This window comes from Pedobacter terrae, from assembly GCF_900100705.1.
Lineage (GTDB): Bacteria > Bacteroidota > Bacteroidia > Sphingobacteriales > Sphingobacteriaceae > Pedobacter > Pedobacter terrae.
This window is the reverse complement of record NZ_FNCH01000023.1, coordinates 1-57,671: the sequence shown is the minus strand read 5'-3', so window position 1 is coordinate 57,671 and position 57,671 is coordinate 1. Positions and strand designations below refer to the sequence as shown.

The 57,671-nt window shown below is 39.2% G+C and carries 43 protein-coding genes and 1 tRNA gene (1 of these 44 running past the window's edge); 18 read left to right on the top strand and 26 right to left on the bottom strand.

Annotated elements, in window-relative coordinates; all coding sequences use genetic code 11:
• Together BLR60_RS21240 and BLR60_RS21235 are read left to right on the top strand one after the other, a co-directional pair.
• Positions 1-933, top strand: the 3' portion of a protein-coding gene (locus tag BLR60_RS21240; protein ID WP_090503674.1) for a DUF4859 domain-containing protein. The gene continues 924 nt to the left of window position 1, outside the view; only the last 933 of its 1,857 coding nucleotides appear in the window; its start codon lies off the left edge, out of view; it ends in the stop codon at positions 931-933.
• A 953-nt stretch (positions 934-1,886) separates the two neighbouring features.
• Entirely contained in the window at positions 1,887-2,960 is a 1,074-nt protein-coding gene (locus BLR60_RS21235) for a sensor histidine kinase (protein ID WP_090503672.1), read from the top strand.
• A 152-nt stretch (positions 2,961-3,112) separates the two neighbouring features.
• On the opposite strand, the gene galB is transcribed toward BLR60_RS21235, so the two are convergent.
• The 6 genes from galB to BLR60_RS21205 all read right to left on the bottom strand — a co-directional run bounded on the left by galB (position 3,113) and on the right by BLR60_RS21205 (position 8,911).
• Entirely contained in the window at positions 3,113-5,533 is a 2,421-nt protein-coding gene (gene galB, locus BLR60_RS21230; RefSeq protein WP_244155720.1) for a beta-galactosidase GalB, read from the bottom strand.
• Between the two features lie 389 nt (positions 5,534-5,922).
• Complete coding sequence (locus BLR60_RS21225) at positions 5,923-6,513, bottom strand: hypothetical protein (protein ID WP_090503666.1); 591 nt, start codon at positions 6,511-6,513, stop codon at positions 5,923-5,925.
• A gap of 596 nt (positions 6,514-7,109) precedes the next feature.
• A tRNA-Ala gene (locus BLR60_RS21220) sits at positions 7,110-7,183 on the bottom strand.
• A gap of 112 nt (positions 7,184-7,295) precedes the next feature.
• Complete coding sequence (locus tag BLR60_RS21215; protein WP_208600692.1) at positions 7,296-7,508, bottom strand: hypothetical protein; 213 nt, start codon at positions 7,506-7,508, stop codon at positions 7,296-7,298.
• 66 nt (positions 7,509-7,574) lie between these two features.
• Complete coding sequence (locus BLR60_RS21210) at positions 7,575-8,219, bottom strand: chloramphenicol acetyltransferase (protein ID WP_090503662.1); 645 nt, start codon at positions 8,217-8,219, stop codon at positions 7,575-7,577.
• Positions 8,216-8,911, bottom strand: a complete 696-nt coding sequence (locus tag BLR60_RS21205) for an HAD family hydrolase (protein ID WP_090503660.1) — start codon at positions 8,909-8,911, stop codon at positions 8,216-8,218. Before BLR60_RS21205 ends, BLR60_RS21210 begins: the two co-directional genes overlap by 4 nt.
• 78 nt (positions 8,912-8,989) lie before the next feature.
• On the opposite strand from BLR60_RS21205, the gene BLR60_RS21200 reads away from it, so the two are divergent.
• From BLR60_RS21200 to BLR60_RS21190, 3 genes are all read left to right on the top strand, one after another.
• Positions 8,990-9,580, top strand: a complete 591-nt coding sequence (locus BLR60_RS21200) for a Crp/Fnr family transcriptional regulator (protein ID WP_090503657.1) — start codon at positions 8,990-8,992, stop codon at positions 9,578-9,580.
• Positions 9,581-9,947: 367 nt separating this feature from the next.
• On the top strand, positions 9,948-10,556 hold the full coding sequence (locus BLR60_RS21195) for a hypothetical protein (protein WP_090503655.1): 609 nt from the start codon (positions 9,948-9,950) through the stop codon (positions 10,554-10,556).
• Positions 10,557-10,947: 391 nt separating this feature from the next.
• On the top strand, positions 10,948-11,574 hold the full coding sequence (locus tag BLR60_RS21190) for a carbonic anhydrase (protein WP_090503652.1): 627 nt from the start codon (positions 10,948-10,950) through the stop codon (positions 11,572-11,574).
• 373 nt (positions 11,575-11,947) lie between these two features.
• Here BLR60_RS21190 and BLR60_RS21185 read toward each other — a convergent pair whose 3' ends face one another.
• The 4 genes from BLR60_RS21185 to BLR60_RS21165 form a co-directional block, all read right to left on the bottom strand.
• Positions 11,948-12,712 carry an SDR family NAD(P)-dependent oxidoreductase gene (locus BLR60_RS21185; protein ID WP_090503650.1) on the bottom strand — a complete coding sequence of 255 codons (765 nt, stop codon included), beginning with the start codon at positions 12,710-12,712 and terminating at the stop codon, positions 11,948-11,950.
• A 14-nt stretch (positions 12,713-12,726) separates the two neighbouring features.
• Positions 12,727-13,566 (bottom strand): 5-dehydro-4-deoxy-D-glucuronate isomerase, encoded by an 840-nt coding sequence (gene kduI / locus BLR60_RS21180; protein ID WP_090503647.1) that lies wholly within the window; start codon positions 13,564-13,566, stop codon positions 12,727-12,729.
• 941 nt (positions 13,567-14,507) lie between these two features.
• Positions 14,508-15,359, bottom strand: coding sequence for a HEPN domain-containing protein (locus BLR60_RS21170; RefSeq protein WP_090503642.1), 852 nt, complete (start codon positions 15,357-15,359; stop codon positions 14,508-14,510).
• Entirely contained in the window at positions 15,325-16,497 is a 1,173-nt protein-coding gene (locus BLR60_RS21165; RefSeq protein ID WP_090503640.1) for a hypothetical protein, read from the bottom strand. Before BLR60_RS21165 ends, BLR60_RS21170 begins: the two co-directional genes overlap by 35 nt.
• 95 nt (positions 16,498-16,592) lie before the next feature.
• Between BLR60_RS21165 and BLR60_RS21160 the strand changes: the two genes are divergently transcribed.
• Positions 16,593-17,240 (top strand): LexA family transcriptional regulator, encoded by a 648-nt coding sequence (locus BLR60_RS21160; RefSeq protein WP_090503637.1) that lies wholly within the window; start codon positions 16,593-16,595, stop codon positions 17,238-17,240.
• Positions 17,241-17,612: 372 nt separating this feature from the next.
• Here BLR60_RS21160 and BLR60_RS21155 read toward each other — a convergent pair whose 3' ends face one another.
• Together BLR60_RS21155 and BLR60_RS21150 are read right to left on the bottom strand one after the other, a co-directional pair.
• The gene (locus tag BLR60_RS21155; protein WP_090503634.1) at positions 17,613-19,142 is read right to left on the bottom strand and encodes a RagB/SusD family nutrient uptake outer membrane protein; all 1,530 of its coding nucleotides are present in this window, start codon (positions 19,140-19,142) and stop codon (positions 17,613-17,615) included.
• A gap of 10 nt (positions 19,143-19,152) precedes the next feature.
• Entirely contained in the window at positions 19,153-22,425 is a 3,273-nt protein-coding gene (locus tag BLR60_RS21150) for a SusC/RagA family TonB-linked outer membrane protein (RefSeq protein WP_090503632.1), read from the bottom strand.
• A gap of 324 nt (positions 22,426-22,749) precedes the next feature.
• On the opposite strand from BLR60_RS21150, the gene BLR60_RS21145 reads away from it, so the two are divergent.
• The 3 genes from BLR60_RS21145 (at position 22,750) to msrA (ending at position 26,097) form a co-directional block, all read left to right on the top strand.
• The gene (locus BLR60_RS21145) at positions 22,750-23,997 is read left to right on the top strand and encodes a YdcF family protein (RefSeq protein ID WP_090503629.1); all 1,248 of its coding nucleotides are present in this window, start codon (positions 22,750-22,752) and stop codon (positions 23,995-23,997) included.
• Between the two features lie 4 nt (positions 23,998-24,001).
• Positions 24,002-24,877: a hypothetical protein gene (locus BLR60_RS21140; protein ID WP_090503628.1), complete on the top strand. Its 876-nt coding sequence runs from the start codon at positions 24,002-24,004 to the stop codon at positions 24,875-24,877.
• A 728-nt stretch (positions 24,878-25,605) separates the two neighbouring features.
• Positions 25,606-26,097, top strand: a complete 492-nt coding sequence (gene msrA / locus BLR60_RS21135; RefSeq protein ID WP_090503625.1) for a peptide-methionine (S)-S-oxide reductase MsrA — start codon at positions 25,606-25,608, stop codon at positions 26,095-26,097.
• Positions 26,098-26,233: 136 nt separating this feature from the next.
• Here the strand turns inward: msrA and BLR60_RS21130 are convergent, their stop codons facing one another.
• Genes BLR60_RS21130 through BLR60_RS21120 form a run of 3 tightly spaced genes read right to left on the bottom strand, consistent with a single transcriptional unit; the run spans position 26,234 to position 30,400 of the window.
• On the bottom strand, positions 26,234-28,675 hold the full coding sequence (locus tag BLR60_RS21130; RefSeq protein WP_090503623.1) for a bifunctional YncE family protein/alkaline phosphatase family protein: 2,442 nt from the start codon (positions 28,673-28,675) through the stop codon (positions 26,234-26,236).
• Between the two features lie 23 nt (positions 28,676-28,698).
• Complete coding sequence (locus tag BLR60_RS21125) at positions 28,699-29,538, bottom strand: hypothetical protein (RefSeq protein ID WP_090503621.1); 840 nt, start codon at positions 29,536-29,538, stop codon at positions 28,699-28,701.
• A 16-nt stretch (positions 29,539-29,554) separates the two neighbouring features.
• Positions 29,555-30,400: a metallophosphoesterase family protein gene (locus tag BLR60_RS21120; protein WP_090503619.1), complete on the bottom strand. Its 846-nt coding sequence runs from the start codon at positions 30,398-30,400 to the stop codon at positions 29,555-29,557.
• 195 nt (positions 30,401-30,595) lie between these two features.
• On the opposite strand from BLR60_RS21120, the gene BLR60_RS21115 reads away from it, so the two are divergent.
• Entirely contained in the window at positions 30,596-31,036 is a 441-nt protein-coding gene (locus tag BLR60_RS21115) for a hypothetical protein (RefSeq protein ID WP_090503616.1), read from the top strand.
• A gap of 5 nt (positions 31,037-31,041) precedes the next feature.
• Positions 31,042-32,361, top strand: a complete 1,320-nt coding sequence (locus BLR60_RS21110; protein ID WP_090503613.1) for a M23 family metallopeptidase — start codon at positions 31,042-31,044, stop codon at positions 32,359-32,361.
• A 495-nt stretch (positions 32,362-32,856) separates the two neighbouring features.
• On the opposite strand, the gene BLR60_RS21105 is transcribed toward BLR60_RS21110, so the two are convergent.
• Together BLR60_RS21105 and uvrA are read right to left on the bottom strand one after the other, a co-directional pair.
• Complete coding sequence (locus BLR60_RS21105; RefSeq protein WP_090503611.1) at positions 32,857-33,510, bottom strand: LysE family transporter; 654 nt, start codon at positions 33,508-33,510, stop codon at positions 32,857-32,859.
• Positions 33,511-33,518: 8 nt separating this feature from the next.
• Positions 33,519-36,332 (bottom strand): excinuclease ABC subunit UvrA, encoded by a 2,814-nt coding sequence (gene uvrA, locus BLR60_RS21100; protein WP_090503609.1) that lies wholly within the window; start codon positions 36,330-36,332, stop codon positions 33,519-33,521.
• 259 nt (positions 36,333-36,591) lie between these two features.
• On the opposite strand from uvrA, the gene BLR60_RS21095 reads away from it, so the two are divergent.
• From BLR60_RS21095 to BLR60_RS21085, 3 genes are all read left to right on the top strand, one after another.
• Positions 36,592-37,176: an RNA polymerase sigma factor gene (locus BLR60_RS21095; protein WP_090503606.1), complete on the top strand. Its 585-nt coding sequence runs from the start codon at positions 36,592-36,594 to the stop codon at positions 37,174-37,176.
• Positions 37,177-37,265: 89 nt separating this feature from the next.
• Positions 37,266-37,460 carry a hypothetical protein gene (locus tag BLR60_RS21090; RefSeq protein ID WP_090503604.1) on the top strand — a complete coding sequence of 65 codons (195 nt, stop codon included), beginning with the start codon at positions 37,266-37,268 and terminating at the stop codon, positions 37,458-37,460.
• Between the two features lie 582 nt (positions 37,461-38,042).
• The gene (locus BLR60_RS21085; RefSeq protein WP_090503601.1) at positions 38,043-39,227 is read left to right on the top strand and encodes an MFS transporter; all 1,185 of its coding nucleotides are present in this window, start codon (positions 38,043-38,045) and stop codon (positions 39,225-39,227) included.
• A 227-nt stretch (positions 39,228-39,454) separates the two neighbouring features.
• On the opposite strand, the gene BLR60_RS21080 is transcribed toward BLR60_RS21085, so the two are convergent.
• Together BLR60_RS21080 and BLR60_RS21075 are read right to left on the bottom strand one after the other, a co-directional pair.
• Positions 39,455-40,516, bottom strand: a complete 1,062-nt coding sequence (locus BLR60_RS21080; protein WP_090503598.1) for a fatty acid desaturase family protein — start codon at positions 40,514-40,516, stop codon at positions 39,455-39,457.
• A complete protein-coding gene (locus BLR60_RS21075; RefSeq protein WP_090503595.1) occupies positions 40,506-41,603 on the bottom strand; it encodes a fatty acid desaturase family protein in 1,098 nt (365 codons plus the stop codon). The genes BLR60_RS21080 and BLR60_RS21075 overlap by 11 nt, the downstream gene beginning before the upstream one ends.
• 205 nt (positions 41,604-41,808) lie before the next feature.
• On the opposite strand from BLR60_RS21075, the gene BLR60_RS21070 reads away from it, so the two are divergent.
• The 3 genes from BLR60_RS21070 (at position 41,809) to recA (ending at position 44,730) form a co-directional block, all read left to right on the top strand.
• Positions 41,809-42,798 (top strand): hypothetical protein, encoded by a 990-nt coding sequence (locus BLR60_RS21070; protein WP_090503592.1) that lies wholly within the window; start codon positions 41,809-41,811, stop codon positions 42,796-42,798.
• Positions 42,799-42,916: 118 nt separating this feature from the next.
• Positions 42,917-43,582 (top strand): endonuclease III, encoded by a 666-nt coding sequence (gene nth / locus BLR60_RS21065; RefSeq protein WP_090503590.1) that lies wholly within the window; start codon positions 42,917-42,919, stop codon positions 43,580-43,582.
• A gap of 134 nt (positions 43,583-43,716) precedes the next feature.
• Positions 43,717-44,730 (top strand): recombinase RecA, encoded by a 1,014-nt coding sequence (gene recA / locus BLR60_RS21060; RefSeq protein ID WP_090503708.1) that lies wholly within the window; start codon positions 43,717-43,719, stop codon positions 44,728-44,730.
• A gap of 76 nt (positions 44,731-44,806) precedes the next feature.
• Here recA and BLR60_RS21055 read toward each other — a convergent pair whose 3' ends face one another.
• The 4 genes from BLR60_RS21055 to tsaD all read right to left on the bottom strand — a co-directional run bounded on the left by BLR60_RS21055 (position 44,807) and on the right by tsaD (position 48,851).
• On the bottom strand, positions 44,807-46,759 hold the full coding sequence (locus BLR60_RS21055) for a TonB-dependent receptor (RefSeq protein WP_090503587.1): 1,953 nt from the start codon (positions 46,757-46,759) through the stop codon (positions 44,807-44,809).
• The gene (locus BLR60_RS21050; RefSeq protein ID WP_090503585.1) at positions 46,738-47,157 is read right to left on the bottom strand and encodes a peptidase associated/transthyretin-like domain-containing protein; all 420 of its coding nucleotides are present in this window, start codon (positions 47,155-47,157) and stop codon (positions 46,738-46,740) included. The genes BLR60_RS21055 and BLR60_RS21050 overlap by 22 nt, the downstream gene beginning before the upstream one ends.
• A 76-nt stretch (positions 47,158-47,233) precedes the next feature.
• Positions 47,234-47,431, bottom strand: coding sequence for a hypothetical protein (locus tag BLR60_RS21045; protein WP_090503583.1), 198 nt, complete (start codon positions 47,429-47,431; stop codon positions 47,234-47,236).
• A gap of 418 nt (positions 47,432-47,849) precedes the next feature.
• Positions 47,850-48,851, bottom strand: coding sequence for a tRNA (adenosine(37)-N6)-threonylcarbamoyltransferase complex transferase subunit TsaD (gene tsaD / locus BLR60_RS21040; RefSeq protein WP_090503581.1), 1,002 nt, complete (start codon positions 48,849-48,851; stop codon positions 47,850-47,852).
• 74 nt (positions 48,852-48,925) lie between these two features.
• On the opposite strand from tsaD, the gene BLR60_RS21035 reads away from it, so the two are divergent.
• Positions 48,926-53,353 (top strand): translocation/assembly module TamB domain-containing protein, encoded by a 4,428-nt coding sequence (locus tag BLR60_RS21035; protein WP_090503578.1) that lies wholly within the window; start codon positions 48,926-48,928, stop codon positions 53,351-53,353.
• Between the two features lie 456 nt (positions 53,354-53,809).
• Here the strand turns inward: BLR60_RS21035 and BLR60_RS21030 are convergent, their stop codons facing one another.
• The 3 genes from BLR60_RS21030 to BLR60_RS21020 all read right to left on the bottom strand — a co-directional run bounded on the left by BLR60_RS21030 (position 53,810) and on the right by BLR60_RS21020 (position 56,996).
• Positions 53,810-55,021: a bifunctional 3,4-dihydroxy-2-butanone-4-phosphate synthase/GTP cyclohydrolase II gene (locus BLR60_RS21030; RefSeq protein ID WP_090503576.1), complete on the bottom strand. Its 1,212-nt coding sequence runs from the start codon at positions 55,019-55,021 to the stop codon at positions 53,810-53,812.
• Positions 55,022-55,160: 139 nt separating this feature from the next.
• Entirely contained in the window at positions 55,161-56,585 is a 1,425-nt protein-coding gene (locus BLR60_RS21025; protein ID WP_090503574.1) for an LptF/LptG family permease, read from the bottom strand.
• Positions 56,586-56,615: 30 nt separating this feature from the next.
• Positions 56,616-56,996 carry an START-like domain-containing protein gene (locus tag BLR60_RS21020; RefSeq protein ID WP_029278206.1) on the bottom strand — a complete coding sequence of 127 codons (381 nt, stop codon included), beginning with the start codon at positions 56,994-56,996 and terminating at the stop codon, positions 56,616-56,618.
• Between the last annotated feature and the right edge of the window lie 675 nt (positions 56,997-57,671).

Here is a 57,671-nt window from a genome sequence, read left to right as displayed (position 1 = left end):
GCATCATCTAAATTTGTAACCTGGGATATTGATAACATCCGCACGCTGGGTGTAAGCAAAATTGGTGCACATCATTATAAAATGAACCTGATGAACGATGGCGCTTTCCAACCTGATCCAAGCTTTTGCCCGCAAACAACCGGTTACAATGTTATGCCTCTAGAGGTACCTGCTGCAGGCACAATTGTTACAGCGGCATTTCAAGGCTTGCCAAACGCTTCGGGCTATAACCAGGTAGATGCCAGTATTGCCGGTTGGAGGTATGGTTTCGTTGCTTTATCAACAAATGGTACCCGAAGCTACAGCACCATGTTCACAAGCGCCTCCGGAAATGCAACCTTTACGATTCCGGCCAATTGCAGCCGCCTTTGGTTTGTGGTTACAGGTGCGCCTACCCAATACCATCCGCATGCCTGGGATGACAACAATGCCAATGATGAACAATGGCCGTATAAAGTAAAATTTCAGAACACCAGTTTACCTGGTTACAACAATCAGGCACCTAAAGATGCCGCCTTTACGTACGATCTTGAAGTGAAACGGAGTACAACCGCTTACGATTATGCCACAGCCGAAATTGATATTGCTAAACTCGCTTCTGCCTTTCAATTACCTAAACAAGATATTACCAGCAAAATAGGTGCCGATATTAAATTTTATGCACTTGAACCGAATAACAACCTAAATGCTACTACAACAGCTAATGGCTACGGGCACTGGTTTGACGCTACTGGTTATGTAGTTGGCTACAGTTCGGCTAATTCACGTGTGTTTTGTGAATTTGATGCACAGAATTTTAAGCTAAGCGCTGGCCAGTACCCCAACCGCGTCAATATAGGCGATAAGTATACCATGAAACAAGCTTTGGTATATACCTTGGCTTCCGGCAATAAGGTTACTGCTACCTTCACTGTTAATTTAACTATAAAATAATGGTTCCGACCTACCTGAGTTCGATTATTCATATTTCCACCAGGTACATGCAATGCCCCCAAAAAGTTAAACACTATTTGGGGGTTTTTATATCGTGTTTTTAACATGCTTTGCTATAAATTCTAAAGCATCCGTAACGCACGTTAAATAAGATTGACGAGTTTTATTATTTTGTAAAGGTGCTGTTGCTCTTCGTCGGTTGGGTTCTGCCGGGCTGTCCGCTATATCTTTTGCTGCCCTTCTACGCCCCCCCGCCTTTACCGCAAAAGTATGCCGCTCCCATCCCGTTTAAATACGAAGGCCTGTGCAGGAAAACTTCATTTCTCTGCAATTTGCTATAAAACGAAAATAGAAGCAACTATCTTGGTCACCTAAACCCGACTGGTGCATAAAGCCCGGAGCGAGGCACGTTTTATTTGGCGTCTACCACCCTGACCAGACCAATTCGCCATTTTGATCCGATAGCTGTAAATTCATGTTACAAGTAGAAATAATATTTTCAATTGTTTTGTAGCTACAGCCTGGTCAGCATCTTTTTATCAGGAAAGATCTTGCAATAAATTACCTTCAATCAGCTCGCTTAAGGCTCGGTTTGCTTCGTAAACCTTTCCGCTTCCCTACAGTTCGGGGTAATTACCAGAAAAACAAAACGTTCATAAAACAGTTTAAGTCGGTATTAGTGGCGCTTGAATGAGTTTTTTTTTAAAAAGCTTGTTAAGTAACTGGTTTTTGTGCATGGCTTTGGTTTATTTCTATTCGTTGAGGCTCATTCCATCAAATTTTCAAAAAATTCCTTAAAAGAGTAAACATCTTTTATGATTACTTGTTAATGCTACAGATAGGTAAGATAAGCTGAAGTGAAATTGCTTCAATTGGATCGATCATAAAATAATTGGTTTATATTTGAATCGTCCATTCTGAAACAGAATAGATGCCAAGCTAAAATACAAACTATGCAAACCAAAAGTCAGCAGATTTCAGATCTGGTAACACTTAATGAAGAGCTGGAAAATTATTTTGCCAATACCATTATACCCCAGCTTTTTGTCGATTCAGAACTGATTTTAAGAAAATTTACCCCACCTGCAATGAAGCAGTTTTCGCTGAAAGCTGATTTTATTGGCAGATCAATAATGGATGTCCATGAAAATTTTAGATTTCCCACCATTATTGAGAATATAAAAACCGTGATTGCAACAGGTAAGATACTCGAAAAAGAAATTCAGACTACGGATATGCACTGGTTTCAGATGAATATATTGCCTTACATAAACAGAAGAGACAATAAAACAAATGGTGTTATTATCACTTTTGTAGATATCACAGCAAGGGTGAAAGATCTCCGGGACCAAGAAAAACTTGTGGCCGAGCATGAGCTTCTACTCGACAGTATTGCTCACGACATTAAGAACCCCATATTAGCACTAAGCCTTTCATTATCTGCCATGAAACTGGACGTTGAAAAAAAGGCGGAAAGACTTCCAAAATTGATCGATGCCATGGAAAGAAGCCTGAACAACATCAAAAATGTAGTGGAGGATCTTGTGCAGGGCCATTGGGATAAGCAGCGCAATGAGTCAGCCGAAGAGCTTATAGACCTGGGAAATATAGTTGACGACGTACGCCTTTCCATTCCCAGCTTAATCCATGAATCGGGTGCAATCATTGAAACGGATTTAAAAGCAACAGAAATTACTTTTGTGCGCAGAAAATTACGGAGCATCCTTTATAACCTGGTCAGCAATGCCATAAAATACACACCAAAGGATAGAAAACCTCACGTAAAAATTCATTCAGAAAAGTGCGGTGATTACATGCTCTTAAAGGTATCAGATAATGGAATTGGACTTACAGAAGAAGCCAAAACTATCATTTTTGAGAAATTTAAACGTGTAAAAACTAGCGTGGAGGGATCTGGTGTTGGTTTATATCTTGTTCATACAATAGTGAACAATGCCGGCGGTAAAATAGAAATAGAAAACAATGCGGAGGTTGGCTCGGCGTTTAAAATATTCCTGAAAAATTAAATTTGTAGTACCACATTTTTGGTAATAAACAGGAGTTACCTCTGCTAATAGCGCAGCAACTTTAGGTAACATTGCCTTGTATATTTCGCAAAACCATTTTTTCTTCATTTCATAAATAAAATGTCATCTTGAGGGATCTCTACAATCAATTATCATCTGGTCTCAATCGGCAGCACCGCAGTTTTTAAACCTTTAGAAGAAACACTTAGCTTTAATTTCCCGGCCTGTTCTGTTGATTGAACGGTAATCACCAGTTTGCCCTTAAATGCCTTCATTTTTGGCAGGTGAAATAATTCCAGACTGGTTGCATCGCCATTGGCAACTACTTTATATGTTCCGTTTCCGGTAACTTTAAAAGCTAAGCTATTTTCTGCATCAGGGCATAAAGTACCATTCGCATCTACTACACTTGCCGTAATATAGGCCAGATCCTTGCCATCAGCCTCCAAATTTTTACGATCAGATTCTAACAAAATATGGTGCGGTTTGCCAGCCGTTTTAACCTTTTGTTCAGCAACAGCTTTACCATGCTCATCATAGGCAACAACCTTTATCTCTCCTGGTTCGTATCTTACATCATTCCACATTAGTCGGTACCTGCTGGTGGTAGACTTTTTATTTTTACTTTGTCTGCCCTGGCTTTTGTTGTTAACAAATAACTCTGCTGATGGATAATTGGTGTACACAAACACCGGCGTAACCTGTCCTTCACGTCCGGAGAAAGTCCAATGTGGAACGATATGAAGCGTTGGTTTATCAGGATTCCATTTACTTCGGTAGAGATAAAAGCGATCTTTAGGGATACCTGCCAGGTCAATAATTCCAAAATAAGAACTGTGTGATGGCCATTTCTCATCGTATGGGGTAGGTTCGCCGAGGTAATCAAAACCGGTCCAAACAAATTCGCCGATTACATATTTAAGTGAATCCTGCATCACAAATTCATCATCCGGAATTTGCGACCAGTTACAATATTCAAGATCGTATGATGAACTTTGATTGTCATCGTACATTTTCATCTTTTGCGGCACAACCGGAAATTTATATACCCCTCTTGAGCTAACGGTAGAGGCCGTTTCAGACCCCAGAATCATAGCTTGTGGCAAACGTTTGTATGCATCGCTGTACCAGAACGGTTTATAATTAAATCCAGGAATATCCAATACCGAAGCAAAGTTATTATCTAAGGCATCTTTAATCCTATCCATACCTGCAGTTACTGGCCTTGTTGGATCTTCACGGTGGCAGATATCCTGTAAAAACTTTACAATCTTGCCCCCTTCTTTCGTTGATTGATCGGGTACTTCGTTTCCAATACTCCACATCACCACAGAAGGGTTATTCCTGTTGGCACGGATCATGTTCACAAGATCTTTTTCGGCCCATTCATCAAAAAGGTGACTATATCCGTTTAAAACTTTAGGTGATTTCCATTCATCAAAAGATTCGACCATAAGCATAAATCCCATTTCATCACATAACTTTACCAGTTCTGGCGCTGGCATATTGTGCGAAGTTCTGATGGCATCGCAACCCATATCTTTCAATAATACAAGCTGCCTGCGCAGAGCAGCAACATTAATGGCGGCTCCAAGTGGCCCCAAATCGTGGTGATTGCAAACGCCTTTAAATTTGCGGTAAACCCCGTTTAACGAGAAGCCCTTCTCTGCTTCGTATTTAATGGTACGGATGCCGAAAGTTGTGGTATATTCATCTTTTAAGCTGTTTCCGGCATATAGTTTTGTGATAGCAGAATACAAATTTGGTGTTTCCGGCGACCACAATTCAGGTTTTCTAACTACTAAATCTTGCTCAAACTCATTCAAATCACCTTCATTCAAAGTCTTTGTTGCAGAAGCTACTGTTTCGCCTTTTGCATTTACAATGGTGGTTTGCAGGCTCAAACCAGTATAGTTTCCACTAAGTGAATTTACCTGGGTTTTTATTTTTACACGTGCGAAATCTTTATTGATTATAGGTGTGGTAATATAGGTGCCCCAAACCGGGATACTTACGTCATCCGTTATAATGACATGCACATTCCGGTACAGGCCGGCCCCGGGATACCAGCGTGAGGCTTCGGGTAAATTTTCCAGGCTGATGGCGAGTGTATTTTTACCGACTTTCATTTTGTCGGTTACGTCGATTGAAAAAGAATTGTAACCGTATGCCCAGTGTCCAACAGCTTCGCCATTTAAAAACACTTTAGGATAGCTCATGGCGCCATCAATTAATATCACTGCTTTTTTACCTTTTGTAAAAGCAGGTGCAACAAAAGTATTCCGGTACCAGGCTTTTCCAACAAAAGGCAAGCCACCTGTTCTTCCTGTTTTTAATGATGCTGTTTGTTCTCCATTTTGTACAATCTGTACATTTTGGCTATCATTGTTCCCATCGAATGGTCCTTTTATTGCCCAATCATGCGGTATACTTACCGTTTCCCATTTGGTGTCATCAAAAGCAGGATTTATGGATTCAGGAAAATCACCTTTGCTAAACTTCCAGTTTTTTTCCAACAGGTATTCTGTCCTGCCCTGACCATGAACTGTTCCGTAAAATAATACGGTGAACATTAAAACGGACAAACCCCGACAAAATGATATTTTGATTGCATTCATCCTCAAATCTAAATGTTAAAACAGTGCTCAACAACTTAAGTAAAGAACAGGTTAAAATAAGTAAATAAAAGGTTTAATTTTAGCTGCTCTGCTTACAAAGCGGGGTGCATCTAAAAGTGTTGTTTAGTTAAAATTGATGAACGGCGACCGGGTTTTTAAATAAAAACATTCCACTCGAAGAGGTTGCATTCGTATTGAATGATGAATTTGTCATTCAGAATGTAATAAAGACTCTTTTTGTTAATTATAATTTTAACCTTCAATTTCTGATCACCAGTAGATATAAAACCAAAAACCACCTACAACTTTAGTTGCAGATGGTTAGTTTTAATCGTGGCCAATAATTATTTGGCTAGTACTTGTATTTTCTGGTGCTCCACTTGTATCAAACGGCAATAGAATTCCCAGTCAATGTTAGGGCTTCTCATTGCTGCAACTGATATTGCTTTTGTTTTATCATTCTGATGTGCAGCATACATGGTTTTAAAATCTTTCAAGGTTGTTCTCATTGAGCGTAGAACCGCAAAAAATCTGCGGTCATAGAAAACGATTTTATTTTTGTTTCTTTTGCTAGATCTATATTCATCATTGGATGCTTCACTATAGGCTTTCTGAAGCTTATCGAGAATTATGAGTCTATCCCCGATATTTTTTATAGACTCGTCCGACAGATCCATATCTTTAATACCAATAATTTCTCTTTGATCAGTTAAGACTGTAACGCCATCAATGTTTATTTCTTGTTTACCATCTCTAGAGAATAAATAGACTGGGGCAGGTAGACTGTCGATATCAACTGACTCGAATTTTATTAAGTTTTTGTTGAAGTTTGCACGGGTAACTGATAATACCTCGGCTGATAATGGCTTGACAGATTGGGCTTTAGCGTTAATCATTAATAATGATAACACCATGACTTTAAGAGCGTTGTTCATAAAAGCAAAGATACTTTTAATTATTTTTTAAAGTTAACTTAACAAAAAATGAGTCCTTGATATTTATCAACAAGTGCCTTGAAACGGCCGGTTAGCGTTTTTAGGAATATAAAAAACCACAAATATTCCTTATTTGTGTATGATTTATATGGCTTTTTCACAATTCTGTGCCAAAATTGCAATCTATACCCAAATCAATTATCGGGGTGATTATGAAATGAATTGATGTTTGATGTAAGAAAGAGCATTCAGTCCTTTAAGAACATAAAAAGCTCTTGTTACGGCTTTACTAGTTAGTGGATTTATTACGATTTGAAATTTATTCGATTGCGCTACTCATACGCTGTTTTAATAGTTTAGAAAAAGTTTCTTGTATATTATTTTGATGTTGGTAGATTATAGCTGCCTGATATCCCACCCTTACTCAATTAAAAGGTGAAAATATCCGGATAAATAGTTTTTATTAAGACTGAATGATATACCATCATCAACGGGATATAAAACTTAAGTACCCTACTACCTTCGCTTGATCCAAACTATGCCATGTTTTTAAGAAAAAAAAAGCCGATTTAAGTTAATAAATCGGCTTTTAAGGGTGGAGAATATCGGATTCGAACCGATCACCTCTTCACTGCCAGCGAAGCGCTCTAGCCAAATGAGCTAATCCCCCAAAGTTTTAATATTCAATAATAAATAATTACACATTGAATAACAAGCTTCTTGCTTGAGCAGCAAAAATAGCAAATACTTTCTCGAATGCAAATGATAATTCAACTTTTTACTCAATCTTTAAATTTTAAGGCAAACAAAGCCATTATACAGATTACGGCAAGGGCAGATTGCATGGGATAATTGATGAAAAGAAAAAGTACAAATGTGGCAACCAGTAACATGATAAGAAACATAATGGCCTTAAAAGCACTGTCCATATAACACATAGCTACAAAAGCCAAAAGGTAAAAAGGAATAATAACGGCAAGGATAAACATTGCCAAAAATAAATTCCCGATGTTAACTGAATATTAAATGTCGTTTTAGATTTCTTTCCTTAAATATTTATACTAAACATTTGCTTTAACCGCTGTATTGTTTAACAGCGCCTGATAGCGATCTACAAATTGGGCAACGTTAAAACCATCCATCAAAGCATGATTTACATGGATAGAAACCGACATTATTTTTCTTCCGTTTTCATCTCTTACCTTACCAAAAGATATTTTTGGGCAACTATCTTGATAAGCGTAGTTTCGCGCATGGGATAAAGAGGTAAAATTTAACCAGGGCAGTGCTGAATAATGGATTACATTTTCACCCGATGACGAAGGGATTAAGCCGGTGCTGGCCTGTACTTTTTCAATTTCGTTGTTGGCTGCTGTTCTAAAATCTTCAAAATCCTCATGGAAACCCATATAACCAAACCCAAAAGTTCCGTTTGGACGGTTAATGGTTGCAGCAGCATTTACAATCTCGTATTTCCAAACTTCACCATCAATAATGCGGTATTTAAAAGGCTCTACTTGATTGGCAGCCAGCAGCGATTTGTGCAGGTAAAGCAGAAAAAAGGAAGCATTTTGTTCTTTCGCTTCCTGGTAGGTAGCCGTACAATCTACATCTACAGTAACACCGAAGAAAGGCTCTTCAAAAGTGCTAAAAAATTTAAAATGATCTTTTCTGATCCAGGTATTGATATCTATTTTTTCTTTCATTCAATTAGTTTTGGTAAGACCTCAGATAGACTTTTCATCTGGTAAAAATTTGCATGCTCAATGGTATGATCAATATGCTCATGCACCCATGTAGTATGAAAAGGGATATGAACAGCGTGTCCGCCAATACTCAACACAGGTAAAACATCCGATTTTAACGAATTCCCCAACATTAAAAACGCTTCAGGCTTACAATCCAGATGTTTGATTAGTTTTCGATAATCTTTTTCCTGCTTATCACTCATAATCTCAATATGGTGAAAGTAGTGATCGAGTCCTGATTTCGTTAATTTTCTTTGCTGATCCAACAAATCCCCTTTGGTAGCCACCACCAGTTTATATTTTCCATGTAAGGCTTTCAGCACTTCTTCAACACCATCAAGCAGCTCTACCGGTTTATTAAGCATATCCTGTCCCAGTTCTATGGCCCTATTAATCACCATTGGGTCTATTTTACCAGCTGTTATCCTTAAAACAGTTTCGATCATGCTCAATACAAAACCCTTAATTCCATAACCATAAAGTGGTAAATTGGCTATTTCCGTTTGGTAAAGTTCTGCCAGGATGTTGTGGTGCGGCATAAAATCTTCTAAAAGGCCTGCAAACTGATTTTCGGCTTCCCTGAAATAGGGCTCATTTACCCAAAGGGTATCATCTGCATCAAAAGCAATTACAGTAATTTGATTTTTCATGGTTATGCTTACTTTAGCACCACAAAAGTAACGCAACAACGACCTTCAAAAAAGGACATTTGTCTCGACTACATAAATATGCTACGTACCAACCTTACTTTCTTAACCTTTATTGAACGTTTTTGCGCTGAAAATAAGGAAGCGGATATTACGCTTAAAAACTTTAAAGCAGGCTATAGATTTATAGAGCAAGGCGAAAAAATCAGCAACATCTACATCATTAAAGAAGGCATTAGCAAATGTTTTATTTCTGAAGAAAACGGTAAAGATTTTATTATCGAATTTTTAGGTAAGGGTGAAATTGTTGGTGAATTAGAAGCGCTAAAAAAGATTATCTGCCTGTGCAATGTAGCTGCAATTAGCGATGTTACGGCCTACGTTATACCGCATCATCATTTTCTTTCATTAATTAACAAAAGTAGCGAATTCACTACACTCCTACTCCAGGAATTGTCTACCAGAATTATACAAACCAGTACACGCGCAGCTTTCCAGCAATTATACACCTTAGAATATGCCATTTTGAAATTATTTAAATTACAAGCTGATGAGCACATCTTTATCTCTAAAGAAGACATGGCTGCCTATCTGGGCATCTCGGTAAGGAGCTTTAACAGAAGCTTAAAGCAGGCTATAGCCAAGGGCGATTTTGACACACCTAAATTTTAAGATACGCTGCAACTCACCAGTATGAAAAGCTGCCGAAAACTTAGGGGAACCAACGGTATTATGGTATAATTATTGCTATCAAAGTATTTTTAGATTAATTGTAGCGTTTCCCCTCTTCGGTCCGTTTAATTAATTGAAATTAAAAACCCGCCCTTTGCGAAAATAATGACACACAATAAAACCACATAAAATGAAAAAAAATTACTATCAATCCATATTAAGATTTGCAGGTTAATTGATATGCAGGAGGACAGTCTATAAATAGATTGCTCCATAGCATAATGATATCCTTAACTATCATTGAATAAAAAAGCATAGGTCGAAAAAATCTGTGCAATTACATTGATTCAGCTAATCTTAATTAAACATGAGCGCTTATATTAACATCTACACCAATTCTTTAACAGACGATCTTATTCCAACAATCTTAAAACGTTTAAATGAACATGAGAACGTTTTGGATATTAATTCTTCTTTTTCATTCAGAAATCCGAATGGAAACTTACCGATTGTTTTTAAATGGGACAAACCAAGCCTTGCAATATTTAACGAAAATAATTTAAAGTTAAATTTTAGTGTTTCTCTTAAATCATTCGATTTAAAGGAATACAAAAAAAAGCTTTTTAAAGAAAAAATCATTAAACAGAGTATCGTCCAAAAAATTCTTGGTTTATTCAAAAAGAAAAAACGAAAAGCTGCAAAACCCGTAAAGCTAAGTGCAGCGGTTGAAGCACAGTTACAAAATTACAATAAGGTATTCTCTATTAAATATCATTCTGGAGATGTATTCGAAAATCATTTTGCAACATTAATTGGCGCAATTATTACAGAACTAACCAACGGCATTTGCCATTTCACTCAAGAAAACGTGTGGCATGATGCTAAAGATGTATTGAGAGAATCGTTAGTTAACTTATACACGCTAGAAGAATTGCCTAACCACATCAATAAAAATGCGGTAGCTGTGGCAAGCTAAAATATTAGACTAATACAATTAGTCGCCATTTCGAGCGGAGCGCAGCGAAGTTGAGAAATACTCTTCCTTGCGCTCCATCCGAAAGCCATTCGATTAAGAATCAATTCTCTATCTAAACGCTTAGATAATCACTAAGCAATAAGCCGAAATGAACACGCTGGGGTACTCTCCCGAGTTTCCCTAAATGCCTGAAAAATCTTAAACATTTTTGGCTAAAATTTGTTAAATCACTCTATACAAGAAACCTGCAGCCTGCATATTTATTCAATCTGATTACAACAATTATAGACGAATAACTTGCCGGTATCAGGAAATATTTTTTTTATTATGCAGGCATAAACAACAGCTTAATAATAATTGATTTATCCAACAAAGATATTAGACCACAGATATGAATGTAGAAGATGTTTTTAAGAACAACGAAAAATGGATCGCAGAAAAACTAGCCATTGATCCCAATTACTTTACAGAGTTATCTAAAGGACAAAGTCCGGAGTTTCTGTATATCGGATGTTCAGATAGCCGTGTTACAGCCGAAGATTTAATGGGTATACAACCTGGACAGGCTTTTGTACACCGTAACGTGGCCAACCTGGTAAACAACGTAGATTTAAACGTGATGACGGTTTTAAACTACGCAGTAAGACATTTAAAAGTGAACCACATTGTAGTTTGCGGTCACTACAACTGCGGAGGTGTAAAAGCAGCCATGCAACCTGCTGATATGGGCATACTCAATCCATGGTTAAGAAATATTCGCGATGTTTACCGCATCCATAGAGATGAGCTAAATGCCATTGAGGATGAAGGCGCTCGTTACAACAGACTGGTAGAACTGAATGTTCAGGAACAATGCGTTAACCTGCTAAAGACTGCAGCGGTACAGGAAGCCATTACCGAACGCGGAATAACGGTTCACGGCTGGGTTTTCGATATCCATACGGGTAAATTAATCGATCTTAAAATCGATTTCGAAAACATTTTGAAGGACATTAAAGAGATTTATAATTTGTATTAACCTAGTTAGATTATTAATATTACCTATCGGTAGCTTATATTGACTTTTTGATTAATCGACCGTCACCCTGAATTCATTTCAGGGTCTTCCCTGCTAAAAAGATGCTGACCACGAAGTAGCTACAACGCCATTGAAAATATTATTTCTACTTGTAAAACAAGTTCAGCATGACGAATCGGTAAGGGATTGAGCGCTTATAAGACAGTATTTTAACTAAATAATTATCGAGTTCAGGTTATTAAGTCCGCGGTCATGAGTCGCAAGTCCTCAGCTCAAAATTGCATAAAAAAACCTCGCAGGTTTTCAAAATCTGCGAGGTTTAAATACTTCTGAACATCGACTCTGGACTAAAGACTGCAGACTAAGGACTAAACTACCGTCCCATCCAACCTCCATCAACAGTCAAAATCGTTCCATGAACATAATCGCTTGCTGCTGAGGCCAGAAACAGCGTTGGTCCTTTAAAATCTTCAGGTGTTCCCCATCTTCCGGCAGGTATACGGGATAATATAGAAGTGCTCCTATCCTGATCCTCGCGTAAAGCAGAAGTATTATCAGTTGCAATATATCCAGGTGCAATTGCATTCACATTTACCCCTTTTGATGCCCACTCGTTTGCAAAAGCCTTGGTTAAAGATGCAATTGCACCTTTACTTGCCGCATAACCCGGTACGGTAATCCCACCCTGGAACGACAGTAAGGATGCGGTAAAAATTACTTTCCCACTTCCTCTGGCGATCATCTCCCTGCCAATTTCGCGGGTTAAAATAAACGGTGCCGATTGGTTTACGGCAATTACTTCATCCCAATATTCATCAGAATGTTCAGCAATTGGCTGTCGTAAAATCGTTCCGGCATTATTCACTAAAATATCAATCACAGGATGATCTGCTTTTACCTGAGCAGCAAAAGCCAGGGTATTTTCGCGTTTACCAAAATCGCACTGGTAAGCATAAAATTTTCTGCCCAGCGCTAAAATTTCTTTCTCAACAGCACTGCCTTGAAGTTCAAGACTTGCCGAAACACCGATAATATCGGCACCTGCTTCGGCCAAAGCCAACGCCATAGCTTTCCCTATTCCTCTTTTGCAGCCGGTTACTAATGCAGTTTTACCTGCTAAATTAAATATGTTCGACATGATGTATTCTTAAATTATTTTAGTTCGGTAATGGCACAGTGATCCATATCGCCATAATCAAGATTTTCGCCCGCCATACCCCAAATAAAAGTATAGTTGCTGGTACCTGCTCCGGAATGGATAGACCAGTTTGGCGAAATTACCGCCTGATCGCCCTGCATCCAGATGTGGCGGGTTTCTTGTGGCTGACCCATAAAGTGGCAAACACTCTGTCCTTTTGGAACTTCGAAATAAAAATAGGCTTCCATCCTTCTGTCGTGCGTATGTGCTGGCATGGTATTCCACACACTGCCCGATTTTAACTCAGTCATCCCCATTTGTAACTGGCAGGTTGGCAAAACACTGTTCACTAACAACTTATTGATTATTCTGTGATTCGCTGTTTCAGGCGTACCCAACTCTACAATCTCCGCTTCAGCTTTGCTCACCTTTTTAGTAGGGTAAGTATGATGTGCAGGGGCAGAATTGATGTATAATTTAGCGGCTTCGCCTGGTGTGGCAGATTCAAAAAACACTTCTTTTGTACCTTTACCAATGTATAAAGCTTCTTTATAATCCAGTTCGTATTTTTCGCCATCAGCAATAACAATAGCTTTTCCGCCAACATTGATGATTCCCAATTCCCTGCGTTCCAAAAAGTAGGTCGCTTTTAAATCATCAGGGTTTGGCAATGCTATTTTCTGATCAACAGGCATTGCACCACCAACAATATACCTGTCAAAATGAGATAAGGTTAGGTTTACCTGGTTGGCCTCAAATACGTTTTCAATTAAGAAATTTTCCCGCAAAGCAGCGGTATCCATTTGTTTAACTTCTTTGGGGCTTTGGGCGTAACGGCTTTCGAATTTATTCATTGGTTAAAAATTGAGTTTTGAGATCAGGAACTGAGATCAGATCCTATGGCAAATATATTTATACGATATTTATTATTGGTATGAATACTCAACTTTATAATCCTTTTTTGTGGTTTGTTCGCTCCAGGCTTTTAAACCGGTCAATGGTGTGGGTGCATCTATTCAGAATTTATTATCGATGGGCAGTCCTAAGTTTAAAAGGCGAAACGAACTACTAACAGATTGAGAAGGCAGAAAAAAGTTTATATTTTACCTTCTTTAATATGCACGTTCAATAACTAAAGCAAGTTTTTTAAATTTATTTGGAGCGCAAATTCAGTACAATTATTCAGGTTTCGTTCCGCTTTCCGTTTTACTTCACCCGATGAAATATCGGGTTCGTGTCCGCTACTATCGGGTCTGGGTGGCAAGGAGGGTACAACTATCAAGGCCTCGCCGCCTATACAGGTTTAATAAGAACCGGTACCGGCGTTTATCATTTGGGAATAGTTTTGGGATTTTGCTAACTGACTTTAATAAAGCACGGATTTTAACTAAGGACGCTGTCAATCCCAAGAGCCAGGGAAATCAAAAAAACAGTTGCAGTTCAGGTAAATTAGCACTAACAAACCTGAAACGCAGTGGTTTTGTGTTCATTAACGATAATCTGAATTTTAAAAGAATATTGAACACAAAACAAAGTGACGCTGTTTTTTTGATGCGCAAAGGATTGTGCAAAAGGCTCATTGCTGGATTGACGAAGCGCTTTGGGTACTTTGGCGCTCCAAAGTACCATGCCTCCGCGGCATAGAGCGGAAGAAAAATATTATGATTAATTGTGTCCACACGGTAGTATAAAATATCGGGATAACGCGAATAACGGGACTGCTCTTGCCGAAGAAATACCGAACCCTAAATTTCCAATAATATAGATGAATGCTTTTAATATGCGGTTTTAACACTTAACCCGCATCTATCGTGCTCCGCTGTTGATCGAAATGATTATTCATCATGCGCTGATAAACCTGTTCCGCAAGCACATACAATAAATCAGCCTTCTCAAACAGGTGTACTACATCCGGCTCACTGATCGTGTAATTGTTTTCGTAACGAACGGCCAGGTAAGCTTCATCAAGCAAATGCAACAACCCCACTTCTTCCTCGTTATCATTAAACAGCTCGGAAAGCGGTTTTACATAAGGTTTAATATACAATTGATGAACTTTAATGCGGTGTGTTTTTTTACCTTTTCCCATTACCAGAGTTTCGATGGCCCCGTACATCAGATCGAAAACCTGATGCAACATAAAAGTGCAGTATGCTAAATTTTGCTGTTTAAAATAGAATGTTGCACCCGATAAAAATTTATTGGCCTTATCAATCCCATGCTGGTAAGTGGTGCTAACCTGATCTGCAATAAGATGAGTTTCGCCCCCGTTTAGAAAATTTCCGGAGATACTGAATAAACAATTTTGAGCGGTGGTGGCATAGTAAAAAAACAAACTTCCCTGCAGTAATGCCTGCTCCACTTCGTGTACATGGAAAACCCGGTAACTAAATTCCATCTGCCCGTTAAATACAATATTTAATACCGGCGTTAATTCGTTTAAAATACGTACATGTTTAAAAGAAACCATAATCAGCATTTCTGGTGCTGCCTTACCTGCCAAAAAGTTGTGATGGAGATAAATATACTGAACAGGTACCGCAGCCATAATGTCTTTTAACAAACGCAAGGTTCTTTCATCCTTTAACGCAGCATGTTCTGGATTAAAAAATTTATTCCGCATAATAGTACCTTTCTTCAATTTCATCCAATGGAGGATTGGTAATTATCACAAAAAAAGCTTCCATAATCATGAGCATGGCCTCATACTGTTCAAACAAAAATTCCTTATCCAGTAGTTTAATGCTGCTTTTGGTGCTGAAGGCTGCATAAAACCACTCTAAAAGCCCTAAACGCAGCCGCTTAATTTTTTCGGGAATAAAGAACGACGTTATAAACAGATAAGGATTTTCGATATGCACTGCACTAAGCGTATTTACCTCGCACATGTTTTTTTGATAGGTATCGCTGTTTTTTGATTGGTCTGTAGCAGCAAGTAAGTTTTTGGGCGGTGTACCCTGATAAGTTAAATTTTTAGCCGTAATCAAAAAACCGGCATTAAGCAGTTTGATAAACTGATTATAGAGGAAAAAATAATCAGCTACGTCGCTCAAACACTTTTCTTCAGCCAAGGCAGCCCGATACCAATTTTTTAAATAGGCTTTGTGCCCGCTAAGGTTATCGAGGCTAAAGAAAAATTCTATTGCCTTAAATGGATCATCAAATAATTCCTGTTCGAAAGCCAAAGGCGATGTACTTTCGAATATGGCCATATGGTAATAGCGATCTATACTCTTAAAACTATTTCTGGTAATGATCCTTTCGTGTATGAGCCAACAAGCTTCCAGCATTTTTTTGGTGTTCTCATAAAACGGAAAAATATACTGGTCCCAATCCAGATCGAGGTTGTTTTCTAATGCGGCCAACAACCATTCTTTATACATCACCTTATAGGTATCTGATTGGAAGAACAAGAAAATATCAAGAAAGGTAAGTTTTGGATTTTTCACTTCTCCGCTGCTTAACAGTTTCGGACAATAATCAAGCAGTACCATCTCGCGTTCTACACCACATTCATCAGCCGAAATCGCCTCTATAAATGCAGTATCAGCTTCAATATGGTTAAAAACTAAATCCGAATAATCGAAAAGCGGAACCAGTTTTTCGTAAAACACCAACAGCTGCGCGGGGTGCTTTTGAGGTGAAAAATCGAATTCGTTATGGGGCGGATTTAACCAGTTTTTTAGAAAGTTCAAATGGTAATTTACACCATTTGTAGAAAAAAAACTTTCGATCGCATCTATTAATGCCATCGTTTCTTTTTTAAAATTCAGGTTTTCTTTCATAGCGTATATTTTTTTAAATGATTATATTAGCTAACGAATTTAGCAAAAAATATAGTTAAACTATAATTAATTCATAAAACTTATTAACATATCTTATGAATGAGAATCATCGCTTAAAAAAGTTAATGGAGTTACTGCATTTTAAGACTCAAAAGGATTTTGCTATTGCATTGAATATTCAACAGGGCTCTTTATCAGATATTTTAAGAGAAAGGGTCAATGTATCTAATGCGATCAAAGATCGGCTAGAAATGAAATTCGACGTTAATTTAACCTGGCTGGAGGATGGAATTGGCGAACCTTTTTTCAAAAAAAAGCCAGCCGTTGGCGAAAGCAGGGAAGGCGTACCTTATTTCGACATGAGCCTATCGGATGCGAAAGAGCACATGGTAGAAGAACAACGGGCAGAATACCTGGTAAATTATCTACCCTTTAACGATTGCACAGCCTATTTACCGGTTTATGGCGATAGCATGCACCCTCAATATGCCGCAGGCGAAATTATAGCGATAAAAGAAATTACCAATTACGAAATCCTGCAATGGGGAGAAGCTTATGTGGTGATGACCGATGAAGATAGTAACAGCCTGCGTACCATAAAACTCATCTTTCAGCATAATGATGATACCAAACTCATCCTCCGCTCTTCAAATCCAAATTTTAAAGGCGATACCGTAATCAGTAAAAAGAATATCCAGGCCCTTTACATCATTAAAGGAAAAATTACGAGGAATGTTATATAATGGTGTGGGTTAACTGGTTAATTGGTTAATTGTATCAGCAAAATGCCATATAATTTACTGAAATAATATAAAAGGTTCCGCTGATCCGCAGATTTAAAAATGCTGTATTGGAGTCTGTTTATAAATTGACAGAATCCATCCCTAAAAAAGTCGTCATTGCGAGGAGGAACGACGAAGCAATCTTTCACGCTAATGATCCTTTCTGTAAAGATTGCTTCGTCGGCTGAAAAAGCCTTCTCGCAAAGACGAATATATTTTGTCTAGATTTCTAATCCGAGCCATTGTACTGTGAGTTTATCCACAACTAAAATCATAACAAAAAAGCGGTCCGATCAATGATCAGGCCGCTTTTCTTAATATATTACAGTTCGTTTAGTAACCCGGATTCTGATACATTTTAACCGGATCTAATTTCACCTCATCAAAAGGAATAGGATAATACCTGTCTTTTGTGGTTACATTGGCCAGTTTTGCAATACCGAAGGCAGATTGCGGTTTAGCTTTTAAGTAAGTAACCAACTCTGCAGCAGTAAAATTCCTGATCAGATCGAACCATCTTTGGTGCTCGAAAGCAAACTCTACTCTGCGCTCATGCAAAATAGCCAGTTTTAAAGTCGGGAATTTAGCCGCGTAAGTAGCGTCGGTTTTGGCAACCGCATAAACAGGCATACCTGCTCTTGTTCTTACCATATCCAGATATTGAATAGCTACGGCATCATTGCCCTGCAACATATTAACTTCAGCAAGCATTAAAATTACATCGGCATAGCGCATTAAAATCCAGTCGTTGCCACCATAGCCTGCATTGGTTGCCAATTGGCTCGCATCGCGAAATTTAGTAATAAACCAATCTTTTACGGTCTGATCATTGGCAAATTTAACCGAAAAATCCTTTCTCAAATCGCTTGCTTCATACTCATTGATCAAATCAAGCTTTACATTACCACCAATCCCCGTAGAAGGTTTAAGCGAATTGATGGTTTCGCCTTTGGCCTGGTTGTTTGCTGCAATGCTCGAGCTAAAACTGATATCGCCCTGCTTATTTGAAATCTGGAAAATCAGTTCTTTACAGGTTGTTTTTTTCGCCACGTCAAAAACATCTGTATATGGAATTTCAGAAAGATTTCCGAAAGCTTTCATGTTATAAGCCGCCATTAGGTAGGTATTCGCATTACTTAGGTTTTCGGCTTTATTTGCTGAAAGTGTTGTAGCCATGGTTAAATAAACTTTACCCAGATACGCATTTATTGCCGCTTTCGAAGTTCTTCCTACATTCGCTCCTGTTTGGAAATTCGGTAACGTGCTGTTAAGAGCATCTTTTAAATCGGTTACAATCTGGTTGTATACATCGGCTTCTGGTACGCGAAAAGTATTCTCCCTAACCTCTTCGGGCGTGCTAAGCTGTTTGGTTACCACTGGTACCGGCCCCCATTTCCGAACCAGTTCGAAGTACATTATCGCCCTGATAAATTTAGCCTCTGCTTTATAATTTTCTTTGGTAGCCGTATTAGCAAAAGAAACTTTCTCAATGTTTGTTAATAAAATATTAGTTCTACCAATGGACTCATAAAGTCCTAACCAATGACTCTTTAAGTAAGAGTTGCTCGGCAGGAGCGAAAAATCATTAAACTGGAAAGGCTCACCCGCATTACTCTGGTTATCATTTCTTCCCGCATCGTCCGAACGTTCATCGGTAAACAACCCGCTGTTTTCGCCCAGGGTATTGCTACTTCTAAGCGATTGGTAAACACCATTAACCGCCAGTAATACATCATTTTCTGTTTTGAAATAATTCTCTACCGCAATGGCATTGGGGTTACTTTGATTTAGAAAATCTTTTTTACAGGCACCCAAACTTAAAATGGTGCTTAGGGCCAATAGTTTATAAATATGTTTTTTCATTTTTTTAGTTCTAAAAAGTCAATTTGATACCAAGGTTATAGGTTCTTGCCAATGGGTAGTTACCATAATCAACACCAGGAGCAAGGTTATTACCTGCGCTGTAATCTACCTCAGGGTTATAACCTTTATAATCGGTAATGGTAAAGGCATTATCTACACTCGCATAAACACGGATATTACTTACTTTAAGCGTATTGGCCAGTTGCTTTGGAAAACTATAACCTAAAGTAATGTTGGTACACCTGAAGTAAGAGCCATCCTGAATATAAAATGACGATAAACGGGTACTGTTACTTTGTGTACCTGCACGAGACGCTCGGTAGTTTAAACCACTGCCAGGATTGGCTTCGTTTCTGTAACGGTTGGCCACCTCCGCATATTGGTTACCGGAACCTTCAAAGTTATACAGGTAATAATCCTGTCCATCTAAAACCTGGTTACCATACGATCCGTTAAAAGATGCCCTTAAATCAAACGTTTTGTAAGAAGTATTTAAGGCAAAACCATAGGTGAATTTCGCGTATGGGGTACCGATTACGGTTTTATCTGCATCGTTAACAATACCATCTCCATTAGTATCCTGGAAATACAAATCTCCAATTTTTGCCGGGTTGGTAGAAGAAGCAGACGGTGCAACCTTACCTAAATTATCGGCCGTAATCCGGCCCAAAACCTTAAATCCATAAAACATACCAATTGGCTGGCCCTCTTGTGTAACATGTGTAATGTACGAACGCTCTGCACCAGCCGTAAATATGGTACTGTTACCGCCAAGGTTTAAAACCTTATTTCGATTTGCCGCGATGTTTCCGCTTAAGCCCAAAGTAAAGTCTCCATTTTGGATAATTTTGCCATCAACCTGCAAATCGAAACCCTTATTACGCACCTTACTATCAGTAAGATTAGTTAAAATTGTTGAACTGCCAGCAATTGCCGAAAGCGGTTTGTTAAACAATAAGTTGAAAGAGTAACTTAAGTAGTAATTCGCCATAATCGATACACGATTTTTGAACAGGCTGATATCCGTACCGAAGTTAAACTGTGAAGTGGACTCCCATCCTAAACTTCTATCCTGAATACTACTTGGCCAAATGGCGGTAGAAATAGCACTACCGAAAACCGCGCCACCTGGTGCGTTTAGCTCTTGCTGCGTGCGGTAATCTGGTATATTGTTGTTCCCGCTTAAGCCCCAGCTGGCCCTTAGTTTAACTCTCGATTGTTCGCCCAAAAAGTTATTGTAAAAGCTTTCGTCAGATAAATTCCAGCCCGCAGCTATTGAAGGGAAGTTACCATACTTGTTTAACGGACCAAACCTTGATGAACCATCGCGACGAAACGAACCGGTTAGAAAGTATTTTCCGGCATAATTATAACTGAAACGGCCAAAGTAAGAAAGTAAAGTCGTTACTGTTTTACCAGTTCTGTTACGGTCTAGTGTAAAAAAACCTGCATCCGCCCCTTTATCCGTAATTTCCCCAATATAATCGTTCTGGAATCCGCTTGCCGCTACCCTGATCTGATCGCTTGATGTTTTCTGAGCAGAATAACCGCCTAAAATATCTATACTATGTTTACCGAACGTTTTACTGTAATTTAAAGTAAACTCTGCCAATTGATCTACCTGACTAAGCGTTTGTGCGATGGCATTTGCAGCCCTGATCGATTCGGGCGAGTAAGGTGGGGTATTACCACTACTTAGGCTGGTAGGCAAATAATAATCGTATTTTTCGTTGTATGTTTGTGTCCCTAAGTTAGCCTTAAAATTAAGCCCCTCTAAAATTTTGTAAGTAGCATTAGCATTATAATTACTCCTATTGCTCTTTCTGGTAATTTTCAACTGTTCTACTGTAGCTAAAGGATTTTCAGGGTTCTGAATCCCATATTGAGAGGATAAAGCACCCATGCCAAACTGGATTGGATTTCCATTGGCATCTCTTGCCGGCAGATAAGGCAAATAAATTAATGCCGACATCATCGGACTTAAATTATAACGTCCTTCCTGTACCTCACGGTTATCGTTCTGCGTATACGAAATGTTCGCGCCTACACGTAAACGTTCACTCACTTTGCCATCAATATTTGCCCTGAAGTTGGTTACTTTTTGGTTGGTGTTGGTTACAATACCATTGTTGTTCTGGTAACCACCGCTTAAAAAGTATTTTACATCTTTGGTACCGCCAGAAAAGGAAAGGTTATGGCGCTGGAAAGCGGCATTGCGATACAGTTCGTCCTGCCAATCGGTATTATAAGTTGCCGGTATAGCCTGTTGTGTGCTGAAATTATAAAGATCAGCCGGAATGCTTACACTACTTCCATTACCTACATTGGCAATACGGGTAGCATTGTTATCACTAAACATGGCATCATTCCAGGTTTTTCCTGCATTTACCCATAAATCTTTATAAGCATTATTCCTACCATCAATTAACAACTGGATAAACTGGTTGGCATCTAAAAGTTTTACTTTTTTAGCCAACTGAGAAATACCACCCTGAACATCGTATTCAAACTTTCCTTTTCCATCAGTACCTCTTTTGGTGGTAATTAACACCACTCCGCCTGATGCTCTTGAACCATAAATGGCAGCAGAAGCCGCATCTTTTAAAATGTCGATGGTTTCGATATCCTCCGGATTGATCGATACGTTATTTCCTGCCGGATAACCGTCAATTACATATAAGGGATCTGAACTGGCATTAATGGAACCAATGCCCCTTACCCTTATTTTGGTACCGGAATATGGCGCACCGCTGGTTTGCGATACCTGCACACCTGCCACTTTACCAACCAAAGCCTGGCCAACAGTTGGAGAAGTTAAATTCATTTCGCTGGCTTTAACGCTGCTGATGGCACCTGTTACATCCGATTTTCTGATTTTCTGGTAACCGATAGCCACCACTTCATTTAAAGTATTGCTGCTTTCTTTTAAAACAACATTAATATTTTGACGGCCATTAACCACAACTTCCTGATTATCGTAACCGATATATGAAAATACAAGGATTGCACCTTCTTCAACAGTTATAGAATATTTACCATTAGCATCTGTAACGGTTGTTTTTTTGGTCTTTTTTTCAAATACACTTACACCTGGTAAAGGTTGGTTGTTTTGGTCGGTAACCGTTCCACTTACCGTAGCAAATGTTTTACGGTATGATCCTGAGGCAAGCATACCGTGGTTTATTGCTATTGCTTCTGAATTACACATGGCCAGTAAGCCTAAAGGCAAAAGCAATTTCCTACAGGTATTTTTTATACCTGCGGTTAAAAAAAATGATGTCATCTTTTTGTTCTTAGTAATGGTTTTGAAATATAATTGGGTTTTGTGTTTTTAAGTAGAAGCGTAGATTTCACATTTACATAGGCTTATCCTTTTATCGTTAACAGGTTAATTTGCGGAGCGTTCTACAGCGGCAAAAGTATAAGTGTATCTTTAACACTATGTATCCCGTATGTTAACTCTATATACCGATTTTCAGCAGGCACTTTAAATTAATATTAAGAAGATGCAGTCAATAACTAAATCGATTTAATAAATTCAAAATGTAACAACTTCTTAATGTTTCATTAATGGCAGGCCTTTAATTTTGCTTCCAAAACTTTTTCGATGAAATCCCTCTATCCTTTCCTTTTGCTCTGCCTTTTTTGTAAAGGCATATCTGCACAGGATCTACCTCGTCAATCTTATCCGTTAATTAAAACCAGAAACGAAGTACAATACAAAAATTATTACCTGCTAACCTTATTTCAGCAACTGCCCGAACTGCGAAAAATGCTTGCGGCTGATACCGCATTACAATATATACTAAAATCGAAAACAGTGCAGGTAAATGAGGCCTTAAAAAATTGCAAGGCCGAAATCCCTTGTTATGCTAAGGCGTTAAAATTTTCTACTGCAGAAATTGAACAGATCAGTAACCGGTTGGCAACTATTTACGCTGAAAATAATGAACTGGGCAAATTGGTGACGAATCACTTAATTCCATCTGGCTGCTATGCCCTATACAGTAATGGATCGCATAAAAACGTCTTAATCAAAGCCTGGGAGCAGGATGCCAATGCCATCAATTACACCATTGGGGTATATGTGGAGGGGAACAAACCCAATTATCCTAAAATAGATTCAATCAGCTTTAGTTTAAGGGATAAAGAATATGCAGAGCTAACCACTGCCAATGCCTGGCTAGCCCTACAGGTCAATAATAAACTGTTTTTTGAACCCGCTATGCAATTTGCGCTTCAGGCATTAGAATTAAACGAACGCAATGATGCCGCCGATTACGAACCAATGGTTAAAGGCGTAAACCTGGCTGCCGTTAACCAGATCAAAAAAACAGATTGGAAGAAATATCCTTACAGCGTAATCCTGGTTCCAGGCGCTGGTCCGGAAGAAAAAGAAGTAGCCTTAAGTGCGGGCGGAATGATTCGCTGCCGTTTAGCAGCTTTGCAATACCAAAAAGGCATGGCACCATTCATCGTAGTTTCTGGCGGACGGGTACATCCCTACAAAACTAAATTCAGTGAAGCTTACGAAATGAAGAAATTTTTAACGGAAGTACTCCAGATACCAGAAAATGCCATTATTATGGAGCCGCACGCTCGTCACACCACCACCAACCTGCGTAATTGTGCCAGACTGATGTTCAGGTACGGTATGCCGATAAATAAAGCTGGAATGGTTTGTACCGTAAAATCGCAAAGTTACTACATTACCGATATCCTGCCCGAACGCTGTAAAAAGGAACTCGGCTACTATCCTTATAAAAATGGAAAACGTTTAAGTGATACCGAATCAGAATTTTACTTAAATACCGCTTCCTTACAAATCGATTTTGATGAACCTTTAGATCCTTAAGTTTATGAAAGTATTAAATCCAATTTTAGTGCTGATCGTAATGTTTTTTGTAGCCCGATACAGCAAAACAGATGGAAAAATCACAAAAACAATTACTATTGATTCCTTAGGTGCCTGCCAGGGAATTTCAAAGCAGAATAGAAAATATTTCCTTTATGGCGATAGAGAAGTTGGTGTAATGCGCGAATATAAACTTCAGAAAGACTCGCTTATTTACGAGCATAAGGAATACCAGTTTACCATTAAAGGCAAAAATATCATTAAACATCCTACGGGTATTGCCTACCAAAAGGGCTTACCAACATTTGTGGGCAACTCGGTTAAACAAAATGCAGCAGGCACACTTTGGAAAGCAGAAATTAACTGCATCAATTGGTCAGGCTTTTTAAAAAGCAGAAAATTAGATGGAAACCTGCTTAAAACTATTGAGGATGATGCCTGCATTCAGGGCACACGACCAGAATATGTAAATTACAAAGGGCATTGGTACGTGGCCACAGCCGATTATGGTAATAAAGCTAACGAAGTGCGTTTGTACAATCCCGAAGCCTTATCGAGAGCCAACAAAACCAGTGAAAAGGGTGTGCTTTTCAAAAAATTCACTTGTTCGCCATGGGTACAAAATTTACATTTTATTGCAAATAAAGGAATACTCGTTTTAATCCAAAATCAGATTGAAGGACGTAAATGGAGATTCACCTTTATTGATCTGGAGAAATCGTTAACCAAAGGACAAGAAGTTGTTTTAGATGTAGTCGATACCGATAAATCAGATGAACTGGAGGGTTTCACCTTTACCGATAAAGCCGATAAGGGGATTGCCGTTAGCTCTTCGCGCAAAAACAATGTGAGTTTTATGGCTTTCACATTTAGCGGTTAGCATCAAACAACAATACAGCAATAAATTTATCCTATCGGTTGGTGCCTCACCGACCGAAATAGCACATTTGTTAAAATCAGGAAATGAAGAGCATGTGGTTCTTGGCGGCATGCTGTCCCGCTTTGCATTCCAAGTCCTCGCTGCGCTCCGGGCTTTACATTGCAATCGGGTTTAGGAACAAAGGTTTTGCACCCTGCAACCTCAAAAATGAAAGACTGCTGTGGCCACTTAGCCCTGGCTGAAGCGATTACCCTGCAGCAACGAGGTACGAGGAGCGAAGCGTAAAAGCGGAAGACGGGAAGAAACTTTTGTTATGTACAGGCCTCGCGCTCCAAATAAGCTTGCAGCTACCTAAATTTGTCTGTTAATAAGGTTAGGGATATATGAACATGTAATTATGTAGTAAAAGATCCTTAGACTACGCTACCATTGACAGCCCAATAGAAAAATCGTCATTGCGAGGCACGAAGCAATCTTAAAGCGCTCGCTACTAGCGATAGTTGTAAGATTGGCTGCCTGCGGCAGGCAGGCTTCGGCGGCTGAAAAAGCCTTCTCGCAATGACGATACCTCTGGGAGATTTATTTCTATTATCCTATCGGTTGGTGTCTCACCGACCGAATAAACCCTTTCTTTCAACGACGAATTCTGTAGAAGGCCCATCACCTTCTTTACTTTCCTTTTACACATCTTCGCCGTATCTTTATATCATTAAAAAGAGGAAAGATATATGAATACTGAAAAAGCCATTCTTGCTGGCGGTTGCTTTTGGGGAGTAGAAGAACTGATCCGTCATTACCCAGGTGTAATTTCTACAGTTGTAGGATACACCGGTGGCGACGTTCCAAATGCCACTTACCGGAACCATGGTACCCATGCCGAAGCCATTGAAATTACCTTTGATCCAACTGTTTTAACCTACCGTAAACTATTGGAATATTTCTTTCAGATCCACGATCCGAGCACACGCAACAGACAGGGAAATGATGTAGGTACATCCTACCGATCAGCCATATTTTATAATAGCGACGAACAGAAAGAAACCGCTGAAGCATTAATTGCCGAGTTGGATGCATCTGGCAAATGGCCGGGCAAAATTGTAACCGAAGTGGTACCCGAAACAGATTTCTGGAATGCAGAAGAAGAACACCAGGATTATTTACAGAAAAACCCTTACGGTTATACCTGCCATTTTGAAAGACCCGATTGGAAGTTGAATTAATAACCAATATTAAAGCACGTTTTCATTTTTAAATAAAATGGTCTGTGAAGACACAGACCATGGCACATAAATAAAAGGGCAACTTTCTTAATCGAAAATTGCCCTTTTGTTTAAAAATCAGATCATCACTAAAGTTCTAATCATCATCATCTTTTTTCTTTTTTTCAAGGATCACAAAAGCGCTTCGTTTGGGTGCCGGCATTACTGATTGTTCACCTTTAACCGATTTCCAGATCACTTCATTTAAATCTAAATCGGGTGCAGAATCTTCTTTGGCAAAATTAAAAAGTTCAGAGCGTTTACTGCTTTCGTTAACGGCCACATTTCTGGTATCTAAGTCAATAAGCGGCTGAATTACATTGTAGGGTGTAAAATCTGGTTTAGCGGTAAAACATTCGTATAGTGGCATGGCAGCAGCATCATACTGACTCATTGGTGGCAAACCCAATATAAGTTCCATTGTTCTTAAAAACCCAGAAGTAGAATACATCGTATGAACAGGCGTATTCCGCTTAACATAGGGGCCAACCACGTATGCCGGCGAACGGTGCGCATCAACATGATCGGGGCCGTTCTGTGCATCATCTTCCAGAATAAAAACAACAGATTCCTTCCAGATTTTGCTGTGCGATAAATGCTCCAGAATGCGGCCAACAGCCAGGTCGTTATCTGCAACCGCAGCCTGTGGCGAATATTTACCTTTCTTTTGTCCGCTGGTATGATCGTTTGAAATGCGTAAAGTGCTAAACTGAGGCACCGCCCCAGCCACCAGTAAAGAATCGAAATCGTGCTGCCAGGCATCTACCCGCACCTGATCTTTAATATCCATGTCAAAACCTGGTGATGCGGCGCACATATGGCCCTGCAGCGATTTAATATTCGCTTTGCCATAATCGCCAAACTCGCCATAACTGCGGTAGCTTACGCCTGCCCGCTGACAGTAATCCCAGATAAAACCACCTTTTGGGTAAGTAACAGGACGGCCACCTTCGAAATTAGTGCTTCCACCGCGTGCACCATAGCTGGTAGGCCAGGTTTTTTCCACCACATCGGTGGCGTAAGCCGCCATACTCCAGTTATGCCCATCAGCACTTACCTCGGCATCCACATAAAAATTATCAAGCAACACATAGTTTTCTGCAAAGGCATGCTGGTTAGGCGTAATTTTTCTTCCGAATAGCGTTAAGGTAGAATCGCCGTTACCTTTTGATAGGTCACCAAGTACCTGATCGTACGTTCTGTTTTCTTTGATGATATAAAAAACATGTTTGATAGGCGATTGTTCTCCCTGTTTTCGCGGAATTGGATTTCCGGCTTCACCATCTGCAGTAAGGGTCCGCTTAGCTGTAAATGGCGTATTGGCATAAACCTGTTTGGTGTATATTTTTAATTGTTCAGGTTTTGGTGCATCTATAAAAGATAAAGTTCCTTTAAACAATCCTGCTATATATTGAAGCCGGCTATTGGCGGTACTGCCCATCTGGTAACCACTGTTATCTACCTTAGATATGGGTTGTGGTCCCTTGGGATTGGCCATAGAGGTATTGCCTTTGCCATTGGTAACTAAAATTTTATTACCCAATACCTTAACACTAGTTGGGTACCAGCCTACCGGAATAAAACCCTGACTCTGGCTTACCCCTGGTTTACTTACATCAAAGACCGCTAAACAATTATTGTCAGCATTGGCAATGTACAACGTTTTCTCATTGGTACTTAAAGCCAGGCCATTGGTGGTAGAACCTGTTAATTGTGTAGCATAAAGCGTGGTGGCAATGGTTTCGATTACCTTATTGTTTAGGGTGTTAATTACCGAAACAGTATTATCATTCGCATTGGCCACAAACAAAGTATTCCCCTTTTTATTAAGTAACAGCTCATTTGGGTGATCGCCAACAGCAATACGCTGCGAAAGGGTTTCTGATGCCAGATCAACAACAGCGATAGATTTACTGCCCCAGAGTGAAACATACAGTTTGCTTTCATCTCCAGACAAAACACAGCTATAGGCAATTGCCGGAAGCTGTATTTTTTTAAGAATCTGTTTTTCAAGAAGATTAATAATATACAAACTGCTGTCTTCTTTAGTTACCGTATATAATTTGCTGTTATTTTTATTGACTACAATTCCTGCCGGACTTATTTTCCCTTTTGGCCAAACCGGACCAAGTTTAATGGTGTCACTTTTGGCGAGTTTACCGTTCTGGATATTAAAATCTAAAATCCAGTTGTCGTTACCGCCTGAGGCGTAAAGGTGTTTTTCGTCTTTACTAAAGGCAATGCCATACCACGATTTAGTCAAAACTTTTTCATCAACAGTCTTTTCGCTTTTGGCATCAATCAATTGTAGCGACTGCGTACTTTGTCCGTTATTGGTTATCGCCAGGTACTTACCCGAAGGGCTTAACTGCATGTTTAAAGGCAGATCGCCCAATTGTAAGGAGTGGCCTGCCGGACTTAGTTTCCATCCATTAGGCAATAAAATCTGTTGCGTAGCTTCGTTTTTGCCAGGCGCCTGTGTAAATCCTTTCTTTATGAAAAGGAAACATAACAATATTAAAAAGTATATTTTTTTCATTTTCTTAAACTGAATTTGCAATATTAGCGGTGGAGATTAAAATTAACGAGTGCCCTGATGGTATACCCATTGCCAGAGGCGACAGAACCAATTTCCCTAATGGCCTCTGATGGAATCACATTACTACGGGTTGCATAAAAAACAGGTCCTCCGGAAATAGAAAAAGAGAGTTTCGAATGGCTTGGTTCCAGGTTGATTGATGGCCCAAGCATCAACTTTGCGCCACCTTCTGCCTCGTCTTTTTCCCAAAACCCTTCTAAATCTTGTCCTAAGGCTTCAAAACCTATATACAAAACGTTAGAAACGCGGTGTTGATATCCAAAACTGCTAATAAAATCAAGTTTATCTCTGGTTTTATCAAAAGCTTTTTCAAAACGAAGATTACCCGCCATTCTCCAGTTTGTCTGATCAAATGAAGCCGTAATCCGGCTGATCGCAGCACCAATACTCGACCAATCTCTACTTAAACCTAAGCCTGCACCTAACCTGAAACCGGACATGCCTTTGCCACCTACCAAATCTCTGATTACTTCAGCCTGTTGCGCAGAGGTTACGCCTCCTGAATTGGCAAAACCGATTGCTGCTGTTGCATACAAGGTGAACCTGCTTCCTAAATACCCTTTAACACCAAACTGCTGCCCTAAGCCATCATAACCGAATTGTCCATTTGTCCTTTCGCCATAACTTCCGGAATAATGGATATTCCAACGGGGGTTTTCTGCGGTTAAGGTATTCAACGAAAACAGAAAGGGCTGTGCAGCATCAGTTCCTGTTTTAATTTCTGGCTTGGTTTCGCTTATTTTTTGTGCAGCACAATTTAAAACGACACCGGCAAAAACAAGCATCAAAAATATCTTTTTCATCACTATTGTTTATTTGTTAAAATTTGGTTTCATTTAATAATGGCGATCCGCTTGCATTTACCTGGTAAGTTTGGATCTTATCATTTTCATCAACCTCTACTATCCGGTAACCTTTATAAGCGGTACCCCAGTTTCCACCTATATGTGCGTCGAAAAAATGAGGCAGTTTATCGGTATAAAAAACCGAATCAAGACTATGGTCGTGCCCATGGAATACCGCTTTTACATTTGGATAGCTATGTAGCAGCTTAATCGTATCTGTACATTCTACAAAAGGGCTTTCTGGCACCCAAAAATGGGGCGGAATGTGCAGCACCACGAAAACAGTTTTAAGACTTTTGAACTTATCTAATTCTTGTTTTAGGAAATCGTTATCAGGGCATAAATAAGTTCCTTTGGTATCAGAAGTATTGGCTAAAACAAAACCCACTCCATTCTTTTCGAAAGAGAAGTTATCCCCATAACCAAAAACCGATTGCCATATCCTGGTGTCGGCATGATCATGGTTACCTGGGATGGCATAAAAAGGAACTTTGAGTTTATCGTAATAATTCTGCTTCACTTCTGGCAACAAATCAGGACGATCATGTACCAGATCGCCATTGATGATAACAAAGTTTAACGGGCTTTTATCATGACACTCATTCAGCCACTTAACAATATTGTCGTGGTGGCGTTTATAATCTGTTCCGGGCTGACCGTAATGACCATCAGATGCAATGGCAAAACGTAGTTTGAGGACCTCAGCAGAACGAGCAGAAACAGGATGCTGTTCATCTGCAAATGAGGATAAAACCGGCGAAATACTGGCCGCAACAGCAGCTGCCAAACTATTTTTCAGAAAAAACCGTCTGTTAGGCATAAGGATAAAACACGTTTTGTATCAAAGCCCAATATTAGGGTGATCAAGCTTCCTAAACATAAATTTTATGTTATGATTAGGTTAACAAAACCTTATTTATGTATCAATTTTATAACAAACGACCGATGCAGATGCTTCGTATAACATAATATCTGCCCGATAAAACAATTTACCAATTGAAGGGATTATTCTATTATGAAACTACTTCAATCATTACTCGCCGGCTTTGCAGGTGCTGCAGCCTTGAATATATTACATGAAAGTGTTAGGCAGCTTGATCCGGATGCACCAAGGATCGACCTTTTGGGCGAACAGGCCCTGTCCAAATCGATGAAAAAATTAAACCTTGATGCACCTCGCGGCAATAATCTTTATCTGGCCACACTCGCTGGTGACATCATAAGCAATGGTTTATATTATAGTGCCATTGGTTTAGGAGATAGAAAAAACATCTATTTAAAAGGTGCTATTGCAGGCATTACCGCAGGATTAGGCGCAATTAACATTCCAGATCAGGTTGGATTAGATGATACGCCTGTTACTAAAACCAATAAAACAAAAATATTAACAGTAGCGTGGTACGTAATTGGCGGACTGGTAACTGCAGCCGTTTTTAACCGCTTAAAAAAAGCTTAGTATTAATGAGAATTCCCCGATTCATTCTTTGGCTCTTTTCTATTGCTTTTGTAGCAAACATACTTTCCTGCAAAACAGGATCGGGAAATTTATTCAGGGCCGCCAGTCCGCATGAGCAATATCAAAAAAAGCTGGTTAATGTAGGCCTGGATAAAACAGCAATGGGATCAGCATGGTTAAATGCCGCTACGATTAGTACGCAAAAAGCATTAAACATTAGTATTCCTTATAAAGAGAACGGTTATTTTGCTGCCGATCAGGTTAGGGCGACTGCTTATAAATTCAATGTAACAAAGGGTCAAAAATTAACGATTAAGCTGAACAGAAAACCATCTGTTGATGCCTTGATTTATACTGACGTTTGGCATAGCACAGATCAAACCCAAAAACTCATTGCCTCAGCCGATACCTTAAATAATCCAATCGTGTTTGATGTTGATGAAACGGGCACTTATCTGATCAGGCTCCAACCCGAACTGTTGCAGAGTGTAGCATACGAACTAGAAATTACCACTGGACCATCGCTTGCCTTCCCTGTAAAATCAAAAAACACCAACAGCATAAAAAGTTATTGGGGTGATGGCAGGGATAATAATGCTAGAAAACATGAAGGTGTAGATATTTTTGGCAATTTTAGAACGCCTGTTCTGGCGATTTCGGAAGGAACGGTAACGCGGGTAAATGAAAATAACCTGGGTGGAAAAGTAGTGTGGATGCGCCCGAAGGGTAAAAATTACACATTATATTATGCCCATTTAGATGAACAGATTGCCGTAGAAGGACAGGAAGTAAAAATTGGAGATACCTTGGGGCTTATGGGAAATACCGGCAATGCCCGCTCCACACCTACCCATTTACATTTTGGTATTTACACCGCTAATGGTGCGGTAAACCCACTACCATTTATAGATCCGGTAACCAAAATTCCAAGTGCTGTTACCGCTTCGGGCATTAACTTAAATAAAATTTCAAGGACTACAATTGCCACTAAAATGGTCTCTTCACCAGAAAGTAAAGCAAATATTTTAACTTCGCTTAACACGGGAACAATTTTACAGGCAAATGCTGCAACCGGAAATTACTACCAGGTAGAACTGCCAGATGGAAGCAAAGGTTTTATCCAAAGCAAGAGTCTCGTACAAGCTGTCGAGCCTTTAAAAAAGTTTAAAATAAATCTGCTTCAGCAAAAAGTTTATGATCAACCCGATAGTTTAGCAGCGATTAAAACAACGTTAAAAGAAGGACAAAGTGTAAATCTTTTAGGTACTTTCGGCAAGTATCAACTCATTCATGCGGATACAGAAACCGGCTGGATTATAAAATAACGATCAACTGTTTATTCCTTGGTCCGTGTCCCCAAAGATTGAAGAAAAATAGCTTTGTAATGAAATAAATGATTAAAGAGTCTAAAAAAAGGACTTATCGAAACACAGACCTTAAATTAGTCTTCGACGAACTATCATTGAGAGGTACATTAGAATGGTCGCCATTTCGACCGCAGTGGAGAAATCTTTGAACTATGTTAAAAAATTTCTCCACTGCGTTGCACTCCGGTCGAAATGACGATACTTCGATAAGATTTACCTTTCAAACTGACAACCTTATTCGACACCATAAACCAATCATATTAATTCCGTGCTTTCCGTGATTCCCTGGCAAAAAAAGAATTATGGAAAATTCAAACCAAATCGCACGTGAGAATACATGAATATTCCCTGGTCTCTGCCCTTGACAGAACAAAACAATAGCTTAATGATTTAAACGTTCATTAAAAAGACTAAAAACAAAAGGTCTGTGGAGATACAGACCTTGGATTAAACTTATAGAATAACGATCAACTGTTTTACTACCAGATAAGCGGCCAATACAAATAAAAATATCGCAATCGATTTATTGATGATCAGGCTACTTAACGCAAATTTTTCCTGGATATAAGTTGCAAAATGCGCATATACATAAAGGGCCAGAGAAGAACCTACACCCGAGCCTAAACTAAATATGACCAGTGAAAGGTAATCGGTTTGGATCCATTGGTGTAAAATTACATAATTACCAAAAAACAGCCAGAATGGAATCTGTACCGGATTTAACACCCCTAAAATTAATCCATACAAAAGGCTTCCACTGCGTTTATCCTCTTTTTTATTAGTGGTTTTCGGAACTTTTTTCCTGTTTTTCCAGGTAATGGTACCCATCACCAGAAACATCACAATCATAAAGCAATCTACCAAAGTACTTAACCTAACCTCGCTCACGGCCTCATTCGGGTTGATATCGCTCATCGCCCATCGGGCAAAGCGCATCATACCAAAAGTAAAAAACACCTCTACACACGAAAAAGATAAAATGAAATACCATACCTGCCGCATGCCTTTATTAATAGCAAGCTGCGCAACAGTAAGATTGATGTTGCCCGGAGGGATATACCCCATGGCATTGAGAATGATGCCGATGAAAAACGTTAGAAGAAGCATTGCCGAAATTATGGATTTAAATTTAAATGCGTGGCCAAATATTTCCCCGTGTAAGAATTTTCCACTTTAACCAACTCTTCAGGCACTCCTTCAAATACCACGTTACCACCCCCATCTCCACCTTCCGGACCAATATCAATAACCCAATCGGCACACTTAATCATATCCATATTATGTTCAATAACCAAAATGGTATTGCCTTGCTCAATAAGTGTATTTAATGCTTTTAAAAGCTTTTTAATATCATGAAAGTGCAAACCAGTGGTCGGCTCATCAAAAATAAATACGGTTTTGTTGGCATTGTTGCCTTTAATAAGAAATGAAGCCAGTTTGATCCGCTGTGCCTCACCACCAGATAAAGTATTGGAAGATTGACCCAAATGCACATAACCCAAGCCCACATCAACCAATGGATTTAACTTATTCAGGATCTTTTGTTCGTCTTTAAAGAAATCAACCGCCTCATCAATGGTCATATCCAAAATTTCAGAAACATTTTTCTCCTTATAGGTTACATCTAACACCTGTTGTTTAAACCGTTTGCCATTACAAGCCTCGCAAGGCAGGTAAATATCGGCCATAAACTGCATTTCGATCTTCACCTCACCCTCACCCTGACAAACATCGCAACGGCCACCTTCTACGTTAAATGAGAAAGCAGCAGGTTTCAGTCCGGCAGCTTTTGCAGCGGCTAAGCCCGAAAAAAGTGCACGGATATCATCCCAGGCTTTCACATAAGTAACCGGATTGGAGCGGCTAGAGCGGCCAATCGGGTTCTGATCAACCATTTCTACAGCACTTACCAGATCATAATTACCAAAAATACCATCGTAAGCACCTGTTTGTTCACCGGCATAGTTTCCGATGGCTTTTTGTAAAGCCGGATATAAAATCTTTTTAACCAAACTGGTCTTACCCGATCCCGAAACACCACTCACTGCAGTAAAAACCCCTAACGGGAACTTTACATCAATATGCTGAAGATTGTTCTCCCTTGCGCCTTTAATCAGGATATGATCTTTCCACTTACGGCGTTTCTCCGGAATGGCAATTTTCTCTATCCCGGAAAGATAACGGCCCGTTAAACTATTTTTATCTTTTAAAATCTCCTCGTAATTACCACTAAAAACCAGGTTACCCCCATGGGTACCTGCCTCAGGGCCAATATCGATAATGTGATCGGCAGCACGCATCATTTCTTCTTCGTGCTCCACCACTAACACCGTATTACCTACATTTCGGAGCGAAACCAGCACTTCAATCAGTTTATTGGTATCTCGCGGATGTAAACCGATACTGGGCTCATCCAATACATAAACCGATCCCACCAGGCTACTACCTAAAGATGTTGCCAGGTTAATCCTTTGCGATTCACCTCCCGATAGCGTATTCGATAAACGGTTTAAGGTAAGGTAACCTAAACCAACATTGTTTAGATAGAGAAAACGGTTATCTATCTCTGCCAGCAAACGTTTGGCAATTTTAGTGTCGTTTACACTCAACTTTAACTCGTTAAAGAAAACCAACGCTTTCGATAAGGGCATCAGCACCACATCGATAATTGATTTTTCGGCAATTTTAACGTACGATGCATCTTTGCGCAAACGCGAACCCTTACAATCAGGGCAAGTAGTTTTACCGCGATAGCGTGATAACATTACCCGATACTGGATTTTATAGGTCTGCTCCTCCAATTCCTTGAAAAAAGCATCCAAACCAGCAAAATATTTATTTCCATTCCAAAGTAATTGCTGTTCTTTTTCAGTAAGCGCACTATAGGAGCGGTGGATAGGAAAATCGAATTTTGGTGCAGCTTTTATAAAGTTTTGCAACCAAACGTTCATTTTTTCGCCACGCCAGGGGGCAATGGCATTATCATATACACTTTTACTTTTGTCTGGAATAACCAGATCTTCATCAATACCGATTACGTTTCCATAACCCTCGCAGCGTTTACAGGCGCCATAAGGGTTATTAAAAGAGAAAAAGTTTGGTGTAGGTTCTTCGAATTTTATTCCATCCAGTTCAAAACGGTCGCTAAAATGTTTCGTTGTACCCTGGGCTTCTACATAACAATCGCCTTTACCCTCAAAAAAAGCGGTCTGTGCCGAATCTGCCAGTCTGCTCAAAGTTTCTTCTTCCTGGTTGGTTACAATCCGGTCAATCAGAATCTGAACGGTTTTATCGTCGGTAAGTTCTTCATCTTTAAAATCGGCATCATCTAAAATAGTTTCTATCTTTTCTATTTTATCATTAATCAGTACGCGTAAAAATCCTTTCTGTAATAAAATCGCCAGTTCTTCTTTAATAGTACGGTTGTTATGCGGATATAAAGGACAAAAAATGGTTACCGTGGTATCTTCAGGCATTGCATTTACATAATCTACCACCGTGCTTACCGAATCCTTTCTCACTTCTTTGCCCGAAACAGGCGAAATGGTTTTCCCTATGCGCGAGAAAAGCAGTTTCAGGTAATCGTAAATTTCAGTCGAGGTACCGACGGTAGAACGTGGGTTGGAAGTAATCACCTTTTGTTCGATGGCAATTGCCGGGGCAATACCTTTAATATAGTCAACATCGGGTTTATTCATCCTGCCCATAAACTGGCGGGCATATGATGATAAACTTTCTACGTATCGGCGTTGTCCTTCTGCATATAAAGTATCAAATGCAAGCGACGATTTACCCGAACCAGACATCCCCGTTACCACCACAAGTTTGTTTTTTGGAATGGCAACATCAATGTTTTTTAGGTTGTGCACCCGGGCACCTTTTATGATAATATTTTTATGCGGATCTTTTTCGGCCTCTTTTTTGCTCATGTATGGTAACGAATATAAATATATAACCCCAGAATGTGGTTAGGGTTTTTAGAAGATACAAAAATAGGGTACTAAGACGGTTAATTTTTTTTTTAACATTATATTTTTTGTTTTTGATAAAAAAATAACTTTCTTTGGACATTAACAACCTCAAAACCAAACTAACACATTTCAAAAAGCATAGGAGATAAGCTATAGAAATTAAACATCTACAAATTAATTTTTAGCAAATAGTACGGGATTTAGTGTAGGTAAACCTATGAATTTACAATCATATAATGATCAGGACCTGGTAAAGGTATATATTGCCGGGAACGAGAATGGATTGCAGGAACTTTTAAGAAGACATAAAAGTAAAATTTATACCTCTATCTACTTATTGGTTAAAGACCAATATCTGGCGGAGGATATATTTCAGGATGCTTTTATCAAAGTGATTAACACCCTGCGATCGGGAAGATATAACGAAGAAGGTAAATTTTTACCTTGGGTAATGCGTATTGCGCATAACCTGGTTATTGATTATTTCAGAAGAGAAAAAAGAACACCCATCATCACCAGTGCTGATGGAATGGATGTATTCAATACGCTACACTTTTATGATGAAAGCGCAGAGGATAAAATGCTTCGCGATCAGACCCATAAAGATTTGAAAGCGATGATCCATTTATTGCCTGATGAGCAGAAAGAAGTACTCCTGATGCGCCATTACGCTGACTTAAGTTTCAAAGAGATAGCTGATTTAACTGATGTAAGCATTAATACCGCCTTGGGCCGTATGCGTTATGCATTAAGTAATTTGCGTAAAATGCTTAAAACAAAAGAGATGACCTACAAAGGGTAGTAAAAATGTTACAGACTTTTTTTGAGGGCTTGAAATAAAGCATCTGAACTATCGTTAAGTTTATAAAACTTATCACATTTAGTTTGCTTATGACAAAAACCTCTACATCACAAAACAATGTAAATTTACCTACACCCAACATGTTTCAGCCTAGAACTGATATAGAATCAGATGCAGAAATCGACTTATTTTATGATCAAATAAAAGGTAAGTTGGATAGACTGGCCAAAGATCCTCAAGATGAAACCATCAATAAGATTTTAGCTTACAGCAGGTCGTTATAAAATTTATACTTGTAAAAAAGGTTGTTCCACAGGGTGAGACAACCTTTTTTTTTTGCGTATGGAAGAGGTAAGATGGGTGATGGTTCATTAGCCATTGGTTCATTGGTAATTGCCAACTGCAAACTAGATGGGTCGTTAATTCATTCGTCATTGGTTCATTAGTAACTCAAACTGCCGATTCCCCTTTCAATGCGTCATCCTGAACTTGTTTCAGGATCCAGCAAACCGGATTATAATACAATCTGCTCACTGAGAACTGTACTAATGCTTAATTATAAATCGGTTAACTAAATCGCCCCGGCATCCGTCATACTATACTTATTTCAGGTCCAACATCAGTGTTTGATTTGGTTATTTGCAAATCCCAACACCAATCGTCGTCCTGAACTTGTTTCAGGATCTAATATCCGATTTAATGTAAACTGCTCAATGAAACTGCAATAACGGTCTATTCTAAATCAGTTAACAGCAAATACCCTCCCTCATCCATCTTCCATCTTCCTATAAATGGCCCAATTTTTACAATATCCTACCATAAAAAGCCATACCTTTGCATAGTGTAATTTTAACACTAAGGGCGCTATGAACAAGAACTTACTTCCACTTACTTTAGGAGGCTTAGGCATCGGAATCACGGAATTTGTAATGATGGGCTTATTGCCCGATATCGCTAAAGATCTGGTAGTAACCATTCCACAGGCCGGGCATTTAATCTCTGCCTATGCACTAGGAGTAGTCATCGGTGCACCTTTGTTAATTATAATTGCAGGGAAATATCCACCAAAAATGATATTGATCGCTTTAATGATCATGTTTACCGTTTTTAATGCTTTTTCTGCTTTTGCCCCAACCTTTAATACTTTATTTATTGCCCGGTTGCTTTCGGGTTTACCGCATGGTGCATTCTTCGGCGTAGGATCGGTTGTAGCCAGCAGAATAGCCGAAAAGGGTAAAGCCGCGCAGGCGGTATCATTGATGTTTATGGGCTTAACCATTGCCAATATTGTAGGTGTACCTTTGGGTACTTTTATCGGTCACAACTTCTCCTGGCGCATATCTTTTGCTGTAGTGGTATTTGTAGGTTTGGTAACCTTATTAAGCTTAAAATTATGGCTACCTGCGTTAGAAGCGACAAAAAATCGTGATTTAAAAGCCGAACTAAGTTTCTTTAAAAAGAGAGAGGCGTGGATCATCATTTTTATGATCTCTATCGGCACGGGTGGGTTATTTACCTGGTACAGCTATATCGCGCCATTAATGACAGATGTTGCAGGCTTTTCGCCAAATGCGGTAACTTATATATTAATGCTGGCCGGTTTGGGCATGATGTTCGGCAATTACATTGGTGGACGTCTGGCCGATAAATTCTCCCCTGCCAAGGCATCTGCAGCTTTATTGCTCACTATGGTGGTTACCTTAACCATTGTACACTTTGTATCTGCAAGTCAGCCATTAGCTTTAATGATGACTTTTATTACCGGTGCGGTTGCTTTCTCGTTAGCTGCTCCCATCCAGATGTTGATGATTCAGAGCGCCAAAGGCTCCGAAATGCTGGCCGCCTCCGCCAGTCAGGCGAGTTTTAACATTGGTAACGCCCTGGGCGCTTTCTTTGGCGGGCTTCCGTTGGTGTATGGTTTCGATTATACTTCACCAGCTTATGTTGGCGCAGCAATGGCTTTGGTGGGCGCATTATTTGCCTTCTGGCTCATCAAAAGCAATCAAGGTGCAACAGAAAAGGTTAAAGTGCCAGCTACTTCTTTTCATTAAATGCGCTTTCTTTTTGGAAAACAAAGGGCAGTGCATTTTTAGTTCTGCAGCCCTGCTGTGCACTATAGCCTCGCAGAAAAAGCTCGGGCTGCCTTTTCCATCAGGTTTATGATCAAGGGTCTGTGCCGTTAATAAAAAAAACCTGCGCGGCAACTTTTGAATAAGTGAATGACAGAATGAGAAAACCCAAACCATTCTCTCCTTCAAAACTCAATTATTTCACGCATTCAAAACGCTACCTCCCCCATTCTCTTCAACAGCTTTAAATGAGATTTTATCCCTCCGAAATAACTGGTACAATTAGGCGTTATGCCATTTTCATTTAACATTTCATATAATATCTTACTGATTTGCGGATAATACACATGGTGATAATGCGGAAATAAATGATGGGTAATATGGTTATTAAAGCCGCCTAAAATAAAGTTTGCCGTTTTACTGAAAGGATGCATATCGTTTGAACTCCTGATCTGGTTCATGAGCCAGGACGCATTAATATAACCCCGCGTATCAGTTTTAGGATATTCCGTATTCTCTACATGGTGGGTCATAAAAAAGGTAAACAACAAGAATAACGACTGACTTAGGTGCATCATTAAAAAACCAGTTAGCACCACATACCAGGGCTGGATTGCAAATATCATGGGCAAAACAAATAACCAACTGATATAGATCGATTTTTGGAACACAAACGACAGGTAATATCTCATGTTCTTTTTGGCGCCATAACCATCGTCACTAAATAGAATCACAAAATCTTTAATAAAAATCCAGAACAGCGAATACGTTGTATAAGCTAATGGTGCATACAGGTGTTGGTACGCATGAAACCAATAATGTTTGCTGCCTGGAACCACGCGGATCAATTTCGATATTTTAAGGTCTGAATCATAATCTTCTACATTTGGCGCATAATGATGAGAATTAACATGACGCAGTTTCCAAGCCTCAGCATGCGCCCCAACCAGTGTATAAATAGCTACAAAGCAAATGTGGTTGAGCCGCTTGCTTTTAAAGATGGTATTATGAGAAAAGTCGTGTGAAAAGTTAAAAGCAAAGAGTAGCGAGATAAAACCATAGATCACAAAACAACCCACAAAACCAGTCGGGTTAGTGATATGGTACAAAGCTAAATAGGTAAATAAGGTGAGCAAGAAATACACCACGAATTTAAGTACGATTATCCACATAAATGCAGATTTATCAGCGACCACTTCTTCGCTGACGCGTTTGTATATCGCTTTTAGCAACTGACTATCAGCCGCCACATGAATATGTTTATCCTTCATATCGCATCGGGATTAAGTTTTCACATCTGCCCATCATTTTCAAAAACCTGAAATGAGAGGCCAGTGATTCGCCATAAGACATTTCCATATAAGTAAGCCCGTGTTTTTTAGCCAGCGCTTTAAAAACTGGAATAATCTCAAGGTAGTGTACATGGCATACGTTAGGAAGCAGGTGATGTACCGCATGAGCATTAAAGCCGCCAAGTGTCCAGTTTAAAAACCTGCTTTCTGAATGATAATCTATTGAGGTCAGCAATTGCAGCTTCGGCCAGCTCATATTCAATTTATGATCCTGATCAGGCACCGGGTGAGCTACATAATCCGATAAATGTGCCACGCCTAATACGGCCACAAACAATAGCGAAATGATAAAATGATTTAACAAAAAAGCCAGTAAAACCGTCTGCCAGCCGAAAGGCAACAGATAGACAGGCAAAATGATCATGTAACCGACATATAAGAGTTTATATATCACCAGCTTTACAGCTTCAGTCCGGGGAATCTCCACTTTAATAGTGCGGCTTGATAAATTGAACAACATCAATGTTTCCCTGAAAAAGAACCAGTTAATGGAATAGAACAGGTAAAGAAACGGCGCATAAATAAACTGATAACGATGGAACCATAACAAAGGCTGAGATTCAGTCATCCTGAATAATGGATTATTCAGCACATCGATATCACTGCCTTCTATATTGGTATATAAATGGTGCGATTCGTTATGGTTTTTGCCCCATACATAGGCGTTGTTCCCTTGCAGGTTAAAACTCAGCGAAAATAGTATCCGGTTCCAGAATTTACTTTTTACTGCTACACCATGGGCCGCATCATGCGAAATATTAAAAGCAGTTAACAAAACTGAAAGTCCCATCAGCAGGTAAAAAGCATAAAATGCAAATACCGAATGACTGGTAATCATTAAGGCATAAAACAGGATGTCCAAACCGAAATAAAGGAAAATCTTGAAAAACATTTTTGTGTTCCCGGTTTTCTGTAGCCCCTTATCAATAAAATACTGTTCAATCTGCTCATTCAATTCTTTATAGAATTCGGAGCCTTCATCTTTTATAAATCTTAATTTGTTCATAATGATTCGTTTTAATCTTAACCAAATCTAAAACATCACACAGATCACCATAAATCTTAAAGATTACAATCGCCTCAATAATTATTGTTTAAAGGAAATAAAAGACGCATGCAAGAGTTTATAAGTTATACTTTACAGTTTGGTCCAGGGAAATAATCCATTTGATTATTAAAAAATACTATATTCAATTAAAAAATTAATCTTTATGGATAATCAGCAGGTACTATTTTTTCAAGCCATTAAAGCGGTATTGCCCGAGTACCAGAACCTGGCATTTAGTGTTGCTGAAGAGCTAGGGATAAGCACCAATGAGGCCTACAAGAAAATCAGGGGCGACAGCAACCTTACTTTCCAGCAGATCATCAAGCTTTCTGATTGCTTTGATGTCCCATTTATTTACAACCCGAAACAATCGCTATCTGTTACATTTAGCTATTTAAGTGTAAATGAAGATTTAGATATGATTGGCTATCTCCGGAATTTATTGGAAAATATAAAAGCCATTAAAAACAGTAATAAAAAACACATCACCATCACCACCGATGATATCCCGCTATTTCATTTTTTCAAGTACCCGGAACTCACCAGCTTTAAACTTTTCTTTTGGGCAAATAGTGCCAACAATCTCGAAATGCCTTTCAACTCTTCGTTTCTATCCGATGAAATTATTGAAATTTCGCAGGAGCTGCACGCTGCCTACCTGGAAATACCGAGTACCGAAATATGGTCTAAAGATACGGTAACCGGCACACTCGAACAGATTAGGTATGCATTTGAAGCCGGCCATCTTACCGATACCGAACTGGCTATAAAGATTGTAGAACAAGTAAGGTATTGCCTTACCGATATGAACATGTATGCCATTAGCAGTAAAAAAACCATCGACCCTAACCATACCTTTAACTGGTACAGTTGCGATGTACTGGGCAGCATTGCTTACCTGGTTGATTTTAAAGACCGCATGACCTGCTACAATAGATTTAATACTTTTAATTATTTAAGAACCGAAGACCAGGCCTACTGCAAACAAACCAAACAATGGATGCAGGGCCTGATTATGAAATCTGTTTCTTTCAGCGGCCAGGGAGAAAAACACCGCAATAAGTATCTGTATAATGCCTTTGCTGAATGTGATCAGTTGCTGAGGGAAATAGATCAGTCTGGGGTCGGGCGTTTGGGGCTTAGCGTGGATTAACCGGATAACTCGCCTTTGCGTCGGATTTTGGATACCTAGTCTCAGTTAACCGATTTAGACAATTAAACGATTAATCATCACACCTCTTCCATTTTCCATCTTTCCCCTATATTTGCACATGCTTAAAAAAGAACGCTACAAACTTTTTGTAGAACATTTTTCGGCCAAGCAGCCTGATGCAGAAACCGAGTTACATTACAACAACCCTTACCAGCTTTTAGTAGCTGTAATCCTTTCGGCACAATGTACCGACAAAAGGGTAAATATGGTAACTCCCGCCCTTTTTCAACGCTTTCCCAATGCTAAAGCTTTGGCCGAAGCTACTCCTGATATTGTTTTTGATTATATTAAAAGCATCAGTTATCCCAACAACAAAGCAAAACACCTGGTAGGCATGGCCAATATCCTGTTGAACGAATTTAACGATATAGTGCCTTCCGGAATTGACGAATTACAGAAAATGCCAGGTGTTGGGCGTAAAACAGCCAATGTAATTGCATCGGTAATTTACAATGCACCGGCAATGGCAGTTGATACCCACGTTTTCCGCGTGGCCAACCGTCTGGGTTTAACCAATGGCAAAACACCATTGGCAGTGGAAAAAGACCTGGTCAAAAACCTGCCTGAACACGACATCCACATTGCACACCATTGGCTTATATTGCATGGGCGTTATGTTTGTGTAGCCCGAAACCCCAAATGCGATGTTTGTGAAATTACCTACATGTGCAGGTATTTTGAACGTTTAACCGCCCAAAATGAAAGAGATAAATTAAGGGCTTAAAAAATATTTTCACTTTACTATTGACATTAGCTAAAAAACATTTAAATTAGCTAAATATTTTAGTATTATAAATATCAACATTTGAACATATTAGCCGAGAATCAGTTATATTTACGCAATCAATGAAAAAAGAAATGAGCACTGCAAATCCAGATAAATTAAAAGCCCTACAGCTTACTTTAGATAAACTAGAGAAATCTTACGGTAAAGGTACCATCATGAAACTTGGCGATACGGCCATTGAACCAATAGATTTTATTTCTACCGGATCAATCAGTTTAGATATTGCTTTAGGTATTGGCGGTATTCCAAAAGGCCGTGTAATTGAAATCTACGGACCGGAATCTTCTGGTAAAACAACTCTGGCTACACATATTATTGCCGAAGCACAGAAAAAAGGTGGCATTGCAGCTTTTATTGATGCAGAGCACGCTTTTGATCAGTTTTATGCAAAAAAATTAGGTGTAGATACAGATAACCTGTTAATCTCTCAACCAGATAATGGTGAGCAGGCATTAGAAATTGCCGATAACTTAATCCGTTCTGGGGCTATAGATGTAATCGTAATCGACTCAGTTGCGGCATTGGTTCCTAAAAGTGAAATTGAAGGCGAAATGGGCGACAGTAAAATGGGTTTACATGCCCGTTTAATGAGTCAGGCCTTACGTAAATTAACCGGAACCATTTCTAAAACCGGATGTTGCTGTATTTTCATTAACCAGTTGCGTGATAAAATTGGTGTAATGTTTGGTAACCCTGAAACGACAACTGGTGGTAATGCTTTGAAATTTTATGCATCCGTACGTTTAGATATCCGCCGTATTTCACAAATTAAAGATTCTGATGAAGTTTCCGGTAACCGTGTTAAAGTAAAAATTGTTAAAAATAAAGTGGCTCCACCTTTCCGCATTGCAGAATTTGATGTGATGTTTGGTGAAGGTATTTCTAAAAACGGTGAGATTATCGACTTAGGTGTTGATTTTGGCATCATCAAAAAAGCAGGTTCATGGTTCTCTTACGGAGATACCAAGCTGGGCCAGGGTAGAGATGCCGTAAAACAATTGTTAAGCGACAATCCTGAACTTGCAGAAGAGCTGGAAACGAAGATTAAAGCAGAAGTAACCGGCGAGCATCTGGCAGAAAAATAAGCCTGATCAATTCAGCCTGAAGATAAAAAAAGTGTCCCGATGTTAAATCGGGACGCTTTTCTATTTTAGCATCTGGTTAATAACTAACCGAAATGCCGAAGTTTACAGAAGTACCTCTTCCTTTTGAATAAAAACCAGGCTGCATAAACCATTGTGCCCTGGCCGGAAAGTAATCCTGGTTAAATATATTGTCTACCCCTAAGGTAAGTTTCGTGTTCTTCTTCACCTGATAAATTCCCGCAAAACTGAACAGATGATAAGCTTTCACCGCACCCTCATTTCCATTATATATGCCGTTCGCATTTTTCTCAAATCTATTGCGCGAATTGATACCGGTGTAATTCAGGGTTAAATCCAGCACCTTTATCGGACTGTAGGTAACTGAAGCCGTAACTTTAGGTGCTGAAATTCGGCGACCATTAAGATACAGGTCTGCTGCATCATTAAACTTTCCATTTTTGTCAATGTCGCGCTTGCCTTCCGTATAACTATAACTTGCCGCTAAACCCAACTGATCAAACAGCTGGTAATCGGCAGCCAACTCAAAACCATAAATTTTTTCAGGGTTTCTGGCTGTATTAAACAGGCCTGTAGCAGGATCATAAACCACTTCAATCCCCAGTTTGGATGTACTGATGTAACCCGAAGCAGAAAATGTTAATCCGGCAATTTTACTCTCAAAACCAGCCTCATAATTATTAACTTTTACCGCATCGGTATTGATCTTGTCAATGCTGTTTACTTTCGCATCACGTAAAGCCAATCCTATATCCATCACAGAAAAACCCTGAGAGAAACTTACAAAAGGGCTGAACACATCAAATTGGTTATACCTTAAACCTGCATTAAACAGGTAAGTGCTGTATTTTAAATTCCCTCCTGTTACATTAAAAGATGGGGTAATGGTCGTATTGTTCGCACCTGTAGTTCTTAAAGTACGGTAATCATCAACCGCTATATTTACATTTTCGTAACGCAAACCCGTTTTGAATACAAGCTTGTTTAAAATATTAAAGTCTGCCTGTGCAAAAGGTGCAATATTGGTCATATCCATTGTAGGCACCCATACCCTACCATCAACCAATGGCTGTGCCGTTTTATCTTTCATGAAATCTGCACCATAAGCCAGGTTCATTTTCAAAAAGTCCAGGTTCAGTATTGGTGTTTCCAAAAATAAACGAGCCCCCCGTTTATCGTTTTTGGCAAGCGATTGGCCATCACCTCCGTCAAAACGGCCTAAGGAAACATAGAATACGTCTTTACGGGTTTCATAATATAGGTCTGCGTGTAAACTAGAATGCAGAAAAGTGCTATCTATTTTATACGATAGATTTAAATTGTGGTTATAGTCAACCCCGGTCGGAATCCCAAGTGGTTTTCCCAATACACCGGTTGCTTTCTGGCCTGTGGCCAGATTACCATTCACTAAAGTAAAATTACTATTCTGCAAACTGCTGTACGTATTATAGGTAAGCTGAATTCGTTGATTTTTTGCAGGCATATAACCAAATTTGGCAAAAGCATTATAGCTATCGGTTTCGCCTAAACTATAGTTGGGACCTACCACATCACCTTTTGCATCCTTATATTCACCAGTTTGATCATACATGCCGCTCACCACGTAATCAAATTTACCCAGTTTGCCATAGAACATTTGGTTAATTCTACCGCCTTCGGCGTTTTTCATCTTTACCAACGATCCGTTTAAATTGAGCTGGGTTTTACCTGCGAACCTGGCAGCTGTATCCGGAACCATGGTAATGTAATTCACCAAACCTCCAGCCGCGCCGTTACCATAAATGGCTGTAGCACCTTTTACCACTTCTATGCGTTCAAGCACCGATGGGTCTATCGACCTTAAATCTACTTCAGCATTTCTTAGTGGCGAAGATTGGGAAACACCATCTATCATCACCAGCATTGGTCGGCCCCGTAAATTCTGCCCCACATTATTCCCGGTTTGTGCCGTAGGTGCAAATCCAGGTACCTGGTTGGCCAATATTGTGCTTAAATCAGGCGTAATGGCCATCTCCTTCTCAGTTTTTTCTTATTTACAATACTCACTGAAGTGGTAATGTTTTTGATATTTTCAGGCTTCCTGGAGGTAGAGATCAATACATCATCTAAAGTATTCGGCACTGGCTCCAATACAAAGTTGATAACAGTATCGGCCTGTACAGCCACCATTTGTTGTGAAACCGTTTTATAGCCAACCGTATTTAACCGGATATTAAACGGAATGCCACTTTTGATGTAAAAGGTGTAATAACCTTTGCTATCGGCCTGAATTTTCTGGCCCGGTAAAGAAATCGTGGTGTATGGAATTTCACTTCTTTTATCCCTGATGTGTCCCTCAATCTTCACGCTTTGGCCATGCACCAAAAGAAGATTACACATCAGGATGGTAACGAGTATAATTTTTTTCATCTATCTTTAATTTTCGGCAAAGATAGAAAATAGACGCTAATAAGAATAGGTCTAAATAAGAATTAGGGAATTCCGTTTAATTCTGACTGAAAATCGCGCTAAAATCTTTGGTTACATAAACAATAACCAAAAGCGCAGCAATTACCAGTGCACCGAGGATAATTATACCCCAGCTTCCATTAAGTTTGTTTTTATCTTTTCTGATCAACCAGTATAACAGCCCGATTAAAGGTACCGCACAAACAATCCAAAATATTAACGATGCTCCATTCATATGTGTATTTAATTTAATAGTTTTTATTGGTCCGAAGTCGGGTGTCCGAAGTCGGAAGTTAAGGTGTTAATCCATTCCAAGGGGCTATCATCCACTTCAGTTTTTTGTACGCAATTTTCAGTTCACAGTTGCCGGTCTCCGGTTTTCAACCGATGTGCTTTAAGGGCTATAATCCCCTAAGGAGGCGTCATCCTGATCCGATAGCTATCGGATTTGTTTCAGGATCTTACCTAAAGAATAATCCCCCTGGGTCCTTTACATCAGCTTGCAAGCAGCTATCGTTTTAAGATTACTTCCCCAAAAAGGGATCACTAATGAATCGGTCAATACGATGGAGTCGTTAGACAATTCTTCATAAACCCATGACCAATAAACCAATGACCAATGAACTAATGACGAATGAACTAATGAACCAAAACTAAAACTCCATCCGTGCCATTGGCGAAACATCCTGCCCTACAAAATCCTGTTTCAGGTACTTTTGGTAACCTGCAATGGCAATCATGCCCGCATTATCTGTACAATATTGAAATGCCGGAATATAAATCTTCCATCCCAGTTCATCGGCAGTTTTTTGCAGTCCATTCCGTAAACCAGAGTTTGCAGAAACCCCTCCCGCAATAGCCACTTCTTTAATCCCATACTGTTTTGCCGCTTTCTTTAATTTATTGAGCAAAATCTGCACAATACTGTGTTGAACAGATGCACAAATATCAGCTAAATTTTCGGCAATAAAATCGGGATTCTCTTTCTCCTGTTTCCTGATAAAATACAGAATAGAAGTTTTAAAACCACTAAAACTAAAGTTCAGATCGGCAATTTGTGGTTCGGCAAACTTAAATGCCAAAGGGTTTCCGTTCTGCGCATGTTTATCAATTAGTGGTCCGCCAGGGTAAGGCAAAGCCAGTAATTTAGCCGTTTTATCAAAAGCTTCACCAGCAGCATCATCCAAAGTTTCGCCAATAATTTCCATATCAAAATAATCCTTTACGAGCACAATTTGTGTATGCCCGCCCGAAACGGTTAAACAAATAAAAGGAAAACCCGGCTTAGGATCATCAATAAAATGCGCCAGAATATGCGCATGCATATGATTAACAGAAATTAAAGGTATATTTAAAGCTAATGCAAAAGATTTTGCAAAAGAAACACCAACCAATAACGATCCTAAAAGGCCTGGACCACGTGTAAAAGCAACTGCATTAATGTCCTGTTTTGTAACTTTGGCATTAATTAAAGCTTGTTGCACGGCAGGCACAATATTTTGCTGATGTACCCTTGAAGCTAATTCAGGTATAACACCACCATAATTTTGATGAATTGTTTGGTTTGCAATAACATTGGCAGTAATTTTGCCGTTGTTACAAATAGCAACGGATGTATCATCGCAAGAAGACTCGATAGCAAGTATAACAGACAAATTATTAATATTTAAGCTGCAAAATTATTAAAAAACTATTTAAAATACTCCTTTGGGTAATTGCATCAATAATTTTGCTGCTTGCGCTTATTATTTTCTCCCTACAATTTAAGCCTGTACAAACCTATTTTGCGCAGCGGGCTGCCGCATACCTATCTAAAGAGCTTAATACCACTATATCAATCAAGAGTCTTTACATCAAACCGTTTAAGTCTATCGTTCTCGAAGATTTATTGGTTTTGGATTTACAAAAAGACACTTTATTGAGTACGCCACAATTTATGGTCGATATTAACCGATTATCCATTGATAAAAAGATCATCGATATCAATACCGTGCAAATTAATGATGGACAGTTTTTCCTAAAGGATTTCAAAGATAAGTCTTCTAATCTCGATTTCATCATCAACTACTTCGATTCTGGTAAACCCAAGGTAAAGAAAAAGAAAAGTAAGCCTTTTGACGTCAATCTGGGGCGCCTTATTTTAAACAAGTTTGCTTTCCGGTACATCAACTACAGTGCAAAAGATACCGCGCAGGGTAAAAGTGTAAACTTCGATAATGTAAACGTTAAACAGCTGAGCGGAATTTTTGAAGGATTGGACACCAAGAATCACCTGCTTAAAACCAATATCAAAAACCTCACTTTTAAAGAGCGTAGCGGATTTTACCTCAAAAATTTAACAGCCCAAACCACGGTAGACAGTAATGCTATCGAATTAAAAAACCTATTGCTCGAAACCAATCAGAGCCGTTTAACCAACTATTATCAAATGCGGTTTAAAAGCTTTAGGGATTTTAACCACTACATTGATAATGTGCGGATGAAGGCCATTTTTAAAGATAGCCACATCACCTCAAGGGATGTTGCGTTTTTTGCACCAGAATTGAACACCATGAAACTCGACCTGGATGTTGATGGTCAGATTACAGGCTTAGTGAATAACCTTAAAGCCAAAAAACTTTCCATAAGAACAGGAAAGGCTACGCACATTAAAGGTGATTTTATTTTAAAGGGGCTACCCAAATGGAAAGAAACCTTTATGGACCTGAATATCGAGATGGCTGGCACAAACAAAACCGATCTTGAGCAAGTACTGGCTGGCATTACCAATAGCAAAAAGCAAATAGTTCCGGTGATTATAAAGAAATTTGGCAACATTAATTTTAACGGAAGTTTTACAGGTTTCCAGAACGACTTTATTGCCTATGGCGAGTTTAAAACGAAACTGGGCCGCATCGTTTCTGACGTGAACATGAAAATCGATAAAAAAGATGTTCCATCATATACCGGAAATGTAAAAACATACGATTTCAACATCGGCGACCTGTTAGATGAAAAAAGCCTGGGCCGGATCAGTTCGTCGCTATATGTAAAAGGGCGTGGAACAGAACTGAAAGAATTAACCGAAAAAATAAACGGCGATATAGATTACATCGACTTTAATAAATACAGGTACCATAACGTAAAGATCGATGGCACCTTTGATAAAAAATATTTTGATGGCAAGCTGAGCATTAATGACCGAAATGTTAAACTGGTATTTGACGGCGGTGTTAATCTGAACCCTAAATTACCCGTATTTAATTTCAATGCAAGCATTTCTAAGGCACGTTTAAAAGCCTTAAAACTGTTAAAAGATTCGTTAATGGTAGATGCTAAATTTACCACCAATTTTTCGGGCACCAACCTGAACAACATATCAGGCAAGTTATTAATCCAGGAGATCAGGCTGCAAAACACCAAAGGCACTTACAGTGTAGATTCGGTACAATTAATGGCCAATGGCACAGGTGCTAACCGCGTACTTGATATCCGGTCAGATATTTTGGACGCTAGTATTAGAGGTGAATATGACTTAAATTCTATCGCTTCTTATTACAAGGCCATCGCCAAAACATATATCCCATCCTTAAAAGCCGACATCATTAAATACAACAAGCAGATTTTTCAGTTCAACCTGCAGGTTAAAAAATTTGAACCACTTGCGCAGATCCTGGCGCCAGGCTTAGAACTGGAAGAAGGTGCTACCCTAACGGGCGATTTCGATTCGCGCAATAATACCGCCACCCTTAATGGTTTTGTCAGGAAATTAAAATACAACGGCATTGTCGTAAACAATATCATCCTCGACGAAAATACCACGACAGAACAACTGCAACTGATTGTAACTTCAGATCGGGTGCAACTTAACGACAGTCTGTTTATTAAAGATGTAAACGTTTCCAACATCCTGCGGAACGATAGTCTGGCCTTTAACGTTAAAATGTCCAATAACGATGAGGATAATCAGCTCGATTTAAACGGGTTGGTAGAATTTACCAAAAACCAGGATACTACGGCAAGGTTAAGCGTATTGCCATCTATCTTAAAAATCAATAATGAAGAATGGCGTATCCAGGAGAAAGTACGCATTGTGCTGAACAATGGTAAAACCGAGATCAGTAATTTCGATTTAACGAACGGAAATCAGCAGGTTACCATTGATGGATTAATTTCTGAAGATCCTAAAGATTTGATTAGTGTTGGATTTAAAGATTTTAGCTTAAAAACCCTTAACCCTTTTACCAAAGGTTTTGGTGTTAAACTGGGCGGAAACGTTAACGGCAAGACTGATTTATTTGGCGTATTAAAAACACTTCGGGTAACCGACGATCTAAAGGTTGATTCGTTAAACTTTAACGATATCTATATCGGTACCTTAACAGATACCTCATCATACAGCAATGAAAGTCAAAAACTGAATGTATTTACCCGCATTGTGGCCGATAACACGGAAAACTTTAAGCTGACCGGAAATCTTGATCTCAAGGAAAAAGAAATCGACCTTGCCGTAAAAATGGACGATAGCAAACTTACTGTACTTGAGCCGTTTGTTAAACAACTGGTATCTAAACTAAAAGGAAATATCTCAGCTGATTTAACGGTAAAAGGCAAGTTAGACAAGCCGGAAATTAATGGAACCCTATCTTTAAATAAGGGGGAGCTCATGGTAAACTACCTTAAAACCACTTATGTAATTACTGATAAGGTAGAAGTAAACAACAGTGTAATTAAGCTCGAAGATTTTGTACTTAGAGACCTGGAAGGCCATGAGGCTACCGCACGCGGCAGTGTTGATTTAAACAACATTGACTACCCTGACTTAGACGTTACTGTGAATGCCAATAATTTGATGGCGTTAAACACCACCGCGAAAGACAATTCTATTTATTATGGTCGTGCATATGGTACAGGTGTATTTACGTTTAAGGGGCCTACCAATAAAATGAAGATTGATATTAAGGCGAAAACGGAAAAGGGAACTGTATTTAACCTGCCATTAAACAGTTCTGAAACCGTATCGGATAAAGATTTCATTAATTTTGTAAGCCGCGACTCTGCAGTTCTGGTTAAGAAAAAAACCAACTTTGATGGTTTAACCCTAAGTTTCAAATTAACTATTGATCCAAATACCACGGCGAACATTTATACCACCCTGGGCAATTTAAGTGGCAAGGGTAATGCCGAGCTGAGCTTAAACATTAATAGTTTTGGCGATTTTGAAATGTCTGGTGATTATATTATCGAGACCGGAAGTTTCGATTTTACAGCTCAGGAAGTAATCAATAAAAAATTCGAAATCAGACAAGGTGGAACCATCCGCTGGACGGGTAATCCTACAGCCGCGCAGATTAACTTAAAGGCTGTATATGCATTAAGGGCGAGCTTAAACGACCTTTACAAAGCAGCTAACCGCGATGCGAGTAGTAATGCCAACCAAAGGGTAAATACTGAGGTAGAGATGGGTTTAACAGGTTTACTGTTAAAACCTGATATTAAGCTGGATATCAATTTCCCTGCACAACCTTCCATTAAAGAAGAGCTGCAAACCTATTTAAGCGATCAGAATAACCTGAACCTGCAGGCTTTCAGTTTAATTATCAGAAGGAGTTTCGCACCAGGTAACGGCGGGCAGTCGATCGGGAACCAGTTGAGTTCAACGGCTACCAGTACTGCTACCGAATTGGTGTTTAATCAGTTTAATAATGTACTTTCTTCGTTAAACTTAAACTTCGTCGATCTGAACGTACGTTCATTAAGCGAGGCCAATGCATCCTTTAAATTCTTTAACGATCGTTTAATTATTAACGCGGGTATTGTTGATCGTAACAGTGTGAACGACTTTACGGTGATCGATTTCTCTAAAGATAATGTGGGCAGAGAGGTAGAGGCACTGTTTCTAATTAGAAAAGATGGAAGTTTGACGATGAAAGCGGCAAATAAACCACCTACGCAACAGAGTATATTCTTAAACAGCGGAATCAGTCCAACGGCAAACGTCACTTCTTTTGGTTTGGTATATACCCAGCAGTTTGATACGTTTAAGGAGTTTGTTCAGAAAATTTCTGGTGCTTATCGCCGGAACCTGAAAAGAAAGAGCCAGAAACCCGTTAAAACAAATAAATCTTTTAACAAAGACGCGATTATCAACCAAAGTAAAGGGAATCAGCGGAGGTAAGGCTTTTGGTTCACTGGTCATTGGTTCATTAGTCAGTGGTTCATAGTTAATTGCCTAGGTTAAAACTAATCGATTACCAAAGACTGATCAACTGGTTAAAGCCGCTTAAAACCCAATGCTGGAACACAATTCTTATCCATCAGTTCCATTCCAGTATCGTCATCCTCGCGCAGGCGGGGATCTTAATACCTATTGCATTCAATTCTTAATTACTTTATAGAAATACACTACCACAGAGATCCTGAAACAAATTAGATAGCTATCGGATCAGGATGACGAATTGCCGGGAGTGATGAGCAAGGGGCGCTAAAACAAAAAGACCAACAATCGAGTCCTGCTCAACTGTTGGTCTTGTATAAGTTTTCAATTAGCAGTTCACAGTTCACACCATTCAAACGCTGTACTGCAACAGTTAACTGCCAACTGTTAACTGTTAAATGTAAACTGCCAACTGAACTATCCTTTCATAATCGAATGGCCCATTTTATCTCTTTTAGTCGTTAAATAACGTTCGTTATGTACGTTACTTGCAATTTCGATCGGAATATTTTCTACTACTTCTAAACCATAACCAATTAAACCTGCCCTTTTGGTTGGGTTATTGGTCATTAAACGCATTTTAGTTACCCCTTCTGATCGCAGGATCTGGGCGCCTACACCATAATCGCGTTCATCACCTTTAAAACCCAGCTTAATATTGGCTTCAACGGTATCAAAACCAGCATCCTGTAAGTTATAAGAACGTAGTTTATTAATCAGTCCGATACCTCTACCCTCCTGGTTCATATAAACCACAATACCTTTACCTTCTTTCTCGATCATTTCTAATGCCTTATGCAACTGCGGACCGCAATCGCAACGGCAGGACCCAAAAATATCGCCCGTTACACAAGAACTGTGTACGCGTGCCAAAATAGGTTCGTTGGGGTCCCATTCGCCTTTAGAAATGGCTAAATGTGTAGCGTTATTATCCAATTGCGTATAAGCCGTCATTTTAAAATCGCCCCAGGTGGTAGGCAAATCAATGCTCACTTCCTGTTTAATTAAACTGTCTATCTTTAAACGGTAGGCAATTAAATCTTCAATGGATATAATTTTTAACTGGTGCTGCTCGGCAATTTTAAATAAATCCGGGAGTCTGGCCATTTCGCCATCTTCTTTTAAAATCTCTACCAATAAACCAGCAGGTCTCATACCAGCCAAACGTGCTAAATCTACGGCAGCTTCTGTATGACCTGCCCGACGGATTACCCCACCATCTTTGGCTATTAAAGGAAAAATATGTCCTGGTCTGCCCAACTCTTCAGGGTCGGTTTTAGGATTAACCAAAGCCAGCATTGTTTTGGAGCGATCGCTTGCCGAAATTCCGGTGGTACAACCATGACCAACCAAATCTACCGAAACCGTAAAATTAGTTTCGTAAGCCGCTGTATTTTTACCCACCATCAGGTTAAGGTTTAACTCCTTACAACGCTCTTCTGTTAAGGGCGCACAGATTAAACCACGACCGTAAGTGGCCATAAAATTAATGATCTCGGGCGTTGCATTTTCAGCCGCCGTTAAAAAATCACCTTCGTTTTCTCTATTCTCATCATCTACAACAATAATTACTTTACCAGCTTTTATATCTGCGATGGCCTCTTCTATTGTGTTTAATTGTGTTTGCATTTTATAAGCATTATGGGGCAATGGTGTATAAGGCGCATTAAAATGGTTTTATACTACAAACCATAACCCGTACAAATGTACAACCTTATTTGACCAATATCTGGATTAAAATATCATCTGTAAGTAAAGGAAAAACGGCCTATTTTTCTTTCTTTTTAAACAACTTCAGAATGAGTTGCTTGTAATAATCTACATCAAACAAGGCCGAATCTGCTGTAGCTTTATAGGTTAAAAAGGCAGCCAGGGGCGACAGTACAATGACCGCAATCCACATCCCGAATATAGGATTCAAATTACCTTCACGCGCTGATTTTTCGGCCACAGTGGTGATAATGTGGTACACCAGGAAGAAACAAATAGCCACCACTACCGGTAAGCCCATCCCTCCTTTTCTAATAATGGCTCCCAACGGGGCACCGATAAAAAACAACAGGATGCAGGATGCTGCCAGCGTAAATTTACGCTGATACTCTACGGTGGCAAAAATGATTTCGCCGGTTAAATCGGTTTGGCGCGGCCCCCAATTGGGTACATGCTGCATAATGTTGGCAACCGTGCTGTTGGCATTCTCCAAAGCCATTTTACGCGATCCGTTTGGAATATCCTTTAATATCACGTCATCAATCGCTTTCGGAACGGCTTTTACGCTGGTGTAACCTCTGGTGACATTAAATTGCTTAAAATTACTGTTGAGGTTGGCCACCGTACGCATTTTCAACGTATCCAATTGCTTCGTCAGTGAGTCGCGCTTTTTAACAATCCCTTTCAGGTTTAACATGGGGGTACTGTTTCCGAAAGCATTAGGGTCGGTGGTACTGCCATCAAAAGACGACATATCAAAACGGGGTGAAGTTTCTTTAAAACGATTTCGTGTAAAAATCTGCCTTGGGTTGTACATGCCGTTTTTCGCGGCCTGTTCTTCATACTGCACACCATTTTTAAGATTGAGCACTAAAAACTTACCATCGGAAGTTTTATTCATTTTGCCCTCCCTGGCCAGGATCACTTTTGGGATACCATTATTTTCACGGTGATCGTAAATCATGATATTGTGCAGCGTACCGTCTTCTTCTTTCGAATCCACACGGATGGCATAACCAGGAATGTCATTGTTAAAAACCCCTGGTTTAATCAAAAATGAAAGTTTTTTGTTTCTGATATCATACAATAGCGAACCAAATTTAAGGTTGGCTTTGGGCAGCATATAGTTGGCAAAAAAGAAAGAAGCTACCGTGAGCATCAAAATCACCACAAACAAAGGACGCATGGCCTTCTGCAACGAAATACCCGCCGATTTGATGGCCACCAGCTCGTAATTTTCGCCCAATGTACCAAAAGTCATGATGGAAGAAAGTAATACCGAAAGTGGGAGTGCCATGGAAACATTGGCGGCCGAGGCATAATACATCAGTTCCAGAATGGTATACCATTCGAAACCTTTTCCAATTAAATCATCAATCCATTTAAACAGAAAAAACATTAACAGAATAAACATCATAACAAAAAACGTTGCTATGAATGGCTTCACAAATGCTTTTATTAATAGAAGATGTATTTTTTTCACCTGACAAAGGTAAACAATACGAAGATAATATTACGCACCCAAAACGCTAATCAGGTAATCGATCTGGTTATCCCAGATTAATTTTTTCTCTGCTAAAAGCTCATCGGTCGTAAAATCGGTAATCGAGAGGGCAACATCATTGGTTAGTTCATCCTGTACAATTTCCATCTCAAAATAACATTGAGGTTCATCATCCAGCCACTTAAATTTAACCAGTTTATTTTCTTTGATGGAAACTAATTTTGCTTTTTGCTGCTCATCATCCCAGGTGAAAGTATATACCTGATCCCGAAAATTCACATCGTCCGCAAACCATTGTGATAAGCCGTTTGGCTCACTTATAAAACTATATAATATTCTTGGTGACGATCTAACTTCGTACTCTAGTGTGAATTTTTTCTTTTCTGCCATGTTAGTACACTACCAGGATAATTTCCGGACATTTTTTTAATATTCTTTTGCTAAAGAAAGGTAATTTATTCTATATCTGCAACAATATAATTTTTATTGGTTCCAGGCGATGCATTGGTTCATTTACCATTGGTTCAGTGGTCATTAGTTCATTGTCAGATTCCATTGGCTCATTGGTCATTGGTTCATTGGTCATTAGTGAGTAGTCATCGGTTCATTGGTCATTAGCCATTAGTTCATTAGTATGTGACCGTTACATCAATACACTGATATGCCTTACATCTCTTACAAGGTTAAGAAAAACGGGGGATTGTTAAAATCTGTTGAAGATCAAATAAAGACATAGTACTGGTTAATGGCTTAACCACTAAAATCTTCGCTAAAAAGCTGGCGTATAGCTTTTTTACCGTATATGGGTTGTTTTCGATTGAACTGTTATGGATTTATATGCCTTAATGGTTAAGCAAGGGACTGATTAATTGGTTAATTGGCTGTATGTCCATTCCTAAAAAAAGTTTACATAGAAAGTTTTTCAAAAGAGAAAAACAATATGATAAGAGCAAAAGCACTTAAAGGTAAGGGTGGTCGTGAATCTATCCATTCTGATAGTTTCCGAATCCAGGTTGCATTAGAATATCTGGATGGATCGTTCAGCCAATCGCAAATTGAGAAAAA

Bases quoted from the DNA above. Each gene is read 5' to 3' on its own strand.
- BLR60_RS21045 (WP_090503583.1), bottom strand. From the start codon at position 47,431: ATGAATGGAGCATCGTTAATATTTTGGATTGTTTGTGCGGTACCTTTA.
- BLR60_RS21210 (WP_090503662.1), bottom strand. From the start codon at position 8,219: ATGAAAGAAAAAATAGATATCAATACCTGGATCAGAAAAGATCATTTT.
- BLR60_RS21075 (WP_090503595.1), bottom strand. From the start codon at position 41,603: ATGAACAAATTAAGATTTATAAAAGATGAAGGCTCCGAATTCTATAAA.
- recA (WP_090503708.1), top strand. From the start codon at position 43,717: ATGAGCACTGCAAATCCAGATAAATTAAAAGCCCTACAGCTTACTTTA.
- BLR60_RS21050 (WP_090503585.1), bottom strand. From the start codon at position 47,157: ATGAAAAAAATTATACTCGTTACCATCCTGATGTGTAATCTTCTTTTG.
- BLR60_RS21200 (WP_090503657.1), top strand. From the start codon at position 8,990: ATGCTACGTACCAACCTTACTTTCTTAACCTTTATTGAACGTTTTTGC.
- msrA (WP_090503625.1), top strand. From the start codon at position 25,606: ATGAATACTGAAAAAGCCATTCTTGCTGGCGGTTGCTTTTGGGGAGTA.
- BLR60_RS21155 (WP_090503634.1), bottom strand. From the start codon at position 19,142: ATGAAAAAACATATTTATAAACTATTGGCCCTAAGCACCATTTTAAGT.
- uvrA (WP_090503609.1), bottom strand. From the start codon at position 36,332: ATGAGCAAAAAAGAGGCCGAAAAAGATCCGCATAAAAATATTATCATA.
- BLR60_RS21140 (WP_090503628.1), top strand. From the start codon at position 24,002: ATGAAAGTATTAAATCCAATTTTAGTGCTGATCGTAATGTTTTTTGTA.
- BLR60_RS21030 (WP_090503576.1), bottom strand. From the start codon at position 55,021: ATGCAAACACAATTAAACACAATAGAAGAGGCCATCGCAGATATAAAA.
- BLR60_RS21225 (WP_090503666.1), bottom strand. From the start codon at position 6,513: ATGAACAACGCTCTTAAAGTCATGGTGTTATCATTATTAATGATTAAC.
- BLR60_RS21150 (WP_090503632.1), bottom strand. From the start codon at position 22,425: ATGACATCATTTTTTTTAACCGCAGGTATAAAAAATACCTGTAGGAAA.
- BLR60_RS21125 (WP_090503621.1), bottom strand. From the start codon at position 29,538: ATGAAAAAGATATTTTTGATGCTTGTTTTTGCCGGTGTCGTTTTAAAT.
- BLR60_RS21095 (WP_090503606.1), top strand. From the start codon at position 36,592: ATGAATTTACAATCATATAATGATCAGGACCTGGTAAAGGTATATATT.
- BLR60_RS21110 (WP_090503613.1), top strand. From the start codon at position 31,042: ATGAGAATTCCCCGATTCATTCTTTGGCTCTTTTCTATTGCTTTTGTA.
- BLR60_RS21090 (WP_090503604.1), top strand. From the start codon at position 37,266: ATGACAAAAACCTCTACATCACAAAACAATGTAAATTTACCTACACCC.
- BLR60_RS21120 (WP_090503619.1), bottom strand. From the start codon at position 30,400: ATGCCTAACAGACGGTTTTTTCTGAAAAATAGTTTGGCAGCTGCTGTT.
- BLR60_RS21085 (WP_090503601.1), top strand. From the start codon at position 38,043: ATGAACAAGAACTTACTTCCACTTACTTTAGGAGGCTTAGGCATCGGA.
- nth (WP_090503590.1), top strand. From the start codon at position 42,917: ATGCTTAAAAAAGAACGCTACAAACTTTTTGTAGAACATTTTTCGGCC.
- BLR60_RS21190 (WP_090503652.1), top strand. From the start codon at position 10,948: ATGAATGTAGAAGATGTTTTTAAGAACAACGAAAAATGGATCGCAGAA.
- BLR60_RS21185 (WP_090503650.1), bottom strand. From the start codon at position 12,712: ATGTCGAACATATTTAATTTAGCAGGTAAAACTGCATTAGTAACCGGC.
- galB (WP_244155720.1), bottom strand. From the start codon at position 5,533: ATGTTCACCGTATTATTTTACGGAACAGTTCATGGTCAGGGCAGGACA.
- BLR60_RS21130 (WP_090503623.1), bottom strand. From the start codon at position 28,675: ATGAAAAAAATATACTTTTTAATATTGTTATGTTTCCTTTTCATAAAG.
- BLR60_RS21020 (WP_029278206.1), bottom strand. From the start codon at position 56,996: ATGGCAGAAAAGAAAAAATTCACACTAGAGTACGAAGTTAGATCGTCA.
- BLR60_RS21205 (WP_090503660.1), bottom strand. From the start codon at position 8,911: ATGAAAAATCAAATTACTGTAATTGCTTTTGATGCAGATGATACCCTT.
- BLR60_RS21080 (WP_090503598.1), bottom strand. From the start codon at position 40,516: ATGAAGGATAAACATATTCATGTGGCGGCTGATAGTCAGTTGCTAAAA.
- BLR60_RS21105 (WP_090503611.1), bottom strand. From the start codon at position 33,510: ATGCTTCTTCTAACGTTTTTCATCGGCATCATTCTCAATGCCATGGGG.
- BLR60_RS21145 (WP_090503629.1), top strand. From the start codon at position 22,750: ATGAAATCCCTCTATCCTTTCCTTTTGCTCTGCCTTTTTTGTAAAGGC.
- BLR60_RS21160 (WP_090503637.1), top strand. From the start codon at position 16,593: ATGAATGAGAATCATCGCTTAAAAAAGTTAATGGAGTTACTGCATTTT.
- BLR60_RS21235 (WP_090503672.1), top strand. From the start codon at position 1,887: ATGCAAACCAAAAGTCAGCAGATTTCAGATCTGGTAACACTTAATGAA.
- kduI (WP_090503647.1), bottom strand. From the start codon at position 13,566: ATGAATAAATTCGAAAGCCGTTACGCCCAAAGCCCCAAAGAAGTTAAA.
- BLR60_RS21170 (WP_090503642.1), bottom strand. From the start codon at position 15,359: ATGAAATTGAAGAAAGGTACTATTATGCGGAATAAATTTTTTAATCCA.
- BLR60_RS21115 (WP_090503616.1), top strand. From the start codon at position 30,596: ATGAAACTACTTCAATCATTACTCGCCGGCTTTGCAGGTGCTGCAGCC.
- BLR60_RS21195 (WP_090503655.1), top strand. From the start codon at position 9,948: ATGAGCGCTTATATTAACATCTACACCAATTCTTTAACAGACGATCTT.
- BLR60_RS21070 (WP_090503592.1), top strand. From the start codon at position 41,809: ATGGATAATCAGCAGGTACTATTTTTTCAAGCCATTAAAGCGGTATTG.
- BLR60_RS21165 (WP_090503640.1), bottom strand. From the start codon at position 16,497: ATGAAAGAAAACCTGAATTTTAAAAAAGAAACGATGGCATTAATAGAT.
- BLR60_RS21055 (WP_090503587.1), bottom strand. From the start codon at position 46,759: ATGGCCATTACGCCTGATTTAAGCACAATATTGGCCAACCAGGTACCT.